53 protein-coding genes (1 of these 53 cut by a window edge) are annotated in these 56,941 nt (G+C 66.6%); 31 read left to right on the plus strand and 22 right to left on the minus strand.

Going from position 1 to position 56,941, the window contains the following annotated elements; translation table 11 throughout:
- The first annotated feature begins 100 nt into the window (after nt 1-100).
- Nucleotides 101-1,309 (plus strand): DDE-type integrase/transposase/recombinase, encoded by a 1,209-nt coding sequence (locus tag BLS42_RS18735; RefSeq protein WP_090581216.1) that lies wholly within the window; start codon nt 101-103, stop codon nt 1,307-1,309.
- 139 nt (nt 1,310-1,448) lie between these two features.
- On the opposite strand, the gene BLS42_RS18740 is transcribed toward BLS42_RS18735, so the two are convergent.
- From BLS42_RS18740 to BLS42_RS18755, 5 genes are all read right to left on the minus strand, one after another.
- Nucleotides 1,449-3,176, minus strand: coding sequence for a thiamine pyrophosphate-dependent enzyme (locus tag BLS42_RS18740; RefSeq protein ID WP_090583856.1), 1,728 nt, complete (start codon nt 3,174-3,176; stop codon nt 1,449-1,451).
- A 299-nt stretch (nt 3,177-3,475) separates the two neighbouring features.
- Nucleotides 3,476-4,990, minus strand: a complete 1,515-nt coding sequence (locus BLS42_RS18745) for an amino acid permease (RefSeq protein ID WP_090583858.1) — start codon at nt 4,988-4,990, stop codon at nt 3,476-3,478.
- A gap of 74 nt (nt 4,991-5,064) precedes the next feature.
- Nucleotides 5,065-5,997: a glutaminase gene (locus BLS42_RS18750; RefSeq protein WP_090583859.1), complete on the minus strand. Its 933-nt coding sequence runs from the start codon at nt 5,995-5,997 to the stop codon at nt 5,065-5,067.
- Nucleotides 5,994-6,317, minus strand: coding sequence for a helix-turn-helix domain-containing protein (locus tag BLS42_RS20680; protein ID WP_256336575.1), 324 nt, complete (start codon nt 6,315-6,317; stop codon nt 5,994-5,996). Before BLS42_RS20680 ends, BLS42_RS18750 begins: the two co-directional genes overlap by 4 nt.
- Nucleotides 6,217-7,593: a hypothetical protein gene (locus tag BLS42_RS18755; RefSeq protein WP_256336577.1), complete on the minus strand. Its 1,377-nt coding sequence runs from the start codon at nt 7,591-7,593 to the stop codon at nt 6,217-6,219. Before BLS42_RS18755 ends, BLS42_RS20680 begins: the two co-directional genes overlap by 101 nt.
- A gap of 469 nt (nt 7,594-8,062) precedes the next feature.
- Between BLS42_RS18755 and BLS42_RS18760 the strand changes: the two genes are divergently transcribed.
- From BLS42_RS18760 to BLS42_RS18795, 8 genes are all read left to right on the plus strand, one after another.
- Entirely contained in the window at nt 8,063-9,343 is a 1,281-nt protein-coding gene (locus tag BLS42_RS18760; protein ID WP_090583861.1) for an extracellular solute-binding protein, read from the plus strand.
- A 79-nt stretch (nt 9,344-9,422) separates the two neighbouring features.
- Nucleotides 9,423-10,310 (plus strand): carbohydrate ABC transporter permease, encoded by an 888-nt coding sequence (locus BLS42_RS18765; protein ID WP_090583862.1) that lies wholly within the window; start codon nt 9,423-9,425, stop codon nt 10,308-10,310.
- Complete coding sequence (locus BLS42_RS18770; RefSeq protein ID WP_256336578.1) at nt 10,310-11,299, plus strand: carbohydrate ABC transporter permease; 990 nt, start codon at nt 10,310-10,312, stop codon at nt 11,297-11,299. The genes BLS42_RS18765 and BLS42_RS18770 overlap by 1 nt, the downstream gene beginning before the upstream one ends.
- Nucleotides 11,300-11,326: 27 nt before the next feature.
- On the plus strand, nt 11,327-12,760 hold the full coding sequence (locus BLS42_RS18775; protein WP_256336579.1) for a right-handed parallel beta-helix repeat-containing protein: 1,434 nt from the start codon (nt 11,327-11,329) through the stop codon (nt 12,758-12,760).
- 15 nt (nt 12,761-12,775) lie between these two features.
- Nucleotides 12,776-13,870, plus strand: coding sequence for a LacI family DNA-binding transcriptional regulator (locus BLS42_RS18780; RefSeq protein WP_090583864.1), 1,095 nt, complete (start codon nt 12,776-12,778; stop codon nt 13,868-13,870).
- 50 nt (nt 13,871-13,920) lie between these two features.
- A complete protein-coding gene (locus BLS42_RS18785; protein ID WP_090583866.1) occupies nt 13,921-14,856 on the plus strand; it encodes a carbohydrate kinase family protein in 936 nt (311 codons plus the stop codon).
- Nucleotides 14,857-14,866: 10 nt separating this feature from the next.
- Nucleotides 14,867-16,423 (plus strand): glycoside hydrolase family 32 protein, encoded by a 1,557-nt coding sequence (locus tag BLS42_RS18790; RefSeq protein WP_090583868.1) that lies wholly within the window; start codon nt 14,867-14,869, stop codon nt 16,421-16,423.
- A gap of 132 nt (nt 16,424-16,555) precedes the next feature.
- A complete protein-coding gene (locus tag BLS42_RS18795) occupies nt 16,556-17,503 on the plus strand; it encodes an MBL fold metallo-hydrolase (protein ID WP_090583869.1) in 948 nt (315 codons plus the stop codon).
- A gap of 49 nt (nt 17,504-17,552) precedes the next feature.
- Here the strand turns inward: BLS42_RS18795 and BLS42_RS18800 are convergent, their stop codons facing one another.
- Nucleotides 17,553-17,786, minus strand: a complete 234-nt coding sequence (locus BLS42_RS18800) for a hypothetical protein (RefSeq protein ID WP_090583871.1) — start codon at nt 17,784-17,786, stop codon at nt 17,553-17,555.
- A gap of 242 nt (nt 17,787-18,028) precedes the next feature.
- Here BLS42_RS18800 and BLS42_RS18805 point away from each other — a divergent pair, with 242 nt between their 5' ends.
- Both BLS42_RS18805 and BLS42_RS18810 read left to right on the plus strand, forming a co-directional pair.
- A complete protein-coding gene (locus tag BLS42_RS18805) occupies nt 18,029-18,634 on the plus strand; it encodes a DnaJ family domain-containing protein (protein ID WP_090583872.1) in 606 nt (201 codons plus the stop codon).
- A 25-nt stretch (nt 18,635-18,659) separates the two neighbouring features.
- Nucleotides 18,660-19,556, plus strand: a complete 897-nt coding sequence (locus BLS42_RS18810; RefSeq protein ID WP_090583874.1) for an SDR family oxidoreductase — start codon at nt 18,660-18,662, stop codon at nt 19,554-19,556.
- A gap of 32 nt (nt 19,557-19,588) precedes the next feature.
- On the opposite strand, the gene BLS42_RS18815 is transcribed toward BLS42_RS18810, so the two are convergent.
- Nucleotides 19,589-20,947 (minus strand): permease prefix domain 1-containing protein, encoded by a 1,359-nt coding sequence (locus BLS42_RS18815; RefSeq protein WP_090583875.1) that lies wholly within the window; start codon nt 20,945-20,947, stop codon nt 19,589-19,591.
- Nucleotides 20,938-21,300 carry a PadR family transcriptional regulator gene (locus BLS42_RS18820; protein WP_090583876.1) on the minus strand — a complete coding sequence of 121 codons (363 nt, stop codon included), beginning with the start codon at nt 21,298-21,300 and terminating at the stop codon, nt 20,938-20,940. Before BLS42_RS18820 ends, BLS42_RS18815 begins: the two co-directional genes overlap by 10 nt.
- Nucleotides 21,301-21,678: 378 nt before the next feature.
- Here BLS42_RS18820 and BLS42_RS18825 point away from each other — a divergent pair, with 378 nt between their 5' ends.
- On the plus strand, nt 21,679-23,160 hold the full coding sequence (locus tag BLS42_RS18825) for a purine-cytosine permease family protein (RefSeq protein WP_090583877.1): 1,482 nt from the start codon (nt 21,679-21,681) through the stop codon (nt 23,158-23,160).
- Between the two features lie 141 nt (nt 23,161-23,301).
- Here BLS42_RS18825 and BLS42_RS20340 read toward each other — a convergent pair whose 3' ends face one another.
- Nucleotides 23,302-23,451 carry a hypothetical protein gene (locus tag BLS42_RS20340; RefSeq protein ID WP_176803547.1) on the minus strand — a complete coding sequence of 50 codons (150 nt, stop codon included), beginning with the start codon at nt 23,449-23,451 and terminating at the stop codon, nt 23,302-23,304.
- A gap of 99 nt (nt 23,452-23,550) precedes the next feature.
- Complete coding sequence (locus BLS42_RS18830; protein WP_090583878.1) at nt 23,551-24,921, minus strand: LssY C-terminal domain-containing protein; 1,371 nt, start codon at nt 24,919-24,921, stop codon at nt 23,551-23,553.
- Nucleotides 24,922-25,030: 109 nt separating this feature from the next.
- On the opposite strand from BLS42_RS18830, the gene BLS42_RS18835 reads away from it, so the two are divergent.
- Nucleotides 25,031-26,407, plus strand: a complete 1,377-nt coding sequence (locus tag BLS42_RS18835) for a sensor histidine kinase (protein ID WP_256336580.1) — start codon at nt 25,031-25,033, stop codon at nt 26,405-26,407.
- Nucleotides 26,400-27,080 carry a response regulator gene (locus tag BLS42_RS18840; RefSeq protein WP_090583880.1) on the plus strand — a complete coding sequence of 227 codons (681 nt, stop codon included), beginning with the start codon at nt 26,400-26,402 and terminating at the stop codon, nt 27,078-27,080. Before BLS42_RS18835 ends, BLS42_RS18840 begins: the two co-directional genes overlap by 8 nt.
- Nucleotides 27,081-27,158: 78 nt before the next feature.
- Here BLS42_RS18840 and BLS42_RS18845 read toward each other — a convergent pair whose 3' ends face one another.
- The 5 genes from BLS42_RS18845 to BLS42_RS18865 form a co-directional block, all read right to left on the minus strand.
- Nucleotides 27,159-28,604, minus strand: a complete 1,446-nt coding sequence (locus tag BLS42_RS18845; protein ID WP_090583881.1) for a S8 family peptidase — start codon at nt 28,602-28,604, stop codon at nt 27,159-27,161.
- 120 nt (nt 28,605-28,724) lie between these two features.
- Nucleotides 28,725-30,083 carry an ammonium transporter gene (locus BLS42_RS18850; protein ID WP_090583882.1) on the minus strand — a complete coding sequence of 453 codons (1,359 nt, stop codon included), beginning with the start codon at nt 30,081-30,083 and terminating at the stop codon, nt 28,725-28,727.
- Nucleotides 30,084-30,265: 182 nt separating this feature from the next.
- Complete coding sequence (locus BLS42_RS18855; protein ID WP_090583883.1) at nt 30,266-31,282, minus strand: CapA family protein; 1,017 nt, start codon at nt 31,280-31,282, stop codon at nt 30,266-30,268.
- 32 nt (nt 31,283-31,314) lie between these two features.
- The gene (locus BLS42_RS18860; RefSeq protein ID WP_090583884.1) at nt 31,315-31,569 is read right to left on the minus strand and encodes a DUF2630 family protein; all 255 of its coding nucleotides are present in this window, start codon (nt 31,567-31,569) and stop codon (nt 31,315-31,317) included.
- A gap of 156 nt (nt 31,570-31,725) precedes the next feature.
- The gene (locus BLS42_RS18865; RefSeq protein ID WP_090583885.1) at nt 31,726-33,600 is read right to left on the minus strand and encodes a Na+/H+ antiporter; all 1,875 of its coding nucleotides are present in this window, start codon (nt 33,598-33,600) and stop codon (nt 31,726-31,728) included.
- A 174-nt stretch (nt 33,601-33,774) separates the two neighbouring features.
- On the opposite strand from BLS42_RS18865, the gene BLS42_RS18870 reads away from it, so the two are divergent.
- The 4 genes from BLS42_RS18870 to BLS42_RS18885 all read left to right on the plus strand — a co-directional run bounded on the left by BLS42_RS18870 (nt 33,775) and on the right by BLS42_RS18885 (nt 36,297).
- Nucleotides 33,775-34,341, plus strand: coding sequence for a type 1 glutamine amidotransferase domain-containing protein (locus BLS42_RS18870; protein ID WP_090583886.1), 567 nt, complete (start codon nt 33,775-33,777; stop codon nt 34,339-34,341).
- A 249-nt stretch (nt 34,342-34,590) separates the two neighbouring features.
- The gene (locus BLS42_RS18875; RefSeq protein WP_090583887.1) at nt 34,591-35,004 is read left to right on the plus strand and encodes a VOC family protein; all 414 of its coding nucleotides are present in this window, start codon (nt 34,591-34,593) and stop codon (nt 35,002-35,004) included.
- Nucleotides 35,005-35,109: 105 nt separating this feature from the next.
- Entirely contained in the window at nt 35,110-35,319 is a 210-nt protein-coding gene (locus BLS42_RS18880) for a hypothetical protein (protein WP_090583888.1), read from the plus strand.
- Nucleotides 35,320-35,520: 201 nt separating this feature from the next.
- Entirely contained in the window at nt 35,521-36,297 is a 777-nt protein-coding gene (locus BLS42_RS18885; protein WP_256336581.1) for an alpha/beta fold hydrolase, read from the plus strand.
- A gap of 25 nt (nt 36,298-36,322) precedes the next feature.
- Here BLS42_RS18885 and BLS42_RS18890 read toward each other — a convergent pair whose 3' ends face one another.
- A complete protein-coding gene (locus BLS42_RS18890) occupies nt 36,323-37,057 on the minus strand; it encodes a GAF and ANTAR domain-containing protein (RefSeq protein ID WP_090583889.1) in 735 nt (244 codons plus the stop codon).
- Nucleotides 37,058-37,408: 351 nt separating this feature from the next.
- Between BLS42_RS18890 and BLS42_RS18895 the strand changes: the two genes are divergently transcribed.
- Nucleotides 37,409-38,773: a phosphoribosyltransferase gene (locus BLS42_RS18895; RefSeq protein ID WP_090583890.1), complete on the plus strand. Its 1,365-nt coding sequence runs from the start codon at nt 37,409-37,411 to the stop codon at nt 38,771-38,773.
- 22 nt (nt 38,774-38,795) lie between these two features.
- Here the strand turns inward: BLS42_RS18895 and BLS42_RS18900 are convergent, their stop codons facing one another.
- Complete coding sequence (locus BLS42_RS18900; protein WP_218122138.1) at nt 38,796-39,476, minus strand: SRPBCC family protein; 681 nt, start codon at nt 39,474-39,476, stop codon at nt 38,796-38,798.
- A 273-nt stretch (nt 39,477-39,749) separates the two neighbouring features.
- On the opposite strand from BLS42_RS18900, the gene BLS42_RS18905 reads away from it, so the two are divergent.
- Together BLS42_RS18905 and BLS42_RS18910 are read left to right on the plus strand one after the other, a co-directional pair.
- Nucleotides 39,750-40,622 carry an NAD-dependent epimerase/dehydratase family protein gene (locus tag BLS42_RS18905; RefSeq protein WP_090583914.1) on the plus strand — a complete coding sequence of 291 codons (873 nt, stop codon included), beginning with the start codon at nt 39,750-39,752 and terminating at the stop codon, nt 40,620-40,622.
- A gap of 19 nt (nt 40,623-40,641) precedes the next feature.
- The gene (locus tag BLS42_RS18910) at nt 40,642-41,673 is read left to right on the plus strand and encodes an aldo/keto reductase (protein ID WP_090583891.1); all 1,032 of its coding nucleotides are present in this window, start codon (nt 40,642-40,644) and stop codon (nt 41,671-41,673) included.
- A 7-nt stretch (nt 41,674-41,680) separates the two neighbouring features.
- Here BLS42_RS18910 and BLS42_RS18915 read toward each other — a convergent pair whose 3' ends face one another.
- Nucleotides 41,681-42,430, minus strand: a complete 750-nt coding sequence (locus tag BLS42_RS18915) for a FadR/GntR family transcriptional regulator (RefSeq protein ID WP_090583892.1) — start codon at nt 42,428-42,430, stop codon at nt 41,681-41,683.
- Nucleotides 42,431-42,570: 140 nt separating this feature from the next.
- On the opposite strand from BLS42_RS18915, the gene BLS42_RS18920 reads away from it, so the two are divergent.
- The 7 genes from BLS42_RS18920 to manD all read left to right on the plus strand — a co-directional run bounded on the left by BLS42_RS18920 (nt 42,571) and on the right by manD (nt 50,094).
- On the plus strand, nt 42,571-43,866 hold the full coding sequence (locus BLS42_RS18920; protein ID WP_090583893.1) for an ABC transporter substrate-binding protein: 1,296 nt from the start codon (nt 42,571-42,573) through the stop codon (nt 43,864-43,866).
- A 127-nt stretch (nt 43,867-43,993) separates the two neighbouring features.
- Nucleotides 43,994-44,947, plus strand: coding sequence for a carbohydrate ABC transporter permease (locus BLS42_RS18925; RefSeq protein ID WP_090583894.1), 954 nt, complete (start codon nt 43,994-43,996; stop codon nt 44,945-44,947).
- On the plus strand, nt 44,944-45,837 hold the full coding sequence (locus BLS42_RS18930) for a carbohydrate ABC transporter permease (protein WP_090583895.1): 894 nt from the start codon (nt 44,944-44,946) through the stop codon (nt 45,835-45,837). Before BLS42_RS18925 ends, BLS42_RS18930 begins: the two co-directional genes overlap by 4 nt.
- A gap of 7 nt (nt 45,838-45,844) precedes the next feature.
- A complete protein-coding gene (gene dgoD / locus BLS42_RS18935; RefSeq protein WP_090583896.1) occupies nt 45,845-46,993 on the plus strand; it encodes a galactonate dehydratase in 1,149 nt (382 codons plus the stop codon).
- 83 nt (nt 46,994-47,076) lie between these two features.
- Nucleotides 47,077-47,748, plus strand: coding sequence for a bifunctional 4-hydroxy-2-oxoglutarate aldolase/2-dehydro-3-deoxy-phosphogluconate aldolase (locus BLS42_RS18940; protein ID WP_090583915.1), 672 nt, complete (start codon nt 47,077-47,079; stop codon nt 47,746-47,748).
- Nucleotides 47,748-48,767, plus strand: coding sequence for a sugar kinase (locus tag BLS42_RS18945; RefSeq protein ID WP_176803549.1), 1,020 nt, complete (start codon nt 47,748-47,750; stop codon nt 48,765-48,767). The genes BLS42_RS18940 and BLS42_RS18945 overlap by 1 nt, the downstream gene beginning before the upstream one ends.
- Before the next feature lie 97 nt (nt 48,768-48,864).
- Complete coding sequence (gene manD, locus BLS42_RS18950; protein WP_090583898.1) at nt 48,865-50,094, plus strand: D-mannonate dehydratase ManD; 1,230 nt, start codon at nt 48,865-48,867, stop codon at nt 50,092-50,094.
- Between the two features lie 141 nt (nt 50,095-50,235).
- On the opposite strand, the gene BLS42_RS18955 is transcribed toward manD, so the two are convergent.
- The gene (locus BLS42_RS18955; protein WP_090583899.1) at nt 50,236-50,445 is read right to left on the minus strand and encodes a hypothetical protein; all 210 of its coding nucleotides are present in this window, start codon (nt 50,443-50,445) and stop codon (nt 50,236-50,238) included.
- A 374-nt stretch (nt 50,446-50,819) separates the two neighbouring features.
- Here BLS42_RS18955 and BLS42_RS18960 point away from each other — a divergent pair, with 374 nt between their 5' ends.
- Nucleotides 50,820-51,602, plus strand: a complete 783-nt coding sequence (locus tag BLS42_RS18960; RefSeq protein ID WP_090583900.1) for a phosphatase PAP2 family protein — start codon at nt 50,820-50,822, stop codon at nt 51,600-51,602.
- 90 nt (nt 51,603-51,692) lie between these two features.
- On the opposite strand, the gene BLS42_RS18965 is transcribed toward BLS42_RS18960, so the two are convergent.
- On the minus strand, nt 51,693-52,247 hold the full coding sequence (locus BLS42_RS18965; RefSeq protein ID WP_371129619.1) for a TspO/MBR family protein: 555 nt from the start codon (nt 52,245-52,247) through the stop codon (nt 51,693-51,695).
- Between the two features lie 117 nt (nt 52,248-52,364).
- Between BLS42_RS18965 and BLS42_RS18970 the strand changes: the two genes are divergently transcribed.
- Nucleotides 52,365-53,897 carry a GH1 family beta-glucosidase gene (locus tag BLS42_RS18970; protein WP_090583901.1) on the plus strand — a complete coding sequence of 511 codons (1,533 nt, stop codon included), beginning with the start codon at nt 52,365-52,367 and terminating at the stop codon, nt 53,895-53,897.
- Nucleotides 53,898-53,933: 36 nt separating this feature from the next.
- Here the strand turns inward: BLS42_RS18970 and BLS42_RS18975 are convergent, their stop codons facing one another.
- Together BLS42_RS18975 and BLS42_RS18980 are read right to left on the minus strand one after the other, a co-directional pair.
- The gene (locus BLS42_RS18975; RefSeq protein WP_176803551.1) at nt 53,934-55,001 is read right to left on the minus strand and encodes an App1 family protein; all 1,068 of its coding nucleotides are present in this window, start codon (nt 54,999-55,001) and stop codon (nt 53,934-53,936) included.
- A gap of 74 nt (nt 55,002-55,075) precedes the next feature.
- Nucleotides 55,076-55,873, minus strand: a complete 798-nt coding sequence (locus BLS42_RS18980) for a DUF72 domain-containing protein (protein WP_090583903.1) — start codon at nt 55,871-55,873, stop codon at nt 55,076-55,078.
- Between the two features lie 114 nt (nt 55,874-55,987).
- Here BLS42_RS18980 and BLS42_RS18985 point away from each other — a divergent pair, with 114 nt between their 5' ends.
- Nucleotides 55,988-56,941, plus strand: the 5' portion of a protein-coding gene (locus BLS42_RS18985; RefSeq protein WP_256336582.1) for a glycoside hydrolase family 15 protein. 900 nt of this gene lie beyond the right edge of the window; the window shows 954 of its 1,854 coding nt (coding positions 1-954); its start codon is at nt 55,988-55,990; its stop codon lies beyond the right edge, outside the window.

Below are 56,941 nucleotides of genomic sequence, written 5' to 3' on the forward strand. Positions count from 1 at the left end.
ACTATTGAGTCTCATGACTTAATGGACATTTCTGTCTCAAGACATCGTGGACAGTGTGTCTCAGGACATCGTGGACACTCGGACCGGTTTTGCTCGGGTCATGAGCAAAATGCACCCCGATATCAAGATCCGGCATTTGGTGGCGACATGGCCTGACGACGCCGAGAGGGGTGCGGTTTCACGGTTCTGCCGGCGTCATAAGGTGTCCCGGGCCTGGTTTTACAAGGTCCGGGCCGCGGCTGCCGCCGTGGGGCCGATCAGAGCCATGGGAACGGCCTCGACCAGGCCGGCGGCCAGCCCGGCTAAGGTCGATGCCTCGATGGCGGAACTGGCTCTCGCGACCCGGGAGTCCCTGAAGAGCCTCGGCTATGACCACGGACCGCTGAGCGTCGCCGCAAAACTGCGACGCCAGGGGGTCCGTCCGCCATCACGTGCCACCTTGGCCCGGATCTTTACCCGGGCGGGAGTCGTGGTCCCGGAACCGGGGAAGAAACCCCGCAGCGCCTACCAAAGATTCGTCTATCCGGAACCCAACGGGTGCTGGCAGATCGACTCCACGCAGTGGCTGCTGGCCGGCGGAGCCACGGTGGCCATTTTCCAGCTCATCGATGATCATTCCCGCCTGGCACTGGCATCTCTGGTCGCAGACGCAGAGACATCCGAGGCGGCCCTCCGGGTGGTGCGAATAGCTATCGATCGCCACGGAGTGCCCCAAAAGTTCCTGTCGGACAACGGGGCAGCGTTCAATCCCACGCGGAGGGGCCGCACCGGGGCCCTGGTGGAATACCTCAAAACCCTCGGCGTCGTGCCGATCACCGGCAAACCCTACAAACCCACCACCCAGGGCAAGAACGAACGCTTCCACCGGACCCTGCACACCTACCTGAACCGCCATCCCCGGGCCGGGACCATCGCCGAGCTACAGGCCCGTGTCGATGTCTTCGACACGTACTACAACACCGAGCGTGAACACCAGGCGCTGCCGCCCGGCACGACCCCGGCCGAGGCCTGGAACGCCACCGCGACAGCCCTGCCGCCAGAGCCCCCGACCCCCGAAACCCGCAAACCCGCACCCCGCCAGAGCGTGCAACGGAAGGTGGGGCGTCAGGGCGAAGTCACCGTCATCGGAATGCACTTCTACATCGGAACGAACCACGCAGGAGAACAGATCCACATCCTCTACGACGACGAAACCATCATGTTCTTCGACGCCCGCGGAACGGAAATCATCCAACACCCGCGCCCGCCCAAGGGAACCGTCTACATCAGCCGCAACGGCCCCACCAAGCAGCCGTCCACGAAGTCCTGAGACATGAACTGTCCACGATCAGTTGAGACATGAAGTGTCAACGATGAGGTGAGACATCACAACGCCGAATGACGACCAGGACTGATAGCGCAACCGGGTGTTACTAGGTCTTCCGTGGGCAATCTAGTCAGGGCGGAATCTAGTAGGCCTTGACCCGTTGTTCGACGACGAGGTGGACCAGGGCGAACACGCCGTCCCGGTCGATGGCGGCCAAGGCAGCCTCCAGGGCGGCCGGCACGTCCTTGTCCTCGGTGACCGTGATGCCGAAACCGCCGAACGCCCGGGCCATCATGCCGAAATTGGGGTTCTTCAGCTGGGTCCCCGACACCCGGGACGGGTAGTGGCGTTCCTGGTGGGTGCGGATGGTGCCGTACTCCTGGTTGTCCATCACGATGATGAGCGGCGTGGCTCCGTACTGGGCGGCCGTGGCGAGCTCCTGCCCGTTCATGAGGAATTCCCCGTCGCCGGCGATGGTGACCACCCGCCGCTCCGGGCTGGCCAGCGAGGCGGCGATGGCCGAGGGCACCGAGTACCCCATGGAGCCGTTCCGGGCGCTGATCATCGAGGCGTAGCGCCGGGTGGGGAAGTACCGGTGCGCCCAGTTGGTGTGCTCGCCCGCCCCGAACGTCACCATGGCGTCCTCCGGCAGCAGCGGCACGAGGTTCGCCATCAGCGTGTCCATCTTCGCGGGCCCGTCGCCCGGGGCCGACGGCGGCAGGCTGGCGAAGGACTGCTGCTCGGCGCGCATCCGGGCCGTCCACGCCTTCCATTCCTCCTTGACGGGCAAGTCGATGTTCACCAGATCCCGGACGAAAGCCTCCGGCTTGGCCAGAATCTGGCGGGAGACCGGGCCGGAGCGGCCGCGCAGCGAGGGATCGATGCTGACCAGGAAGTTCTTCTTGTTCCAGTCCTGCCGGCAGACAAAGCCGTCCGTGATCACGTCCCCCGGGACCGTCCCGACGAAAACGAGCAGATCGGTTTCCTCCAGGAGATCGTACGTGGGCCGGGGCCGGCCGTAGCCGATCGGTCCCACATAGCTGGGGGAGTCGAAGGAGACGGTCCCCTGCGTGCGCCATTCCGCCGCGGCCGGGATATGGTGCTTCTCGAGCCACCGGGTGAGCTCCCCGGCTGCTTCCTGGGTCCAGTCGTTCCCGCCGGTGACAAAGAGCGGCTTTCTGGCCTGTGCCAGGGCTTCGGCGAGGGCGCCGGCATCCGTGCTGCTCATCCCGCCTGCAGCCACCGGGATGGGCGGGTGCAGGGCCGGATCAATCTGGACGCGGATGATGTCCTCCGGCAGGCCCACCACCACTGGCCCGGGACGGCCGCTCATGGCCGCGAACATTGCCTCCGCGACGATCTCGGAGGCCCGCTCGGGGTGGTCGAGGACCATCACGCGTTTGGCGCCCGTGTCGAACCACGCCTTGATGTCGAACTCCTGGAACGCCTCACGGTCCCGGTGCGCAAACGGAATCAGCCCGACAAAGAGCAGCATCGGCGTGGAGTCCTGCCAGGCGGTGTGCAGGCCCACGTGGGCGTTCGCAGCCCCGGGTCCCCGGGTGACCATGGCGACGCCGGGGCGCTGGTTCATCTTGCCGTCGGCCTCGGCCATGTACGCGGCGCCGCCCTCGTGTCGGCAGACTACAGTTTCGATGTCCGAGCCGTGCAGCCCGTCGAGGACGTCCAGGAAGCTTTCCCCCGGGACAACAAAGGTGCGTTCCACCCCGTGCGCCATGAGCGAATCAACAATCACGTGGCCGGCGGACCTGAGGGTGCTGGCGCCGTTGACGTTGTCCAAGATGGCCGCTGGGGCCGTCTGCAGGGGTTTGATGGTGTCGCCTTCAACTGGGTGCGTGTCGGTTGCGGTCATTGTGGATGCAGACTCCGTTTTCATCACTACTTGTCTTCTTAGGTTGGTTGGCGGGCATGGCATGTCCGCTGAAGTCAGCGGAGCGGTTGGTGGTGCCTAGTCTGTTTCCGGTCCGGTACAGAAGAAGCAGCCGTCTTCGCAACTGTCGTTCGACGCCGGCGGCTTGCCATTGTTTGCGGCTGGCGGGTCGAGTTCCTGCAGCGTGCTAGTTCGGCCGGGACTTAGCGGGTTTCGTGGCTTCATGGAGGCTTTCACGTTGTGTGTCGGGTTGTGGGACTAGTCGGCAAAGAGATGTTCGATTAGCGAATTGGAGTCCGGTTGGCCAGCACGGGCGCGGCGCCCGTGAAGCCGTCGCGGGTTTCGGCGATGTCGTGGATCTGTTTCCGGCAGGCGTACCAGCCGCCTACCATCAGCGCGCAGGCCACCAGGGTCACCAGCAGCGTGAGCGGGGAGTCGATGAAGACCATGACGAGCACGCCGAGCAGGAATACCAGGGAGAGGTACCCGGTGTAGGGGGCTCCGAACATCCGGAAAGAGGGGCGCTCAAGCCAGCCCTTGTCTGCCCACCGTTTGAGCTGGATCTGGCAGAGCACGATGGTGGCCCAGGTGACGACGATGCCTACGGCGGCGACGTTCAGGACGATCTCGAACGCCTGGCCGGGGACCAGGTAGTTCAGCGGGACCCCGAGGAGGGAGACGCCGGCGGTGATGGCGATGCCGCCGTAGGGGACGCCGGCCTTGTTCATCCGCTGGGCGAACTTCGGGGCCGATCCGGCCACTGACATGGAACGCAGGATGCGGCCGGTGGAGTATAGACCGGCGTTCAGCGAGGACAGGGCGGCCGTGAGGACCACGAGGTTCATGATGACGTCCACGCCCTGGATACCAATGGATCCGAAGAACGTCACAAACGGGCTGACGCCTTTTTCATACGAGGTGTAGGGCAGCAGCAGGGCGAGCAGAATGACCGAGCCGACGTAGAAGACGGCGATCCGGAAGACCACGGAGTTGATGGCCTTGGGCATGATCCTTTCGGGGTTTTCGGTTTCGCCGGCGGCGGTACCGATCAGTTCGATCGAGGCGTAGGCGAACAGCACGCCCTGCATGAGGATGATCATGGGCAGCAGGCCGTTGGGGAAGAGGCCGCCATTGTCGGTGATGAGACTGAATCCGACTTCCTGGCCTTCCACGGGGGTGCCGAACATGACGAAGTAGGTGCCGACCAACAGGAACGCGACGAGGGCCGCGACCTTGATCAGGGCGAACCAGAACTCGAGCTCGCCGAACACCTTGACGGAGACGAGGTTGAGGCAGAGGACCACGACGAGGGCGATCAGCGCCCACGCCCACTGCGGTACGGCCCCCATCCAGGGGATGTATTTACCGAAGAAGTTCATGTAGAGGGCCGCGGCGGTGATGTCCACGATGGTGGTGGTGGCCCAGTTGATCCAATAGAACCAGCCGGAGATGAACGCGGCTTTCTCTCCGTAGAATTCGCGGGCGTAGGACACGAACGATCCTGACGAGGGCCGGTGCAGCACCAGTTCGCCCAGGGCGCGCAGGATCAGGAACGCGAAGAAGCCGCAGACAGCGTAGGCGATGACCAGTGACGGGCCTGCCGCGTTGAGCCGGCCGCCGGCGCCCAGGAACAGGCCGGTTCCGATGGCCCCGCCGATCGCGATCATCTGGATCTGCCGGGGCTTCAGGCTCTTGTGATAGCCCGAGTCCTCCGCGTGGATCAGGGCATCCGAAGCGTGGGCGTGGCCGCCATCGGCCTGGTACAAGCCAACCTCGTCATTGGGGTTGTTGGACATGGGTGTTCCTTTCGATCTGTCAGAGATCTAAATGGGGTTCTGGAGGGAGATTGTGGGGACAGCCGGGCGTCAGATCAGAAAATCGACCACCCGGTCCGGTCGGACAGGTCAGCGAGAGCCGCCGTGCCTGCCAGGGAATTTCCTTTGGAATCCAGCCGCGGGCTCCAGACGCAGATGGCGCACTCGCCGGGGACGATCGCCAGGATGCCGCCGCCTACACCGCTTTTCCCCGGAAGTCCCACGCGGTAGGCAAACTCGCCGGCTGCGTCATACATGCCGCAGGTCAGCATGATGGAGCCGATGCGCTTGGCCTCGCTCCTGGAGATCACCGCGCCTTGTACTCCACGACCATCCTGCGCGAGGAAAAGACCCGCCTTGGCGACTTCCACGCAGGTCATCATGATTGAGCACTGCCTGACGTAGTTCTCGACCACTGCCTGTGCGGGCCGCCGCAGGTTGCCGAATTCCTTCAGGAAGTGGGCGAGGGCCAGGTTGCGGCTGCTGCTGGAGAGTTCACTCCTTGCGGCGATCTCGTCGATGAAAGGACCCGGTTGACCGACCTGGCCGGTGAGGAAACGCAGGACCTGAGCGGCGGCGTCGGGAGATCTTTCCATCAGATGGTCGGTGACCACCAGGGCGCCCGAGTTGATGAAGGGGTTCCGCGGGATCCCGTGCTCGACTTCAAGCTGGACCAGGGAGTTGAAGGAGGTCCCTGACGGCTCGCGCAGGACCCTGGACCACAACGAGCCGGAGTCATCGGCGCTGAGGGCCATCGCCAGCGTGAAGACCTTGGAGATGCTCTGGATGGAGAACGGGAGGTCGGCGTCGCCGGAACTGAATACTTCCCCGGACGTCGTGGCAACCGCTATGCCGAAACGGTCGAACGGCGGGGACTGCAGGTGGGGAATGTTTGCTGGAACTGACCCAGCTTCCGTCCGGGGCCGGTGGCTGCGGACAATGTCATCCAGTAGTAGGCCAAGCGGCGGCGAATCAAGTGTTGTCATCATTTCTGGCCCACGTGCTCCTTCTGCGTGCCGGCCCATTCCTGCACATGCAGCAGCGCGACCAGCGAATGGCGGGGATTGCCGAAGTCCAGGTCGGTGATCCGGCTGACCTTGCCGATCCGGTAGTAGACGGTGTTCTTATGCAGCTGCATCCGCTTGGCGCACTCGGCCACGTCGAGTGACGCGTCGAAGAAGGCACGCAGGGTTACGGCCAGTTCCGCGTCATCCCGGAGCAGGGCCCAGAGGCTGCGGTGCCGGAAGGCCGCCGTCGTAAAGTTCTCCACGGCGTCGTGGAAGAGGATCTCGGCTTCGAAGTCGTCCACCTCGGCCACCGGGGCTTCGCCGGACCGGCGCATGCAGGCCAGCAGCGCTTCGGATATTCCGGTCACTGAATGGATGGAGAGCAGATCGGGGACGGTGGGGCCGACGGCGGCAAAGGTGCTGATGCCGAGGTGTTTGCTGGCGTCCCTGACGATTGCCTCGGCCACGCTCCGCAGCCCGGCCCCCGGCGTTGGCGGACTGGAGCCCGGGAAGGATCACGGCGGTGTCGCCGTGAAACTGCCCCACAATGGCCGAGGGTTTGTAGGCGGCCGCATGGATGGAAGCGAGGTTGGCCAGCTCGCCGTGTTTGAGTGCGGCGTCGTCCTCCTGGGCTTCGGACGCCGACAGGCCAACCAGGATCAGGGCAGCGGGACGGTCCGCTGGGATCTTCTCGCTGTGCGCGCTCGCCGCCGCCTCCGCGGGACCCGAAAGGAGGCGCACGATCCGGTCCTCGCGCATGTGCACGGACTGCTGGTTGCGGTACCGGATCAGCTCGGCGGAGGCCCGCGCGGCCGAGCCGGTGAGCACGTAGTCGACGTCGTCGCCGAAGCCGGCACCGGTTTCCTGGAGCCAGATGTAGCCCATGATGCGGTCGCCGGCGAACAGGCTGATGGCGACGCGCTCCCGCAGGCCGTCCTGGGGCCGGGCGGGAACCCGGACCGGCAGGCGCGTCCGGTGCAGCTCGCGGTAGGCGCCGAGGTCCTTGAGCAGGAGTTCGTATTTGCGCGGCCCGCGCCGGGCCAGGATCGAGGCCTTGCGCAGTTCGTCAATGGCGTTGGTGACCGTGGAGTAGGCCAGGACCTTGTTGGCGGCGTCCTCGATCACCACGTGGCTGGAGGTCAGGCGGGCCGTGGTCTGGGCGATGGCGAAGAGGTCTTCTTCGAGCAGGGTCAGTACTTCGCTCTGGTAGCTGGGCGGCTGGATCCGGTCCTTGGCGATGGACAGTAGGCGGTCCCAGTCTGCCGCCGGGTCCACCAGCAGCAGGCCTGTTCCGGCGGCGCGCAGCAGCTCTGCCGCTTCCGCCAGTTCCTCCTGGCTGCCCTTGACGGCCAAGACCAGGGGAGGGCTTTTCAGGAGGCGCCGCACTGCCGGCAAGGCGGAGCGTCCGCGCACGCCGATCAGCAGGACAAACGCAGACCCGCCGTCGTAAGTTTCGTCGTCGGCGTCAACGATCAGAAAGCGTTCGATCGCCGCGTCCGTGCGGGACGGCCGGAGCATCAGGCTGGCGAAACCGAGGGGGAGATCCGCGAGGATGTCGTCCACTGTAGCTGCGGCCATGGGCTTCCTTCTGACATTGGCACCCGCCCGGACTGCTTTGTCCGGACACACCTCATGCTATCCAGCGGCCATCGCCGAAAGTATGGAAAAGTTCCTAGATTACGCGGCCCGTTTTAGGTCTGCGGACCAAGGCGCACGCCGCAGGAGTGCCGCGACGGCCGACGTCACCGTGTTCGCCGCGGCCTGGCGTGGACAAGGGCGGTCGTGGCCACGACGTGCCACGACGTGAAGGGTCGTTGCCAAAAACTGCCAAATCCGCCAATTGGTGCAAAAACGTTTCCTCAAGCAGCTGGGCCTCACCTTACGGCTGCTGCCAGTGGGGCTGTCAATAGCGAAGACTTGTTTGGTGTGACGCTTGACACGCCGAATCGGAATTCCTTACTCTGGGTGCCAAGTCGTTTTAGCAAAACGATTTTTCAACCCCATTCGATCTCTGAGTTTCCGTTCAAGAGAAAGGGAGCCGACAGCGATGTCCTCTCGAAAAGCGATCTCCAGGCTTGCCGGCATTGGCAGCCTTTCCACGGCTGTCCTGCTGGCCGCCACCGGCTGCGGGGCTGGGGGCCCAGCAGCCGCCCCAGGCAACGCCACCTCGGCCGTCACCGTCCTCGTCGAGGCCGGTGGCCACGCCGAACTCGCCGGAGTGGCAGAAAAGTGCAAGGCCGAAACCGGCCTTGAAACAACCTTCGTTGAACTGCCCTACGACGGGCTCTTCAATCGGCTTTCCAGCGAATTCTCCTCCGGAAGCGTCTCCTTTGACGTCGCAGCCCTGGACTCCGTCTGGCTGCCGAACTTCAAAGATGCTGTCCAGCCGATCGACGAGCTGTTCACCGCCGAGGCCAAGAAAGACATCTTTCCGGCCCTCGTGAAGGAAGCCCAGGTGGACGGGCACTTCATCGGCATGCCGGCCTGGACGAACTCCGAAATCATCCTGTACCGCAAGGACCTGTTTGAGGACGCCAAGAACAAGGCGGACTTCAAGGCCAAGTACGGGTACGACCTCGCCGCGCCCACCACGTGGAAGCAGTACAAAGAGATATCCGAATTCTTCACGAAGGACGGAATGTACGGCACCGATGTCAAGGGCGCCGTGGAGACCGAATGGATGGCGCACGTGCTCCAGGCGGGCTCGCCGATGGTTCTTGATGCCAACAACAACGTCATCATCGACAACGCCGCCCACAAGGAAGCCCTCGACTTCTACACCAGCCTGGTCAAGTCCGCCCCGACAGGCGCGGCCCAGGTGGACTGGGCAGCGGCACAGAACCTGTTCAACCAGGGCAAGACGGCGATGACCCGGTTCTGGGCCCACGCCTACCGCCAGATCCCCAAGGATGCTCCTGTATTCGGGAAGGTGGGCACCGCGGCCATGATCGGCGGATCCGCCGGGGTCGCCGGCATCCCCGGTCCTTGGTACCTCTCCGTCCCGAAGGCCACCAAGAACGCCGAGAACGCCAAGAAGTTCATCAAGTGCGCCTACGACCACAACGACCTCGGGATCGAGTCCACCCTGGGCCTCGCCGCGCGCATGTCGGCCTTCGAGAAGTACCAGGACAAGCCCGGCTACGAAAGCTTCAAGCCCCTGATCCAGACCCTGAGCGCCGACGCCACGGCCACCCGCCCCTCCACCGCGAAGTGGCAGCAGATCGTTGACACCGTACTGGTGCCGACGCTGCAGAAGGCAGTTGCCGGTGGGGACACCGCCGCGCTGCTCGCCGAGGCCAAGAAAAAGGTCCAGGACCTGATCAAGTAAGCCCTTCGTGGCCGGCGCCCGCCTGGAGCGGTGCCGGCCACGAAGATCCACCAAGTGTCACCGAACAAAAGAGACTCCCGTGCGTATCCCTGATCGCCGCTTCGCGCTTCTCCTGATGGCCCCGGCAGCCGTGTTCCTCGCCGTGTTTGTCGCCTACCCACTGGTCCGGCTCGTCACCGACAGCTTCTTCAAGATTTCCCCGATCGTGGGCGGTTCCCGGGAATTCATCGGCCTCGCGAACTATGCCGAGGCGTTCTCCTCCGAGGCATTCACGTCCGCCGGATGGCGGACCCTTGCCTACACACTGATCGTCGTCAGCCTTGAATTCGCTCTCGGCCTGGGCATGGCCCTGCTGTTCACCATGCTGGGCAAGCAGTCGCAGGTCTGGCGTACGTTCTTCCTCTACCCGCTCATGATCGCCCCGATTGTGGCCGGCCTGCTGTGGAAGTTCCTCATGATCGATAACTTCGGGCTCGTGGGAACCCTGCTGCACCAGGCAGGAATCCTGTCCGACCCGAACCAGATCGGTTGGCTGTCTGATCCCTCGATCGTCCTCTTCTCCGTCGCGATTCCGGACATCTGGCTGACGACGTCGTTCATGTGCCTGGTGCTCTTCGCCGGCCTCCAGAACATCCCCGGGGACCTGATCGAGGCGGCGCGGCTCGACGGCGCCAAGGCACCGTCGCTGCTGTTCCGGATCATCCTGCCGCTGCTGCGGCCCGTGATCGCCGTGGCGCTGGTGGTCCGCGGGATCGACGCCGCCCGGGCCTTCGATACCATCCTCATCCAAACTAACGGCGGGCCCGACTCCGCCTCCGAGACCATGAGCCTGCTGATCTACCGGACCATGATTCGCTTCGGCGATCCCGGCCTGGCTAGCGCCATGGGCACCATCTACCTGATCGCCATGCTTGCCGTCGCCTTCGTGGCCGTGACAACCATCTGGCGACCCGGAAAGGACAGCTGATGAGCGCCCAATCCACCACCAAGCCCGACGCCGGCCAGCCGGCAACGGACTACCGCCCCCGTCACTCGGGTTTCGTCTCCGCCGCGTCCCATCTTGGTACCGCCGGGCAGCCCGCGCCGGAACTCACCCGGAAACGCCGGAGCCGGAACAGGGAAGGTCTCGAAGCCGGCAGGCGCAGCACCCGGACGCTGCTGTGGATCATCCTCGCCGCAGCCCTTGTGGTCTACGGGTTCCCGTTCGTGTACCTGGTCCTGACCTCCTTCAAGACCCCGATCGACACGATCGCCGTCCCGCCCACCATCCTGCCCAGGGAGTGGACGCTGGAGAACTACACGTCGGCCCTCGGCCGCAGCGGTGTGCTTGCGTCCATGATCAACAGCGTCCAGACGGCGGTGATCAGCACCCTGCTCTCGCTGGTCCTCGCAGTCCCGGCCGCCTACGGCATCACCCGGTACAAGACTCCCAGCGGGCAGGTCTTCATCATGGCCGCCCTGGTCACCCGGATGGTCCCGCCGGTCGCCATCGGCATTCCGTTGGCGTCCATGATGGCCTCCGCGGGCCTGGCGGACACGCCGATTGCCCTGGCGATCGCGCACACCACGATTTCGCTGCCGCTCTCCATTTGGCTTATGGCCAGCTTCTTCGAGGCCGTGCCCAGGGATCTCGAGGAGGCAGCCACGGTCGACGGCTGCAGCCGGCTCGGCGCCCTCTGGCGGGTGGTGATCCCGGTGGTCTCCGGCGGCATCGCGGTCACCGCGATCTTCGCCTTCCTCGCGTCCTGGAACGAGTTCCTCTTCGCCCTCTTGATGACCGCGGTCCGCTCGCAGACCACACCGGTGGTCATCGCCAACTTCCAGACCCAGTTCGGACTGGACTGGGGATCCATGACCGCACTGGCGGCCGTGTTCTCGATCCCCGTCATCCTTCTCACTCTTCTCTTGCAGCGCAAGATCGTCGCAGGCATGACGCTCGGCGCCGTCAAGGGCTGAGAAACCACAGCACAAAGGGAAGATCCTATGTCAAGCAACAACTGCTACGACGTGACTACGTGGCCCGTCGGCAATCCGTCCGAGGACGTCGGTGAAGTAATCAACAGCATCATCGCCGACATCAAGGACCGGCAGACGGTCACCGATGCGAACAATGGAGGAAAGCCGGGCGCGGTGATCTACATTCCGCCCGGGGACTACCACCTTCGTACGCAGGTGGTGATCGACGTCAGCTTCCTCAGGATCCATGGCTCGGGACACGGCTTTACGTCATCGAGCATCCGGTTCAACGTTCCCGAAGACGAATGGCCCGACTTGCATGAGCTGTGGCCCGGAGGGAGTCGCATTCTCGTCGACATTCCCCTCGGCGGAGACGGGGAGGAATCCAAGGGAGCCGCCTTCTACGTTGAGCGAAGCGGGAGCCCGCGGATCAGCTCGGTCGAGTTCTCCAACTTCTGCATCGACGGGTTGCACTTCAACTCGGATGGCTCGGGGATGCATCCGGAGAACACCTACGTCAACGGCAAGACCGGTATCTATGTCGCGAACGCCAATGACTCATTCCGCGTAACCGGCATGGGGTTTGTCTACCTTGAGAACGCTCTCACTATCTACAACGCAGACGCGCTTTCCGTTCACGACAACTTCATCGCTGAATGCGGAAGCTGCATCGAGCTGCGCGGGTGGGGACAGGCATCAAAGATCACCGACAACTTGGTCGGAGCAGGCTTCAAGGGTCACTCGATCTACGCCGAGAACCATGGCGGGCTCCTGATAACCGCGAACAACGTCTTCCCCCGTGGTGCGAGCAGCGTCCATCTCGACGGCGTCACGCGTTCAAGCGTCACCAACAACCGTTTGCATTCGTTCTACCCTGGGATGCTGATTCTCGCAGCGAATAGTTCGGAGAACCTCGTGGCCACGAATCACTTCTTGCGTGACCATGAGCCCTGGACGCCCTTCCTGGGAGTCGACAACGGACTGAACGACCTCTACGGACTTCTCTGTGTCAGCGGCAGCAACAACTCTGTCGTCGGCAACCACTTCTCCCAGATCATCGACTCACAGAGCATCCGGCCGACAGGTGCGACGCCTGTCATCATCCGGCTGATGGCGGGGGTTGGCAACTTCGTCTCCAACAACCACGTGGTGGCGATGGACGTTCACTCCAAGTCAAGTGACTCCTGCTTCTCGGCTCAGGTGGACGCTCTGTTGACGACCGAGGCTTCGGATGGCCTTGCCGTTACGGCCGTCATGGTCGATTCCGAATCAGCTCGGAACACGATCCTTGACTCCGGAAGTGACGCCCAAGTTATCGCAGATAGGGCTGCTAACGCCTTTAGGGCCACACCCACGGTCGGTTTCCAGGCGGCACAGGCACTTGTGGCCCAGCAACCCGCTGGCCGGAGCACGGGCTCTGGGACGAAAAAGCCGCGCGTAGAATCAGCAACAAGACCATGAGGACGTGGGAGATCAATGACTAACAAAGCAATCGGCATCAAGGACGTAGCAGCCGCCGCCGGTGTTTCTGTCACCACGGTCTCCCACGTTCTCAACGACGTGGCCTACGCCCGCGTCGGCACCGAGACCAGGGAACGGGTCCAGGAGGTCGCCCGGCGGCTGGGGTACGGGCCCAACCGGCTGGCGCAGGCACTGCGGACACAGCGCTCCGGGATGATCGGGTTCATCAGCGAGGAAATCGCCACCACGCCGCATGCCGGCAGGATCATCCTGGGCGCCGAAGAGACCGCCCGGGCCCACGGGTACAACATCATGATCATCAACGCCGCAAGCACCGGCTCCGTGGACACCCGCGAACAGGATGTTGCGGCGTTGCTGGACCGCCAGGTGGACGGCGTCCTCTACGCCACGATGTACCACCGCAAACTCAGCGTCCCCAAGAACCTGACAGGCCTTCCCGCCGTGCTGGTCGACTCCGAGGACATCAGCCAGGCCGTTTGTTCGGTGATTCCGGACGAAGAAGGTGGGGCGCGGGCCGCCGTCCAGACACTGATCGACGCCGGACACACCCGGATCGGCATGATCAACAACACCGACGACGTTCCCGCCACCCACTCACGCCTGACTGCCTTCAAGAAGACCCTCGCCGACGCCGGTCTGCCGTTCCACCCGGAGCTGGTCCAGTCCGAGCACTCGGAAGTGATCGGCGGATACGAGGCAGCGGTGCGGCTCCTCAGCCCCGGGAGCCGGCCGACTGCCGTGTTCTGCTACAACGACCGGATGGCCATGGGCGCCTACCGTGCGGCCGGCGAGCTCGGACTGCACATCCCGGCGGATCTCTCGATCGTCGGGTTCGACAACCAGCAACTCATCGCAGAAAATCTCTACCCTGGGCTGACCACAGTGGCCTTGCCCCACTATGAAATGGGGGCCTGGGCCACCAGGAATCTCATCGCCGCGATCGAAGGCAAGACAGACCTGACCCTGTTCGCCGCCCACCCGACCGTTCTTCCCTGTCCCATGGTTCTTCGCGATTCCGTCGCCTCCCCAAAACCTAAGGGCGCTTCGAGTAGAGCAGCACCGGACTCAGCTACACGCGCCAACGCCTGACCTCGAGCGCGTCCAATAGAGGACGCGCCCAACCTTCCAAGGACCACAAAATGCGCAGCACCCCAGTTCCCCCCTGCCCTGAAACGGATGTCGTCGTCGTCGGGGAATCCCTCATCGACATCATCGAGACCCCTGGCGGTGCCGCCGAATTTCCCGGCGGATCCGGCATGAATGTCGCCTACGGGCTGGGCCGGCTCGGGGTCAACACCGCGTTGCTCACCGCTTTGGGGCCGGACGAGCACGGTAGGCGCATCCACGAGCACCTGGCCGCCGCCGGGGTCCGGATCATGCCTGGTGCGGAACGGCTGCCCCGCACCTCCCGGGCCACCGCCGTCCTGGACGGGGCAGGCGCCGCACGCTACGACTTCGACCTCGAATGGTCCCTTCCCCGGATCGATCCGACTTTCCTGCCGAAGGCCCTGCACACCGGCTCGCTGGCCGCGTTCCTGCAGCCGGGCGCCCAACGCGTGCTGAACTTGCTTGAGCTGTTCTACGGTCAGTGCCTTATCACCTATGACCCGAACATCCGCCCGGCGCTCCTGGGTAGCCATGGGCAGGCCCTGGCCTGGTTTGAGGAATTTGCCGCCATGTCCACTGTTGTGAAACTCAGCGACGAGGACGCCGAATGGCTCTACCCCGGGCAATCGGCCCCAGAGGTCAGCTCCAGGATCCTGGACCTCGGCGCCGCACTGGCCGTGGTCACCGTGGGAGAAGACGGATCCCACCTGCGCTCTGCAATTGCCGCGGTGGACATCCCGGCGGCCCCGGCAGCCGTGGTGGACACCGTGGGTGCCGGCGACGCCTACATGGCGTCGCTGATCGCAGGGCTCATCAGCGACGCGCCAGCGCGTTTCGACTCCGAGGACCTGGCCCGCCTGGGCGGCACGGCCGCCCGCGCGGCGGCCATCACGGTGGGACGAAGCGGTGCAAACCCGCCGTCCAGCGCCGAACTCCTGGCAGCCCTTACCCTGACCCCGACTTCGTGAAAGAACAGCGATGACCGAGACACAGACACTGAGTGGAACTGCCGTGGACGGCCAGCCCGTGCCCGGCCGACCCGTCCTGCATTACACCGCGAAGAACACCTGGCTGAACGACCCCAACGGGCTCGTCTTTTCGGAGGGGACTTACCACCTCTTCTACCAGAACAACCCGCACGGCAACGTCTGGGGCAACATGTCCTGGGGCCACGCAACCTCCCGGAACCTTGTGTCCTGGGCCGAACATCCGGTCGCCATTGCCGCCGACGCCGATGAGGACGTTTTTTCGGGCAGCATCGTGATCGACACCGCAAACACCTCCGGACTCGGCACCGCTGACGCCCCGCCGTGGGTGGCGGTCTACACAAGCGCGTACAAGGAGGGCTCACCCCGGGCCGGGACCCAGGCCCAGTCACTGGCCTACAGCGCCGACCAGGGCATGACCTGGACGAAGTTCGCGGGTAACCCGGTCCTGAGCCGGTCCACCGCCAACTTCCGCGATCCCAAGGTCTTTTGGTACGACGGCGACCGCGGAGGGTACTGGGTCATGGTCGCGGTCGAAGCCCACGACCACACCGTCCTCCTGTACCGCTCCGGCAACCTCCGGGAGTGGGAATACCTGAGCGAGTTCGGCCCGGCCCACGCCACCGGAGGGGAATGGGAATGCCCGGACCTCTTTGCCCTGCCCGTGGACGGCAACGCCGGCATGGTCAAGTGGGTCCTGACGGTCAATATCAATCCGGGCGCCGTCGCCGGCGGCTCAGGCGGCCAGTACTTCATCGGCGAGTTCGACGGCGTTCGCTTCACCGCGGATCACCTCCTGGCTGCCGCGCCAGCCCCGGGCGCTTCGGCGCCGACACTGCGCGACTACCAGTGGCTCGACTGGGGAAGGGATTACTACGCGGCAGTGTCCTTCAGCAACGCCCCGGACAACCGGCGCATCGTGATCGGTTGGATGAGCAACTGGGACTATGCAAACCAGACGCCCACCGGCCCCTGGCGGTCAGCGATGTCGCTCGCACGGGAACTGAGCCTGGCCATGGTCGGCGGCCGGCCGCAGCTCATTCAGAAGCCGGTCCTGCCGGACCTGGCGGAGTCCCAGGGCAGGGTCTTTGGACTTGCTACTGCCGTGACGGTGGAGGATTCCTCGCGCCCCGTGCACAGCTCCTCGTCCGGCGAGGCCCTGATCATCCGGGCGGAATTCCTGGCGGGTACCGCCCGCCGCTTTGGTCTGGACTTCCGCGAAACCGGGCCCGCCGGCGAGGTCACGGGCCAGACGACGCTGCGTTATGACGCGGCCGGCGGGGACCTGGCAGTGGACCGAACAGGCTCCGGCAACGCGGGCTTCCATCCGCTGTTTCCGTCCGTCGAGTCCTGCCCGGTGACCCTTCGCGACGGCGTGCTGGCCCTGGAGATCGTGCTGGATCACTGCTCCGTGGAAGTGTTTGCCCAGCACGGTGAGAGCACCATTACGGATCTGGTCTTTCCGGCCCCCGGCGGCCGAACCGTCTGCCTCGTGGCGGACGGCGGGGACGTCACCCTGAGCAAACTGTCCGTCGTCGCCATCGGTTGAGGCGCGTCCGGTACCGTCGTGTCGGCGCGGCCTGTGCCGGCGCCGCCGGAACCGGTCATCATGGAGTGGTGGTGCGGCGGACCCGACGTCCGCCGCACCCCGCCACCAGAGCTGACGCACACAGGAGAACGCATGGACACGCCCCCGGAGCTGATCGACTTCACCGCAGGCGTCTCAGAACCCAGTGGTCTTGACGTTTCCTGGATCCACGGATCAGAATCCGCGAAGCACAACACGGACCCGGACATCCAGGTCCACGCCTACGATGACCACACGTTCATCCTGCGCCAGAACATGGCGGTCAACTACGAGGCCCCGTTCATGTTCCTGCTGTTCGGCAACGCCCGGGCCGTGCTCATCGATACCGGCGCCACCGCGTCCGCGGACTTCTTCCCCCTGCGCCGCGTTGTCGACGGCCTCGTGGACACGTGGCTGGCCGCGCATCCCCGCGACGGCTACCGGCTCCTTATCCTCCACACTCATCCGCATGGCGACCATGTTGCGGGCGACGCCCAGTTCGCCGGCCGCCCCGGCACAGTTGTGGTGGACGCGGACCGGGACAGCGCGTGGGAATTCTTCGGATTCACAGGAGCTTCCGGTGCTTCCGGCGACGACGGCGGCGAGTTTGGCGACGACGGCGACGGCGGGTTTGGCGGCGGAGCCGCTCTGCCGGCACAGGTGGATTTGGGCGGACGCGTCCTGGAGTGCTGGCCCAGCCCGGGGCACCACAACGCGGCGGTCACGTTCTACGATCCCCACACCGGGTTCCTCCTCACCGGAGACACGGTCTATCCCGGCCGGCTGTACATCCAGGACTGGGCCGCGTTTGTCCGCACCATCGACCGGCTGATCGGGTTCTGCAGCACGCACCCCGTCACCCACGTCCTGGGCTGCCACATCGAAATGTCGCGGGAGCCCGGCGTCGACTATCCGATCTTCACCGCCTACCAACCCGACGAACCGCCGCTGCAGATGACCGTCGAGCAACTCCAGGAGATCCGCCGGGCCATCGACGAGGTGGGCGGAAGCCCCGGCCGGCACGTGTTCCCCGGCTTCATCCTCTGCCTCGAAGGGGCCTGAGGCGGCAGCCGACCCTTAGCCCTCGCCCTGTGGCCTAGTGCCTTGCCCTCTAGTGCATTGCGATGTTTTCCGCGTCCTCGGGCCCGACGAAGTTGCACGAGCCGGGGTGGCGCACGGGCAAGGTGCAGGTGCGCCCGGTCGGCAGGTGGACGTTGGCGCACCGTCCCGTCATGGCCACGTCTTCGCGGACATGGGTGACGTGCGTGCTGCTCTGGTCCTGTGCCGCTTGCTCGCGGCTGGTTTGTTGGGGGCTTCCGGACGCGCTGTGGTCTTGGCTGTTCACGGCTGCAACTCCTCGGGATCTGCGGTGCAGAAGGGGACGGGAAAGGTGCTTAGTTCTATCCGAAGTCCCCAGTTTCGCACAAGTGGGTTAACACTGGGTTGCGGGAGTGTAAGGATCCCGTCTCGACGCGGGCTGGCCACGCCCTGAGCGACACCGCTGCACAGGCCTTTTGCCACCGCCCGGCTGTTCCGCATACTGGAAAGCAGATCCGCGATTCTGGCAGGCGAGGACGGAGGTGGCTGATGAGCAGCGGCGTAAGTGGGTCCGGCAGCGCGTTCCGGCGCCGGGTGGAGCGTGCCGCGGAACTCCGGGCGGTGCGGACCTCGGGCAGCACCGCCCAGGAGAACGACGAGCTCAACGCCGCCGACGAAGAGCTGCGGCAAAAGCGCGCCAAAGTAGACGACGCGGCCAAGGCCGAGTACCTGATCCGGGACGCCATGGCGCAGGGCAAGTTCGACAACCTCAAGTACGCCGGCAAACCCATTCCTGGGCTGGGCGATGCGTATGACCCCGACTGGTGGGTTAAAGGCCTGATCCAGCGGGAAAACATCTCCGGCCTGGGCCCGAAGGCGATCCTGCTCCGCAGCGAGGACGCTGAGCTTGATGCCCGGCTCGATGCGCAGTTCAGCGAAAAACAGGTCCGCGAGATCGTGGAGGATTTCAACGCCCGGGTGATCGACGCCCGGCGGCAGCTTCAGGGCGGGCCGCCGGTGATCACCAAGACGCGCGACGTCGACGTCGAACTGGACCGCTGGCGGGGGCGCCGGGCCGCCGCGGCAGCCGCTGCCCCGCCGGAACCGGAACCTAGTCGGTCCTGGTGGCGGCGGCTCTGGAACGGGTCCGACTAGGCGAGAGAATTTTTAGGAGAAGACAATGTCTGAACAGGAACCTGTCCTGGTAGTGGGCGCCACGGGATGGCTCGGCGGCCAGGTCGTCGACCGGCTTCTTGCCCGGGGTAAGAAGGTGCGCGCGCTTGTACGCCCGGCCTCGAATGCGGCCAAACTCGAGGCCAAGGGCGTCGAGATAGCCCGCGGCGATATGCTCGACCTCGATTCGCTCGTCGTCGCGATGACCGGCACCGCGGCGGTGATCACGACGGCGGCCGGTTACACCGGGAAGAACAAGAACGCCTACGAGATCGACACGCGCGGCAACGCCAATCTCGCCATTGCCGCCGGCAAAGCCGGGGTGTCGCGCTTCGTGCTGACTAGCATCCTCACGAGTGACCAGACACCCAACGTGCCGCATTTCTGGCACAAGAAGCTCGCCGAGGACAAGCTGGAAGAACTCGGCGTCCCCTTCGTCGCGCTCCGTCCTGGGGCATTTTTCGACCAGATCGCCAAGATAGGCGGTGACCCGTTCGAGAAGGGTCGCATCATCTGGCTCGGCTCCGGGAGCGTCCCGCTGACGTTCGTCTTGACCAGCGACCTCGCGACCTATCTCGCGGAAGCAGTCGACGCGGACATCGCCGACGGGGAACGCATCGATCTGGGCTGGACGCGCCCGATCAGCATGCGCGAAGCCGCCGCTCTGGCGTCACGGTTGACGGGCAAGAAAATCAGGGTCCTGTCCATGCCCACCGGACTTCTCCGCGCCGCAGGCAAGATTGGCGGAAAATCTGCCCCGCGCATGAGCGACATGGGAGCCATGGCGGCCTGGTTCGACAGCGGCCGATACGTGGCCAACACGAGCCGCCAGGGAGAGCTTTTCGGTCCCGTGCCCACGCCGGAAGACGCCATCGCCCGCTTCGCCGGCGGGCTAGGCCACTGAGGGGCGCCGCTGGCTCTTGAGAGGCGGGCTGATCAGACGAAGCCGAAGATGGGCGGGAAGATCACGACGACGACCGCTGCCCAGGCGCCGTAGGCCGGCAGGTAGCGCGTTTGCCAGCGCTCGACCGCAGCAAACGGAAGCCGGCCGCGCAGGAATTCGACGGCGAGCCAGGCCGCGCGCAACAGGTGCACCAGCAGCAGCAGGTTCAGGCCGAGCGCGGCGATCTTGTTGGGGCTGGAGCCGAATTCGGCGATACGGGTCAGCATCGCGGCCAGCATCACGGCATCGACCGCAAGGGCCGCGATGACGAGGACCAACTGCAGAGCATCGAACAGCCCGGGAGGGGCGAGTGGGTCGCGGGCGGAAATCGAATAGAGCAGCAGGCAGAGGACGAGCACGAGGATCGCGTCCATGAGGATGAGCAGGTTGCGGTCGATGCCGGCGACGCCGCCCGCGGCGGCAAGCACGGCCAGGAGGACCAGCAGCATGGCAATGGTCAGGGGCGTGAATACGCGGGTGAGGACGGGGGCGATATTTTCCACGACCTGCTGCTTGGCTTCGACGAGCCAGGCGGCGACCACGAGAGCCCCTGGCACCGCGAACGGCAGGATCCATTCCTCCAGGACCGGTTGGAAGTCGGCGCCAATGCCCCGGAGGGTCGCGAGTGTGAGGGCGATCAGGACTGCGCCGCCCAACGCCAGCAGCGTGTAGTAGATCGCGAGCTCGCCGGTAAATCGGACAAAGTCCATGCGTCGCTTGTCGGACCGCCACCTGCCGCCGACGTAGGCCACCCCGGTCAGCAGCCACAGGATGACAGGGGCGTGCAGGGCCGCGAGCATCCCGGTGGCGCCGCCGGGGGCGAACGGGTAAAGGTTGAGCGCGACCGCCAGTGCGGCAAACGGGACGGTCAGTGTCGCCGCCACCGCCGCGGTGAAGCGCCGCTTCCACGCGAAGTACGCGGCCAGGAAGGGGAAGACGAGCAGGCCCAGGTTGCGCATCAGGGCCGCGCCGTCGTCGATCCAGGCAGAGCCGGCCTTGACCGCCACACCGGCGCCGACCGCGAGTGTGAGAACGACGGCCAGCTCGCGCCATCGGGACGCGTCGGTGTTGTCGGAGCCCTCCGGCACCAGGACGAGCTGCTTCCACAGCCGCTCGGAGTGCTCGCGGGCAAATTCGCGTGAGACGGCGTCGAGGTTGCCCAGGCGCTTGATGGCGACGAGGAAGGCCTCCTCGTCATCGAGCCCGGTCGCCTGCCGGTCGGCTATTTGCTCGCGCAGGTGGTCCTCCAGCTCGTCGACGTCGGCGGGGGAGATCGCCCGGTTCCGCTGAACGTATCCGCGCCACCGGTCGATCTGGGCCTCCAGCTCAGCGTGGGGCGCCGTCACGCCCATCCCTCCCGCGCGGCTGAGGGCCCTTGAGCGGTGTGCCACACCTGCCGCAGAGCGTCTGCGACGACGGTCCACTGCTCCTGGCGGTCGGCGAGGGCGTCCAGGCCCGCCGGCGTGATTGTGTAGTGCTTGCGCCGGCGCCCGGCGTCGGACGTACCCCACAGCGAGGATACGTAACCGAGCCGCTCGAGCCGGTGCAGCAGCGGGTAGAGCATTCCGTCGGTCCACTGCATGCCGCCGCCCGAGAGTTCACTGACCCGCTTGAGGATTGCGTAGCCGTACAGGTCGCCGTCCGCAAGGATACCCAGCACAAGTGGCGTGGCTGAAGCGGCGACCAAGTCCTTATCAATGCGCACTGCGCCTCCTATACCTAGAACTGAAAGGTATCAAACGTAGTAGCTCTAGGTATATAGGTCCTGGACGTCGAAACGTCCGCCTCCCTGTCTAGCGAGGGGGGCTGCTGGTCAGCGCCTGGTTCGGGAAGGACGCGCCGGCCCGCGATAGGAGACGCGAGTAGCAGGGCTGGCCGGCGCCGAAGCCGCCGGAAACCTCCCCAGTCGCCGGAAAGTTCCGGCGAGCTCGCAGGCTTCCGGCGATTTCGCGGACCGGGGAGGGCCGGCTAGTTGTCTGAAATTCCGGACGGGGATTGGAACTTCGCCGTGATGCAGCTCACGCGCCGTGCTCAGATGTACTCACGACTTCGTCAGGATCCATTCTCAATGTGAGGAATAGTCATGCAGGCCACTACAAAAACCGGAACAGGAGAGCCGCGCGTCGAGCGCCGCTCCATTGACTTCGTCCCGGAACACGAACGTCACGGGTCACCGGCGCAGCAATTCACCCTATGGTTCGGCGCGAACATGCAGATCACGGCAATTGTGGACGGAGCGCTGGCGGTGCTTTTCGGCGCCGATGCCCTGTGGGCGATCCTCGGACTGCTCGTCGGCAACCTCCTCGGCGGGGCCGTCATGGCACTGCACGCGGCGCAGGGACCCAAGCTTGGCCTCCCGCAGATGATCTCCAGCCGTGCGCAGTTCGGCGTCCTGGGAGCAGTGATCCCCTTGGTGCTGGTCATCATCATGTATCTCGGCTTCGCGGCCACCGGAACTGTTCTGGCGGGGCAGGCCGTAGAGCAGATCACGCACACCGGAACTCCGGCCGTGGGCATGGTCATCTTCGGGGCCTTGACCGTGCTGGTGGCGACCCTGGGCTACAAATACATCCACCTGATGGGCCGGATTTCGACCGTGGTCGGCGTCCTTGGCTTCACCTACCTGGGCATCAGGCTTCTCGCCAGCCACGACGTCGGCGCGCTGCTCAGCTCCGGTGGCTTCGAATTTCCCACGTTCCTCCTTGCCGTCTCCCTCGGGGCCGGGTGGCAGCTGACGTACGGCCCATACGTCGCCGACTATTCCCGATACCTGCCGTCTGGCACTCCGCCCCGCCGAACTTTCCTCGCCGCGTTCTTCGGTACGGTGCTTGGATCGCAGTGGTCCATGACGCTCGGCGCCCTGTTCGCTGCCCTGGCGCTACCCAAGGGCCAGCGGTTTCTCGACGGTCAGGTGGCCTTCCTTGGCAACCTCAGCGGCGGCGGGCTGATCGCCGTCGTCATTTACTTGGTGATCGTGACTGGCAAACTGACCGTCAACACCCTCAACGCCTACGGCGGATACATGACGATGCTGACCTCCGTAACAGCGTTCACGCGCAAATCGACGGCGCCATCCCGGACCCGGTTGGTCTACGTGATCGCCTTCATCGGGCTCTCCGTCCTCATCGCGGTACTGGCTTCGCCGGACTTCATCGCCAACTTCAAGAACTTCGTCCTGCTCCTGCTCATGGTTTTCATTCCTTGGAGCTCGATCAACCTCGTGGACTACTACCTCGTCTCCAAGGAAAAGGTGGACATCCCTGCGCTGTACGATCCTGACGGCCGGTACGGGCGATGGAACAAGACCGCGCTACTCTCCTACGCCGTCGGCATTCTTGTCCAGATTCCGTTCCTCGCCCAGACGCTCTACACGGGACCGATGACCAAGATGCTCGGTGGCGCCGACATCTCCTGGCTGGTGGGCCTGGTGGTCACCGCTCTCGTGTTTTATCCGCTCGCCAAGCGAAGCTCGAAGGCACCGGCGCACATGATCTACCCGTCCGACGCCGGTCCGCTTGCCACTGCCCCGGCCCGCGAACCGTTTGAGGACGCCCCCGTGTCCTGAACGGGGACGCACTGAATGGCCAAGCTCCCCTGGTGGCACCGTGTTCGCCGGAAACCTGCCCGTTCGCCGGAAAGTTCCGGCGAGCTCGCAGGTTTCCGGCGAATTCGCGGGCAGGGGAAGGGGCCGGGGCACGGGGGACCGTCAAGGCACCGCGTCCGGCTCGTCGTCGATGTCCGGGCCTTCTGCCGGATCCTGGGAGTGGGCCCGGTCGTCAAAGGGTTCAGCCGTTGCATCACCCTCGGCGGGAGTCTCGCTGTGGGCGCGCTCCGGCGCTTGTGAGTCTTCGCTCATGTCCGCTCCTCTGCTGCGAATCCTGCGGTGGTTGTCGGCTCTTGAACATCTAGCTCCCGCAGCAAGAGGGCTGTCAAGGCCTCCCGGATCCTTGGAGTGTTAGAACGGTGCCCGGCCCCCGGGCCGGCTGGAATCCCGCTTGGGTTCCTTGCGGGGGCGCAGGGCATAGTCGCGGGACCGTTTACTCGAGAGCGCCAGAAGCAGCAGGATGTCCAGGGCCAGGCCGGGGAGATTTGACTGCAGCGTGATGTCGGGACCGCCGAGGAAGACATCGAACGCCTGAAGGCCGATGGCCACGGTGCTGAGGGCCATGGCCACCGTCCGGGCCCAGTGTCGGCCGAGGAACACAAACCAGGCCAGCAGGATCTCGGCCAGGGCAAAGAGCAGGACAACCACCGTGGCGGCGGTGACGGCCAATTCCGCCTGCGCCTCCGTGACGGCCGGGCCGGCCACAGGCTGCATCAGCGAGCCTACGTGCGCGTCCTTGAAGAGCACCATGGACATGGCCAGCAGGGCAGCCGCCGCAGCGCGTGCACCGACGAAGACCGCCCCGACAATCGTGGCCGCCGGACGCCTGTTGCGGCTGTCGCTCGGGGGCCCGTCGCTCGGAGGCCAGACCTTCACGTCCGGCGCCGCGGCGATGTTGCGGAGATCGACGATCGGGAGATCACCGTCGGTAATGATGGTGTCGCCGCCGCCGTTGCGCGCGTGATAGCCGGTTGAAAAGTCGCGAATCACCCGGAGCCCGGCCGCGGGGTCGGCTTCGGTGATGGCTCCGACCACATGGTCGCGTTCGGCGTCGGTATTCTCATCGATCTTGTGGGTGATCTGCAGGGTAAACAGGGACAGCCCGACGCTGTGGTCATACGTGCCGGCGGCCAGCCAGTCGACGGCCAGCCCGCCAGGCAGCAGCCAGCCGGGCGGGCAGCGCCAGAAACGGACGTGGTGCCGCTTGCCTGGGGTGCCGTCGACTTCCAGCTGATAGGCAAAATCCTGCTGGCGGCCGAACAGGAACAGGGGACTGACCGGGGCCTGAAGATAGCTGCGGCGCCGGAGGGTGGAGGAAACGATTCGCCTGCTGCTTGCCAGCGTCACGTCGTCGGCCAGAGTCCAGCCCGCGGACTGCATCACGCCGTGAATCTGCGGTTCTGTTCCCAGCAGGGCCACGTTCACGGGATCTCCCAGCAGCCCGTCGCTGGTGCGCGCCCGGCCGATGAAGTAGTCGGGAACATAGAGCCGGGTCAGGATCCGGTGCAGCCGGGGGAGGACCAGATAGGCGAGCAAGCCCCAGAAGATGAAGAGGAACCAGACCTGAGCCCAGCCCCATTGGAAGCTCAGCTGCACCAGCAGGGAGGTCAGCCACACGGCCGAGATGCCGCCCACCACGAAGAAGACGGTGTCCAGTGCTGAATACGGCACCGCCTCGGCGGGGGCCGTGACCTCAACCGCTGCCTTGGCCATGGCCGTCATACTACGCTCACCAGCGGCGGCTGGCTCGAAAGATGAATCTTCTAGCCCCAAGGTGGAGCGCGGCCGGATTTGACCGGCCGGTGACCGCCGCCGTGGATAGGGTGACAGCATGGAACCACTACTGAAAGTTTTGCGGCATTGGGGCGCCCCCGCGGCGGCCGTTCTCTTCTTCTTCCTATGGTGGGCGGCCGAGGCCGGCAGGATGGGGCCCGGCCCCGGCCCTGGTCTAGATAATTGGTCAGGGAGCTGGCCGCTGGCCCTGATGACACTGGCGATTGCCACGGCCGCCTGGAAGCCCTATGTGTCGCTCGGATTCACGGCAGGGCTGCTCGCGGGCCAGCTCGGGCACGCCATTCCCGCGATGTATGACAACGACTGGGCCATCTACCTCGGGGCGTTTGTGGCACTGGCCTTCATCCAGTGGACTGCCGGGCGAAGGACACGCTTCATCGCGGCCGGCGCCAATATGGTGTTCGCCGGCGCCATGACATTCCTGATGCTGTCTTGGCGCTACAGCGACGGCGTGGGTTGGTTTCCGCCGACGTATATGGGCGACCGGTGGAAGCTCCAGGATTATGGCTGGCAACTGTTTGCCCTTCTCCTGCTGATCGCGGCAGCCTGTGCCGCAGTCGGGCTGGCACTGGCCCTCTACCAGGAGCGCGGCAGCCTCTTCCGGGCCCGGACCCTGGCCCAGACCAGCCTCCGGCAAGCCGAGGTGGACCTGATCGTGGAGCAGGAGCGGACGCGGATCGGCCGGGACCTGCACGATGTCCTGGCCCATTCCCTCGCAGTGATCGCGGCGCAGGCGGACGGCACCCGCTACCTGAGCAAGGACCAGCCGAGGGCCGTGTTGAACGCCCTGGAAAACATCGCGACGTCGGCCCGGAGCGCCCTGGTGGACGCGCAGCGCGTCATCGAGGGAGTGCACGACGACGGCATGGTTGCGCCCCAGCCCCGGCTCAGCGACGTCGGGCCGCTGGTCGCGCGCATGCAGGACAGTCTCGCCATCGAACAGAGCGAGTCCGGTGCGGCCGCCGGGCTCTCCGCCGGTCAGCAGCTCGCGGTCTTCCGGATCATCCAGGAATGCCTCACCAACGCCCTGAAACACGGTGGCCGGGGCACCGCAGTGCGGTTGCACCTGGACTGGAGCGGCCCCGGGCTGACCCTGCATGTGGCGTCCGGGATTCCGACCGCGGCGGACAGTCCGGACTCCGCCGCTGAAACGCGGGTGGGCCGCGGCCTCGCTGGGATGCGGGAACGCGCCCATCTCGCAGGGGGCTGGATGACAGCCGGTCCCGACGGCGAACAGTACCGGGTGACCGTCTTTATCCCCTACGGCACCATGATTGACGGCAGGATGATTGGCGATGCCGCCGCCGATGCCGCTTCCGGCGCCGTCACTGGCGCGAAGCCAGATCTGGTTCCCGCGGGACATCCTGCAGCACGCCCGGACGTGTCGCTGGAGGAAGCCGGCCACCGTGGCTGATGCCGGGGCGGCCATCACGGTGGCGATCGTCGACGACCAGGGGCTGTTTCGTGCTGGAATCCGGATGCTGGTGGAAAGCCAGCCGGACATGGCGATGTCCTGGGAAGCCGGCGACGGCGCGCAGGCGGCGGCATTCGCCGTCGAACGGTGCCCCGACGTGATGCTCATGGACCTGCGCATGCCGGTCCTGGACGGCATCGGCGCCACACGGCGGATCGTGCAGCAGGCGGAGGCCGCGGGCACCGGGGCGCCGAAGATCATCGCCCTGACCACCTTCAACCGGGACCAGGCTGTGGTCGACGCCGTGCACGCCGGGGCCAGCGGCTACCTGCTCAAGAGCGCCGAACCGGAGTTCCTGCTCGCCGCGATCCGGACCGTGTACTCGGGGTACTCCGTGATCGCGCCGGGATCAGTCCAGGACCTGTTCCAGCATGCCGCCCGGACCGTGCCGGCCGGGGGACCGGACCTGTCCGTGCTGGAAGTGCTCTCGGCCCGGGAACGGGACGTCTTCCTGCTCGCGGCCAAGGGGCTGGCCAACGGTGAGATAGCCGGAAGCCTCTTCGTTTCCGAGGCGACCGTCAAGACACACCTCAGGAGTGTGCTGGGCAAGCTGGGGCTCGGGACCCGGCTTCAGCTGGTGGCCTTCGCCTATGAGCGCCGGCTCCTAGGCTGAGACCGCCGGCTGAGACCCGCCAGCTGAGACCCAGCTGAAACCCTCCGCTCCGCGGCCAGCGGCCTCATGCCCGATCCGTCAGAAGCTCGTCGTCTGCGTCAGGTAGCCGTAGAAGTGCGACGCGATCGGGTGGACAGGATCGCCGACGAAGCCGTAGTCGTGGTGCCGCTTCGTGTACGACTTCGTCAGGTGCAGGTACTGCTCCATGACGTCCTCGGCTGAACCCGTGCAGGCGTTCTGGCTGATGCACAGGGCCACGGACCCTGCCACGGCCGGGCTGGCGAAGCTGGTGCCGTTGTTTACGTTGTAGCCGCCGGGCCAGGTGGAGAGCATGCACATTCCGGGCCCGGAGACCGTGTGGGCCTCGTCCGCGCTTGTGGTGGCGAAGTTGGAGAAGAATGCCGGCTGGTCATCCTTTTGCCCGTACTTCGAAAAGTCGTCGGGGCCGCAGGTCGCGGCTGCTTCGCCGCCGGCCTTTCCATCGAAGTCGCCCATGGCGGTGGCGGTCAGCACCTGGTCGTAGGTGGCCGGCACTGTGTTGGCGAAGTCCTGACCCTCGTTGCCGGCCGCGACGGCGTACGTGACGCCGGCCTTGACAGAACGGCAGATGGCGTAGTGCATCGGGTCCGTGCCCTTGCCGCAGTTGGGCGTGTCCGCGGCGCCGCCGGCGATGCTGATGTTGGCGACGGCGATGTCGTTGTCCTCGTTGTCGTCGTTCCGCGTCGAGGTCACCCAGTCAATGGCGCAGATCAGGCTCTGTTCGGAGATCAGGCCGTTGTCGTCAACCACCCGGACGGACCACAGCGGGGTACCCGGGGCGGTCCCGATGACGCCTAGGCGGTTGTTCCGGGCGCCGATCACTCCAGCGACAAATGTCCCGTGCCCCAAAACGTCAACGGGAGTGACGTCAACGGGCGAGCCGGACTGGCAGTCAACCCCGCCCTTGACGTTCAGGTCCGGGTGGGTCGCATCGATGCCGCTGTCGATCACGGCGACGTTGACATTGATCCGGTCCGGCCCCCTGTCGAGGGCCTTTCGGACGTCTGAGTCGGTTCCAGCGATCCGCTTGCGCCAAAACGGTGTTTCCTGGGTGGCCGCGGTCCCAAGGTCCCGCGGTTGCTGGAATGTTCGGCTCGGAGTGACGAAGTCGACTTTAGGGTCGGCCTGGAGGCGTTGCACCTGGGAAGCGGTCAGGGAGGCTGAGTAGCCGTTCACGGCGTTGCGGTAGACCTTCGCAGCCGTGAATCCGTAGGCGCTTTGCTGGGCAGCTGCCGCGGCGCCGGCGTCCACGACACCGTCCTTGAGCACCACAATGTAGCTTTGCGCCGACGCGGCTGCTGACGAGGGGGCAGCCGCCACCAGACCGAAGCCGGCGACCAGCGCAACGACCGTGAGCGAGGCCAGTGCGCGCCGGAACCGAAGTCGGTCCGGTCTGGGAAGGGCGCTGCGCCGGTGTCTGCGCGGGACCCGCGCCACCGATGTTAGCTGCGGGTCTGATGCCTTGCGGCTGGCTTGGCTGAACATCGTGGCCTCCCATTAAGCGAGTTCGCTAATTCGAGTGCCCCCCGCCCATATCTTAAGCCTCCGGCCGCGTCTTACACCCGGGTCCTTTGGAAAAACTTGTGCAGCCGCTCGACCGCTGCCTCAGACCAGACTGTCCACCTTTGCGGCTGCGGGTACGTTCTCCGGCGCCCGGGCGGCCGCGTGGGCTGCCGTCGCGGCGTGCACCGCGTGCGCCCCGCGGACGTGGTGACCGAACGGGCTGAACCGGCTGAACCCGAGTTCGGCAAAGGCATAGGCGGTCTCGGCGTGCTCGGACCGGTCCACTCCGGCGAGCTCGTCCTCGCGGCTGACCCGGAACCCGATCGTCTTGTGGATTGCGAGTCCGATCACCGTCGTTCCGAGGCCGGACACCGCCACCGTGATGAGGACGGCCACGGTCTGCGCGATGAGCTGGTGGAGCCCGCCGCCGTAGAACAGCCCGCCGCCTGCACCTTCCACCGGGAGGGCAATGAAACCCAAGGCGAGCGTGCCGATGAGGCCACCGCCCAGGTGGACGCCGACGACGTCGAGCGAGTCATCGAAGCCAAACTTGAACTTCAGGTCCACGAACACCACACAGGCCGCACCGGCCACGAAGCCCAGGCACAGCGCGGCCAGGGGGCTGATGTTGGCGCATGACGGAGTGATCGCCACCAGGCCGGCAACGGCGCCGGACGCGGCGCCCAGGGAGGTGGGATGGCCGTGGCGGACCTTCTCCGCGACCAGCCAGCTGATCATGGCAGCGGCGGGGGCTGCCAGGGTGTTCACCCAGATCAGGCCGGCCTGCTCCACGGTGGTGGCCGCGCCGGCGTTGAAACCGAACCAGCCGAACCACAGGATGCCCGCGCCGAGCATGATGAAGGGAATGTTGTGGGGGCGGTGGCCGGGGTCCTTGCCGAAGCCATGCCGGTTGCCCAGGATCAGGACCAAAACCAGGGCCGCGGTTCCGGACGCGATTTCCACCACGGTGCCGCCGGCGAAGTCGATGACCTGGCCGAAGACGGCACTCACGGCACCGCCGGCACTCATGAGGCCACCGCCCCAGACCATGAAGGCCAAGGGGCAGTACACGAGGGTGATCCAGATGGGAACGAACAGGGCCCACGAGGTGAATTTCGCGCGGTCCGCGATGGCGCCGCTGATAAGGGCCACGGTGAGGATGGCAAAAGTGGCGCTGTACCCGGCCTTGATCAAGTCGGGCGAACCGATGAGGCCGCTCAGGCCGAAGCTGGCGAACGGGTTGCCGAACACGCCGAGGACGCCCTGCCCGGTGCTCATCGAGTAGCCCCATAGGACCCACACCACGCCGACAATCCCGACGGAGACGAAACTCATCATCATCATGTTGAGCGAGGCCTTGGCCCGGGTCATGCCGCCGTAAAAGAGGCCCAGTGCAGGGGTCATCAGCAGAACGAGCGCCGCCGAAACAATCATCCAGACGCTTCCAGCAGTGAGTTCCACCGGCGGGTCCCTTCTCGTCAGTCTTCCGTACCGGGACGCGTCGCCGCCGGCCCCCCGATCCGGATTCAATCGTCGCGGAGCCATGTTTCCGGCAGTGGGGCGAAAAGTTGCGGGCACGTTACGGGAATCGCGGCGGCGTGAAGTTCGCGTGACCGGCATGTTTCAGGAATGTAAACGGGGCCTCATGCATCCGCCGGTTTGTCGAGCGGAATCTCGAGGCAGCGGCCGGGCGCGTTCCAGCTGCTCAGCGTGCCCAGATGGCCGCTCAGCCGCTGCATCCGGGCGGCAATATCGGGCGCCGACCCCCGGGCCAGCCGGGCCTGAAATCCGGCGATGATTGTGGGATACAGCCGAAGCGTGCGCGGTGCGCTGCCGGCAGTGTCGAGCATGAACACGAAGGACTGGTCATTGCGCTCGACGGGGTCCACGGCATAGTCGTCAACGAAGTCCCCGGCGCTGTAGATGATGGGACGGTTCCGGTGGATCCCGACGCCGCGGAAAATGTGCGGCGAGTGGCCGAACACGAGGTCGGCTCCGGCATCGATCAGGTCCCGGGCGAGGTCCTGATGCCGGGCCGGGACGTCGTAGCCCCAGTTGCCGCCCCAATGGGCTGACACGATGAGGAACTGGACGCGGGCCTTGGTCCTCCAGACCAGGTCCAGTAGTCCGTCCAATCGTGCCCCGCCCCGCCGGCCGCCGCCGTCATCGAGGGTGCCGTCCTCCACCGGAACGTAGTAGACCCCGGGAGCCGCGGCGCTGGCCTCCCAGTCGGGCTGGTTGTCCGTGAAGGCAATGAATCCGACGGCGACGGCGCCCACCCGCCGCACGGCCGGCCGGCGGGCGGCGTCCAGGTCCGGGCCGGCCCCGGCATGCAGGATGCCGCGGCTGTCGAGGGCCGGCAGCATTTCCCGGAACGCATCCTGGCCGAAATCCAGGACGTGGTTGTTGGCGAGCGAGACGACGTCGATCCCGGCGGCGAGGAGGCTGGCCACGTTCTTCGGGTCCGAGCGGAAATGGAAGACCTTGCCGGGCTCGGGCTCGCCGCCGGACGCCAGGACGCACTCGAGGTTGGCGATGCGAACGTCCGCCTGCCGCAGGAGCTCCAGCGTGTCGCCCCACGGATAGGCAGGCCTGGCCGTTGCCAGGTGCCGGTTCACCAGGCGGCCCAGCATGACGTCTCCCAGCAGCGCAATCTGCATGGCCAACCAGTCAGGTCAGGTCATGGCCGGGGCTAGCTTTGGTAGCCCTCGACCTCGCTGACCGGCCGCACCTCCGCCTCGTCGGGGTTCTCGCCGTAGTCCTTTTTGGCGCGCCGCTGGCGGAGCAGGTCCCAGCACTGATCCAGCTGTTCCTCCACCTGCTGCAGCCTGAGGATGTCCGGGGCTCCGGCCCCGGCCCCGGCCCCGGCTGCCTGCGAGCCTTCGCGGAGGCCGTGTTCTTCCTCCACGAGGGCCTTGATGCGCTCCAGGATGTCTTGGTTGTCCACGGTGTCCTCATTTCGTCCGACGGCGGCGGGTCCCCTTCTGTTCGCGGGTCCCATTCCAGCGTGTCCCTCTCCAGCCTACGGAGGGGACGGGGACGTGAACAGGGCTCTGTACTCAGTTACGGCACGCGGCACGGCGCCGGGTCCGGAGCCTATGTCCTAGCCAAGGAGCTCGTCCGGGTAGCACCAGCGCCAGTCCTCGCCCGGCTCGACGCTGCGCATGACGGGGTGGCCGCTGAGCTGGAAGTGTTTGTAGGCATGGGTTCCCGGGGAGGAATCGCAACAGGCCACGTTCCCGCACTGCAGGCACATCCGCAGGTGAACCGTCGTCGTCCCTTCCCGTACGCACGCGGCACAGAAGGGGCCCGGCGGGACGGCCGGATCCGCGGCGGACTCCAAGTGCGGGCACACGCCGCGGGGCCGGGCAATTCCCTCGCCTCCGGTGCCGCCGTCCGCGTCTGGTTCTTCCAATGCGGCGTCCAGCATGGACTCTTCGACGTCGAGGCGGTCAAGGACGTTAAGCAGGACCTCGTGCGCGTACCCGCCGCCGCGCCGCAGCTCGAGGACCTTTGCACGCTCGGCGTCCAGCATCGCCAGCCGGAGTTGGGCGTAGCGCTGGCTGGGGGTGACATTTTCCGCGGACGGCCGTCCCAGCCGCTCCCATGCGGCCAGCCCGCGCTCCTGGGTTCGCCTCTTCAGCATCGCCACGACTTCCGGCGGGTCGGCGTCCGAGCGCAGTTCCTGGAGCCGCTGCACGCCCGCCGCCGTCGCCATCTGCATCAGCGACGCCTCGTTGAGCGCGTCCTCGCGCGCGTCCGGTCCCCTAAGATGCAGCCGCCGGACCAGGGCCGGGAGGGTCAGGCCCTGCAGGGTCAGCGTGCCGGCCACCACCACGAGGGCCATCAGGATCAGGACGGACCGGTGCTCCAGCCCTGCCGGCAGGACCAGGACGGCGGCAAGAGACACCACTCCGCGCATGCCGGCCCAGGAGACGATCACCGGAACTTTCCAGGACGGCGCGGGATCCTTGCGGCCGACCGCGGGAATGAGCCGCGGCAGGTACGTTGCGGGGAAGACCCAGACCGGGCGCAGGACCAGCACGGCCAGCAGGACCGCGGCGCAGCCGAGCCAGATCCGTTCTGGCCCCAGCGAGTCATCCCGGACGCCCTCGATGATGGTCCGGACCTGCAGCCCAATGAGGAGGAACACAGAGTTCTCCAGCAGGAACTGGACCGTGTGCCAATTGCTGCGCTGGCTCAGCCGTGCGGCCCCGTTCGGCATGGACGGCGCCTTGGTTCCCATGATCAGCCCGGTGACGACGACGGCCAGGACGCCCGAAGCGTGGATCGCTTCCGCCGGGAGATAGGCCACGAGCGGAGCGATCAGGGAAATGGAGGTGTTGATGGACACATTGCGGATCCGTTTGCGGAGCGCGGTGAGCACGAAGGCCGCGGCAATGCCCACCACCAGGCCCCCGCCGGCCGCGAGGAGGAAGCCGCCGGCGATCTCCGCGGCGGAAACGGTGCCGGCGATGGCGGCGATGGCGGCGCGCAGGCAGACCAGCGCGGTGGCGTCGTTGACCAGCGATTCGCCCTCCAGGATGGTGACAATCCGGCGGGGCATGCCCACTTTTCGGGCAATGGCGGTCGCGGCGACGGCGTCCGGCGGCGCGACGACGGCGCCCAGGGCCATTGCAGCTGCCAGCGGGATCTCGGGGAACAGCCAGGCGACCACCAGCCCGACGGCGACGGTGCCGAAGATGACGTAGCCCACCGACAGCAGGCCGATGGAGCGGCGGTTGGAACTGAAATCGAACAGCGAGGTCTGCAGCGCCGCCGCGTAGAGCAGCGGCGGCAACAGCCCGACCAGCACGAGTTCGGGGTTCAGCTCGATGGGCGGGACAAACGGGAGGAACGAACACGCCACCCCGGCCAGCACTAGCAGGAAGGGGACGGAGACGTTGATCTTGTGCCCCAGCGCGCTGCAGGCGCAGACAACGGCGACGAGGGCCAGCAGCCCGAGAGCGACTTCCATTGGCCCATTCTCTCAGCTTCACGCCCGGTTCCGGCGGGGTTTCTGGAGCGCATCATCAGCTTGCTTATGACTTGGCGGGTTCCTAGAGTTGAGACTGCAAGCCAGTGAGATTCCGCGCTGGAGCCGGGCACGGACGGATGCTGCCCGGCCCGCGCCCGGGTACGAGGAGGACACATGTCAGAGCACAATATTTCGGGCAAGAAAGTCGCGTTCCTGCTCACAGATGGTGTGGAGCAGGTGGAACTGACCAGCCCGTGGAATGCCGTGAAGGAAGCCGGCGGCGTGCCAACCCTGGTCTCGCCCAAGAGCGGCAAGCTGCAGGGCTTCAACGGCACGGAAAAGGGCGAGACGTTCGCCGTCGACCTCGCCGTCGCGCGGTCCGACGCCGCCGATTTCCACGCCCTGGTCATTCCCGGCGGCGTTGTCAACGCCGATCACCTCCGCGTCGACAAGGACGCCCAGGCGTTCACCCGGGCCTTCTTCGAGCAGCACAAGCCCGTCGCCTCCATCTGCCATGGCCCGTGGATGCTGATCGATGCCGGCGTGGTTAGCGGCAGGAACGTGACCTCGTATCACACGCTCCAGACGGACCTCAAGAACGCCGGCGCGAACTGGACGGACGAGCAAGTGGTGGTGGACCAAGGCCTGGTGACCAGCCGCAGCCCGCGTGACCTCCCGGCCTTCAACGCCAAACTTCTTGAGGAAATCGCCGAGGGGGAACACGCCGGCCAGACGCCGTGACCTTGTGAGCGCGCTCCTTCCCGGTTGCTTCGCCACCCGGGCATGGCGACGCCCGGATTTCCGGCCTTTCCAGCGGCCGACGCCGGTCCCGGCCCCGAGTAACCGGGCAGGAGCCGGGCCCTCGTTAACGAAACGGTCACGTGAAGACACCTACCCATGGCAGTGTCTTTGCGGCAGGATATGCCCTGTAACGTGCACCGTCGTCGTTGCCGTCCCGGCCGGCGCCCCAAGCAGCAAGGAGTTTCGGACATGACTACGCTCAATCCTTACCTCGGCTTCCGCGACAACGCGAAAGACGCGATGACCTTCTACCAGTCGGTGTTCGGCGGGGAACTGACCATGAGTACCTTCGCCGAGTACCATGCCAGCGAAGACCCGGCGGAGCAGGAAAAGATCATGCATGCCCAGCTCAGGACGGACGGCGGCATGGTGCTCATGGGGGCAGACACGCCCAACAGCATGGACTACACCCCCGGCAGCAACTTTTCCGTGTCCCTTAGCGGGTCCAACGAGGCCGAGCTTCGCGGCTACTTCGACAAGCTGGCCGACGGCGGCACCATCGCCATGCCGCTCGAAAAGGCACCCTGGGGCGACATCTTCGGCATGTGCAAGGACAGGTTCGGCGTGGACTGGCTGGTGAACGTCGGCTCCGAGCCCGCCTAGAAAGGGCTGGCGCCGGCGTCCCGACCCACGCCCCTTGGCGCTATCCTGAATGCAGCCAGGACAGCGCCGGCTCGAGTCCATCCTCCTGGCCCAGAGAGGCATGAAATGACCGACAAGCTGCACCTCAGTCCGGACGATGAATTCCCCGAGGACCTCAGCAAGGTCGCGGACAAGGATCTTCAGGTCCTCGACAGCCAAGTCGAGCGCCAACTGGACTATGAGTACGTGGTCGAGGGGGAGCCGAACCCGGAGACGGAATTCCGGCACTATGACCTCGATGCGGAATTCGAAGAGCGGGACAAGCGGGACACCTGATCCGCCGGGACCATCCCGGGCGGGTCGGATGTCGCGCATGGCGTCCGGGATTTAGTCAGCAGGCTTACTAGACTGGGCTGACCACTTCGCTAGAAACGAGCCCTCCATGATCCCGGCTGCTGCCACGCGGTCCCTGCCGTCCCCATGCTCCGTGCCGCGGTCACGCAGGGCATGAGAGAACCGGTCCGCTTGGAGATTTCGGTGGCTGGCCACACCGGCCACGTCTTCGCCTCGCGGGAAATGGCCGGCGGGGCCTTGCCCGCGTCTCGGCCCGCCGTCGTGCTCATCCATGGAATCGGCGCGTCCCACCGCTATCTGCGCCGGCTGCACCGGCTCCTGGCCGGTTCGATGGAGACCTACTCCATTGACCTGCCGGGTTTCGGCGGTACGCCCAGACCCGGGAGCACGCTTTCCATTGCCGCCCACGCCCGCTACATCCTCGGCGCCATGGAACAGCTTGGTGTTCCGGAATTCGTGCTCGTGGGGCACTCGATGGGAACACAGTTCGCCACTGAGGCGGCCCTCCAAGAGCCCGGCCGGATCTCGAATTTAGTTCTCATGGGGCCCGTGGTGGACCCCAGACGCGGCACCGTGGCGCAGCAGGCCCTGGCGCTGGGCCGTGACTGCCTGTTCTACGAGAGCCCCTCCTCGAACGCCCTAGTTTTCACCGACTACCTGCGCTGTGGCCCCGCCTGGTACGTCAAGACACTGCAGCTCATGATGGCGTACCCCATGGAGCAGAAGATCACCGGCGTCAGCGCGCCGGTCCTCGTGGTGCGCGGTGCCAACGACCCCGTCGCGGATGCGGACTGGAGCCGCCGGCTGGCCGGGCTCGCCCGTCGGGGGCAGCTGCTTGAGGTGCAGGGAACCGGGCACGTCGTCCAGCACAACCGGGCCCTCGAAGTGCGGGACGCGATTCTGGCGTTCACCGGCCTTGGTGCGGCAGCGGGCGAGCCGCTGTCGGGGAGCCCGGCGTGACCGCACGGGTTGCTCCAGGACCGGGTTAGACCTCGAAGTGAGTCCGGGTAGGGCCTTGACCGAGTGACTCGACCACACCGGACGCGACGACGTGCAGCTTGATATTCCGGGCGCTTGATGCCGACTTCAGGAGCTCGAACGCCTCGTCCTGGCTGCAGCGGTTCTGCGCCATGATGATGCCGACGGCAACGTCGATCACGGTCCGCGTTTCCAGGCTGGCCTTGAGGTTGGCGGCCGTCTCGCTGCTGTGCGCGAACCGGACCGCGAGCCGCAGGGCCATGGATGTCTGGTGGACGAAATCACGGGCCAGAGCCGTGGCGCGGTCATCGAACCGGCCCGGCCGGTGCGAATACAGGTTCAGGGCGGCGCGGGTTTCGCCTTCCAGCAGGAACGGCAGCGCCAGTATGGACCGGAAGCCGTGTCCGCGCACCGTAGCGGCGTACTGCGGCCAGCGACCATCAAGTTCAAGGTCCTCAACGTGGACGGTTTCCTGTTCCCGGGAAGCTGTCATGCATGGGCCGTCGCCGAAGGTGTACTGGATTTCGTCCATGGCCTGCGCGGCGGGGCTGCTGCTGGCGACGGTGGCCGCCTTCCGTTCCCGCAGGAGCGTGATGCCGCACAGGATCTCGTCGCCGGGCTCGGACAAGCTGCGCGCGGACACCCGAGCGAGCCCGCCGAGGAAGTCCTCGACATCGGAGCTGCTGAGCACCAGTTCATGCAGCTGCTGGTTTATTGAATTTGCTGTTGACTCGCTGACCACTTGTCTGTTGTGCCGTTTCACTCAGGTCAAGACGACCCGGCGGTGCTTCCCACCGCGGCAAGTGGCGGATACGGCAGCGGCCGGATCGAAGAACAATCCAACGGCTCGCTGCAAAACCGTACCGAGAGATTATATACATCCGAACCGCTGCTCTTCAGCCGTGGACCGGGTCGACACGCAGGCGCAAAATCGGGCACAAAGGCCCTCACAGGGCTTCGGCCGCGGGCGGATAGTTGGAGGCAGCGGCCACCTGGTTCATTTCGGGTTTGGGGAACCCGCAGGAGCGCACCAGTTTCAGCAGCACACGACTGATGGCCGATGGCCCACGTTTCGACTTGAAAGCCATATCCCATGAGCATTTTTGAAGACAGGGTCGACGCCGGCAGGCAGCTCGGCCGGCGTCTGGCGGAATTGCGTGGCCAAGACATTGTGGTCCTGGGCCTGCCGCGCGGCGGCGTGCCCGTAGCCTTCGAAGTCGCCGCCGCCCTGGACGCTCCCCTGGACGTAATCGTGGTGCGAAAACTCGGACTTCCCTACCAGCCGGAGCTCGCCATGGGGGCGATCGGTGAAGGCGGTGCCAGGGTCCTGGACGAGCAGGTCCTGGCCCATTCACGGGTCGGCGGTGAGGAACTGCAGGCCGTTGAAGAGCACGAACGCGCCGCCTTGGAAAACCGGCTTATCCTGTTCCGGAAGGGCCGGGTCCGGCAAGACCTGACCGGACGCATCGCGGTGATCGTCGACGACGGGATTGCCACCGGCTCCACCGCCCGGGTGGCCTGCCGGGTCGCCCGCAAACAGGGCGCGGCACGCGTGATTCTGGCCGTTCCCGTTGCCCCCGCGGAGACCCTCGCCGACCTGACAGAACCGGACGAAGTGGTCTGCCTGGCGACGCCGCGCCAGTTCACCGCCGTCGGTTATCACTACCGGGACTTCTCCCCGACTGACGACGACGAAGTGCTGCGCCTGCTCGATCTTGCGGCCAAACGCGTCGGTACCGCTCCGCCGCCCTTCTGGGCCTCGGCGGCGGCCCGCGCCGACGGCGCCGCCGATGTCGACGAGGAAGTAGAAATCCCGTCCCGCGGGGTGCGGATCCAGGCGCAGCTCCATCTTCCGGTGCCGGCCCGGGCCGTGGTGCTGTTCGCCCATGGCAGCGGCAGCAGCCGCCACAGCCCCCGGAACCGCTATGTGGCCGGCCTCCTGCAGCAGGCCGGTCTCGGTACGCTGCTGCTGGACCTGCTGACCACCGCGGAGGAGCGCAGCCGCGCCAACGTCTTTGACATCGAACTCCTGGCCCGCAGGCTGTCCGCAGCAACGGACTGGCTTTCCACCCGGGCCGACACGGCCTCCTGCACTGTGGGTTACTTCGGTGCGAGCACGGGCGCCGGGGCTGCTCTGTGGGCGGCGTCGGAGCCGTCGGCGCGGATCGCGGCTGTCGTGTCCCGCGGTGGCCGACCCGACCTCGCCGGCCCGCGGCTGTCCGCCGTAACAGCGCCTACGCTCCTGATTGTGGGGAGCCTGGACCAGGAGGTCCTCGAGCTCAACCGCCGGGCGAAGGCGGTGATGCGCAGCCCCAGCCAGCTCGCTGTTGTGCAGGGGGCGACGCACTTGTTTGAAGAACCCGGCACGCTCGCGGCGGCGGCCATCCTGGCTCGGGACTGGTTTGTCGACTACATGCTGGCCCCGAACGGCGCCAGTCCGCGGGCCGCGGGGGTGTGAGGGTGGCCGCGGGCGTCGGACGCTAGCTCCGGTGGCCCTCTGCCCTGGACTGGATCCCCAGGAGCATCCGCCGCTCCATCAGGAACTGCATAGGTTCCAGCAACGTGCGCAGGGCCAGTCCCTCGGCCAGGGGCGAGTAGTCGTACCGGGTGCGGGACAGGAGCCTGGTGGCCTGGGGACCGGCAGGCCGCAACACGAACGTCCAGCCGATGTCGAGCCGGCGCCCGGTAGGACGTACGCCGGGCGGCGACATCTTCCCCGTGCGCAAGTTTATGGATCCGCCCAGCCCCAGTACAGCCCCGGACTCGAGAAGCCTGACCGGCAGGCCGCCGTCGGGGGACAGCGGCACGATGTCGCCCACGTTCAAATGCTGCAGTTCCGGGAGAACCCTGTCCGCACTCCGGATGCCCAGACCCGTCGATTTCTCGAGCCCATCGTAGGAGTAAAAGCCGCCGCGCCCGGCGCCCAGCTGAACAAGCCACGGCCAGACGTCCGAGACCGGGGCCGCAATAGTAACCGCACGGGTGCTTTGCATGCGCGGGACGGGCACGATCTCGTCGCCGGCGAGCGGCCCGGCAGCCTCCTGGGTGGTGGCCCCCCAGCGAAGCAGCCGTGGACGGACAGCCAGGACGTATGCGGCGCCGGCCGATGCCGCGGCCATTGCCGCGAGCGGTCCGCGCAACCGGCCGGGAGCACGCGCCACCGGCCGCCTTGCCGGCGGGTTTCCTGGGTGGTTCATTCCCTGGTCCGGTGGACTCGACGGGCGTCCGCGCCCACGACAATGCGCTGGTCACGGTTCATGGCCCCCAGCCTGCCCCCTGGTCCGGGGACTGCCTAGGGTCGAAAGTCATGCGGGGCTGGGCACCGTGGCCCCCTCCCTTTAGGGTGGAACGGTGACTGCCGGCACCGGACCAGGTGCCGGACTATGTGCCGGACCATGACGGTCAGCAAAAGCCTGCCACCCGAGGAGTTCCTGATGAGAGTTGCTGTTACCGGAGGAAGCGGAAAGCTGGGCCGAAGCGTCGTGCGCCGGCTGAGCGATGACGGGCACCAGGTGACCAACCTGGACCGGACGGGCGCGCGCGGCCGCGGGTTCACGGAGGTGGACCTGCGCAACTACGGCCAGGTGGTGGATGTGTTCCTTGGCCTGGAGGACCGCCACGCCGGCTTTGACGCGGTGGTGCACCTGGCCGCGATTCCTGCACCGGGCCATGCCCCTGATGCCGCCACATTCGAGAACAACATGCAGTGCACCTACAACGTGTTCCAGGCCGCCCGCCGGGCAGGGATCAAGAAAATCGTCTACGCGTCCAGTGAGACCGTGCTGGGGCTGCCGTTCGACGTCGATCCTCCCTACATCCCGGTGGACGAGGACTACGCGGCCCGGCCGGAAAGCACGTATTCGCTGGTCAAGCACCTTGAGGAGCAGATGGCCATCCAGCTGACCCGCTGGGACCCCGTGTTGAGCATCACCGGCCTGCGGTTCTCCAATGTGATGGACCCGGAGGACTACGAGGAGTTCCCCTCCTTCGACCACGACGCGAGGCTGCGCAAGTGGAATCTCTGGGGCTACATTGACGGCAGGGACGGCGCGCAGGCCGTGGCCCGCGCCCTGGCGCACGGCAAACCCGGCTTCGAGGCGTTCATCATTGCCAACCAGGACACCGTGATGAGCCGCTCCAGCGCCAGCCTCGCCGCCGAGGTGTTCCCCAACGTCAAGGTGGTCAAGGAGCTGGGCGAGCACGAGACCCTGCTTTCGATCGACAAGGCGAAGCGGCTGCTGGGCTACGAGCCCGAGCACAGCTGGCGGACCTACCACTCGCTGCGCACCACCCCCACGGAAGACTGACCCCAACTCGAGGAGTTCCATGCAATACCGCACCCTGGGCAACAGCGGCGCCGTCGTCTCCAACTACGCGCTGGGCACCATGACTTTTGGCGCCGAGGCCACCGAGGAGCAGTCCCGCGTCATCCTGGATGACTACTTCGCGGCGGGCGGCAACTTCATCGACACCGCCGACGTCTACAGCTCGGGGGTGTCGGAGGAAATCATCGGCCGGTGGCTGGCGGACCGGCCCGACGTCCGGGACCGGGCGGTCGTGGCCACGAAGGGCCGCTTCCCGATGGGCCAGGCCCCCAACGACGTCGGAACCTCCCGCCGGCACCTGGTCCGGGCGCTGGATGACTCGCTGCGCCGGCTGGGCGTAGAGCAGATCGATCTCTATCAACTGCACGCGTGGGATCCGGTCACGCCCCTCGAGGAGACCCTCCGGTTCCTGCACGACGCCGTCACCAGCGGCAAGATCGCCTACTACGGCTTCTCCAACTTCCTGGGCTGGCAGCTGACCAAGGCAGTCCATGTGGCGAAGGCCCATGGCTGGAGTGCCCCGGTGACGCTGCAGCCGCAGTACAGCCTGCTGGTCCGCGAGATCGAGTCGGAAGTTGTGCCAGCCTCGCTCGACGCCGGGATTGGGCTGCTGCCGTGGTCGCCGCTGGGCGGCGGGTGGCTTTCAGGCAAGTACAAGCGCGACCAGGCGCCCGCCGGGGCCACCCGTCTCGGCGAAAATCCGAAGCGGGGGATGGAGGCCTGGGAGGCCCGCAACGCCGATCAGCGCACCTGGGACGTGATTGCCGAGGTGGAGGAAACCGCCGGGCGCCATGGCGTGAGCGCATCCCAGGTGGCGCTGGCCTGGCTGGCGGACCGGCCGGCGGTCACCTCGGTGATCCTGGGCGCCCGCACCGCCGCGCAGTTGGCGGACAATCTCGCGGCAGCGGATCTCCGGCTCACCCCGGGCGAGACGGAGCGGCTGACCGAGGTCAGCCGGCCGCGCGTCGGCGTCTATCCGTACGGGCCCATGGCCCAAGAGCAGCGCAGCCGGAAGCTCGAGGGCGGCCGCTAACCCAGCGTTAGATCCCGGGGGAGGCGGGGCCGCCGGCGTGATAGCTGGACCAGATGTCGCCCATTTCCTCGGTGGACTGCTCCACGATCCTGCTCATGGCCGCGTGCGCCGCGTCCGCCTCGCCGCGCTGGATGGCGCTGGCCACATCCACATGCAGCTGCAGGGCTTCGTGGTGTGGCAAGTGCGGCATGAGGCCGTGCTCGGTGCGCCCAGTCAGCACCTCCGTGACCAGGTTGTGCAGCTGGGAAAACATGGCGTTGCCGGACGCCCGGAGCACCGCCGCGTGGAAGTCGATGTCGAGCCGGAGGAACTCGTCCCGGTCCCCGCGCTGGCCGGACGCCCACAGCCTTGCGGCCAGGGAGACGAGGTCGCTGCCGGCATCCCAGGATGCCCTCTCGGCGGCGAGGCGGGCAGCCTGTGGTTCGATTGCCCCGCGGAGCTCGTTCAGGGCCTGCAATTGCTGCAGCCGCTTTGAGGATGCGAGCCGCCACCGGATCACTTGGGGGTCGTACGCGTTCCACGATTCCTCCGGCTGCACCACCGTCCCCAGCCGCCGCCGCGACTCCAGCATTCCCTTGGAGGACAGCACGCGGGTGGCCTCCCGCACCACGGACCGGGAGACGCTGTGCTGGGCCTCAATCTCGTCCAGGCGCAGGATCGAGTGTGGCGCCAGCGTCCCTTCGGCGATGGCCAGCCCCAGATTCTGGACCAGCACGGCATGCAGGTCTGCTGTTGGCTCCGCCTTTGGAGTTTTCATAAATAAATCATACTGGGGGGCCACAAGGGCTTGTATAAATCTGCTTTATTTACCTAAGATCGCTTCCAGAGCAGATGTAAAGATGCATTTGCGGCCGGCTGGACCGAGACGCCCAGCCCTGAAAACCAAAGGAAGTCGTAATGAAGCGACGTTCAATTGCGAAGTACGCGGCTGTCGCCGCGGTCGTGTCCCTGGGGCTGACTGCCTGCGGCGGCGCCAGCGGCAGCAGCGATGCCAAGACGTCCGGCACCGTCCGGGTCACCCTCGCGAACCACGTCTGGACCGAGGGCATCAAGGCGGCCATTCCGGAATTCGAGAAGTCCAGCGGACTCAAAGTCGAACTGACCCAACTGGGCGAAGACCAGCTCTCTGACCAGTACAACGTCAAGCTCAACGCCGGCAGCGACGAGATCGACGTGATGATGTACCGCCCGCTCCAGGAAGGCAAGGCGTTCGCGAAGAACGGCTACCTCGCGGACCTGACGTCCAAGGTCTCCTCGGACGCCACGTGGGACTGGAAGGACTACCAGGAGGGCCCGGTCAAGGCCACCACCGTTGACGGCAAGGTGGTCGGCGTCCCGATCATCACCGAGCGCGAAGTCCTCTACTACCGCAAGGACCTGCTCAAGGCCGCCGGCCTGGAGGTTCCCAAGACCATGGACGAGCTCGAAGCCGCAGCCAAGGCCATCAAGGCTTCCTCCCCGGGCACGGCCGGCTTCGTGGCCCGCACCGGCAAGTCCGCCGCCGTCACCCAGTTCTCCAGCTTCCTGTACAGCTTCGGCGGCGACTTCACCGACGCCAGCGGCAAGTCCGCCGTCAACTCCGACGCGGCGAAGAAGGCCTACGCGTTCTATGGCGGTCTGATCAAGAACTACGGCCCCGCCAACGTCAGCACCGACATGAGCTGGCCCGAGGCGATGGCGATCTTCACCCAGGGCAAGGCTGCCTTCTACACGGAGGCCGACTCGCTCTACAAGAACGCCACCGACCCGGCCAAGTCCAAGGTCGCCGACACCGTCGGCTTCGCCGCACTGCCCGCCGGCCCCGCCGGTTCCAAGCCGTACAACATCCCGTCCTGGGGCCTCGCCGTCAATGAGGCTTCAAGCAACCAGGACAACGCCTGGAAGTTCATCCAGTGGGCCACCAGCAAGGAACGCACCCTCGAAGCACAGAAGGCCGGCGTCCCCGGACCGCGCGCCTCAGTCTGGGCCGACCAGGCCGGAACCTCCACCTACCCGAAGGACCTCGCCGAGGCCATCTCCGCGAGCGCCAAGAAAGGCGTCGGCCATGACCGTCCCCAGGTTGTCACCGTAGGCAAGGCCCGCGAAATCGTGGGCGGCCCGATCGTCGCCACCATCACCGGTTCTGACGGTTCCGCCGCGGCCGACACCGCGAACGACGCCTTCCAGAAGTTCCTGGACGGCGAAAAGAAGTAGCGCGGCCGGCGCGCTACGCGCCTGCTGACCTACGCGCCTGACGCACAATCCGCCTGGCGGGACGGCAGTCCGCTGCCGTCCTGCCACGGCCAGCTCTTCACTTCACCCCCAACTCCTTAGGTGAACCATGTCTGTATTGACCCCTCCACGCAGCGCGCCAACCCGGCAGGCCGCCCGCACACCCAGTGCGGGCGAGAACTTCTCGGGCTGGGCCAACCGGCACCGCAAGTGGCTCTTCGCCGCCCCCGCCATGATCTTCGTCGGCGTCCTGATCGTCTTCCCCCTGGCCTGGACCCTGTACCTGAGCCTGACCGATTCGCAGGGCTCTGTCCGGGCTGCCTCCGAGTTTGTCGGCCTCCAGAACTACCTCACTGTCCTGTCCGACGTCGAACGCTTCTGGCCCGCCGTCGGCCGCACGCTCAGCTTCACCGGCGTTGCCCTCATCTGCGAGGTGGTGCTCGGCATGTGCATCGCGCTGCTGCTGTGGCGCCCGTTCCGCGGCGAAAAGTGGGTCCGCGTGGCCATCCTGCTTCCGCTCGTCGCCACCCCCGTGGCGGTCGGCATGATGTGGCGGCTGATCTTCGACCCCAACATCGGCTTCGTCAACCAGCTGCTCGGCATGGTCGGCATTCCCGCCCAGCCCTGGCTCTCCGGCCAGGACACGGCGCTGGGCACCACCATCTTCATGGACGTGTGGCAGTGGACCCCCATGGTGGTCCTGATCCTGCTGGCCGGGCTGACCTCCCTCTCCGAGGAGCCCGACGAGGCGGCCCGGATGGACGGCGCCAACGCCTTCCAGCGCTTCTTCTTCATCACGCTGCCCCTCATGATGCCGACCGTGATCGTCGCCATCCTGCTCCGGGGCATCGACGCCCTGAAGACCTTCGACATCCTCTACGCCACCAAGGGCAAAGGCGGCGGATCCTTCCACGAAGTGGAGACGCTCAACGTCTACGCCTACGGGCTGAGCTTCGACTACAACCAGTACGGGCTCTCCTCCGCGGTGCTGATCCTGTTCTTCATGATCATCATCGGCTCGATGTGGCTGCTGACCATGCGCAAGAAAGCGGTAAGCAAATGACCGTCCTGACCGAAGACACTGAACCCCAAACCGCCCCCGCCGAGGCGGCCAAGACGGCGCCGCGCCCCCGGAAGCGGCTGGGCACCCGCGCGTACAAGGTGTTCCGCGTCGCCGCACTGGTGGCCGTGGTGCTGTTCCTGATCGCCCCGCTGTTCTGGATGCTGCTGGCCTCCCTCAAGACCAACGTGGACATCTACGACACCGGCAAGTCGTTCTTCTTCACCCCCACGTTCGAGAACTACGCCAATGTGCTGCAGCGGAACAACTACTTGGTCTTCATCTTCAACAGCTTCTGGGTGGCCTTTGTCTCCACGGCCCTGTCGCTGGTCCTGGGCGTGCCGGCTGCCTACGCCATGAGCCGGTTCACGATGCACCGCTCGGCGCTTGTGGTCCTGATGGCCCGCGTCATCCCCGGTGTCTCCCTGCTGGTGCCCTGGTACTACGTTTTCTCCAACCTGAAGATGGTGGGCGGCTTCGAGGTCCTGATCCTCAGCCACATGTTCGTCGCGCTGCCGCTGATCGTGTACATCATGATGAGCTACTTCGATTCCCTGCCGCTGGAGCTGGAGGAATCGGCCCAGGTGGACGGCCTCACCCCGATCGGCGCCTTCCGCCGCATCACCCTGCCGCTCTCCGTAGCCGGCATGGCCACCGCCGGCATCCTGTCCTTCATCTTCTCGTGGAACAACTTCATGTTCGCCTTGGTGCTCTCCGGCTCCAAGACCAAGACCCTGCCGGTCGCGATCTTCGACTTCGTCTCCTACGCCAGCATCGACTGGGGCGGACTCATGGCGGCCGCCACCGTGGTCACCATCCCGATCATGATCATTGCGCTCTTCACGCAGAAGTACATCGTCTCCGGCATGACCGCCGGCGCGACCAAGGGCTAGGCAACAGATGACACTCATCAGCAGGATTGAAACGTTCCTCGTCGCGCCGCGCTGGCTCTTCGTCCGGATTGAGACGGACAGCGGGATCGTCGGCTGGGGCGAGGCGAGCTGCGAAGGCCGCAGCGAAACCGTGCGAACCGCCGTCGACCAGCTCTCCGAGCTGCTCATCGGCAACGATGCGCTCCGGATCGAGGACCACTGGCAGGTCATGACCAAGGGGTCCTTCTACCGCGGCGGGCCCATCCTGGCCAGCGCCGTGTCCGGCCTGGACCAGGCCCTTTGGGACATTGCGGGCAAGCACTTCAACACCCCCGTTCACCAGCTTCTGGGCGGCCACGTCCGGGACCGGATCCGGATGTACGGCTGGGTGGGCGGGGATGAGCCCAACGAGGTGGCCGACCAGATCAGCGCGCAGCTGGCGGTCGGGCTGACCGCCGTCAAGATGAACGCCAGCGGCCGGATGAGCCCCATCGCCTCGGTTGCCGAGCTCGACGGCGTCGTCCGCCGGGTGGCCGCGGCCCGTGAGGTCCTCGGCGACCACCGCGACGTGGCCGTGGACTTCCACGGCCGCTTCAGCCTCGCCAACGCCCGCCGGGTGGCGCCGCTGCTGGAGCCGTACCGGCCCTTTTTCCTCGAAGAACCGGTGGTCCCGGAAAACACGCACCTGCTGCGCGAGTTCACCTCCTCCACGACGACGCCGGTCTCCACCGGCGAGCGGCTCTACAGCCGGCAGGAATTCCTGCCCGCGCTGCAGGCCGGCATCGCCGTGGCCCAGCCGGACCTCTCCCATGCCGGCGGCATCACCGAGGTCCGCAAGATCGCCTCGCTCGCCGAAATCTACGAGGTCCAGCTCGCCCCGCACTGCCCGCTGGGCCCGCTGGCCCTGGCCGCCTGTCTGCAGGTCGGCTTCGCGACGCCCAACTTCCTGATCCAGGAACAAAGCATCGGCATCCACTACAACCAGGGCGCCGAAGTCCTGGACTACGTGGTGGACAAGTCCCCGCTGAAGTTCGTGGACGGACACATCGAACGGCTCACCGGCCCGGGCCTGGGCATCGAGATCGATGAGGCCGTGGTCCGTGCCGCGGACAAGCGCGGCCATGCCTGGCGCGGTCCCGTCTGGCGGCACCCCGACGGCGCCTTCGCCGAATGGTGAACGCCGGAACGGTAAACGCCGGAACGGTGCACGCCGGAACGGCAAACACTGTCCTGTTCGCCTCGACGAAGGAGAAGCCTGACATGGAGAACAACCTGACGCCCGAACTGCTGCTGGCCGGCATCCGGGAGACCCGGCTGGTGGCAATTGTGCGCGGCACGGATGGGGCCGCCGCCGCGAAAGCAGCCCTCGCTGCGATGGAGGAAGGCTTCCGGTACGTCGAAATTGCGCTCACCACACCGGGGGCCCTCGAGGCGATCCGCGAGGTCCGCGCGGCCGCCCCCGCGGACTGCTTCGTCGGCGCCGGAACGGTGCTGACGGCCCAGGACGTGGACCGGGTCGCCGAGGCGGGCGGCCAGTTCATGGTGACCCCGTCGCTGGCCGAGTCGATCGCCGAATCGGCCCGGCTGGGACTGCCTGTGCTGGCCGGTGCGCTGACTCCCAGTGAGGCCTACGAGGCCATGAACCGGGGAGCCACCGCCGTCAAGCTGTTCCCCGCCTCGATCGGCGGACCGGGCTACCTCAAGGCGCTCCGCGATCCCTTCCCCGGGATCCCGTTCATCGCCGTCGGTGGCGTCGGGCTCGGCGAGGCCGCGGGCTACTGGGACGCCGGCGCCATCGCCGTGGGGCTCGGCGGACCGCTGTTCGGCGACGCCGGCTCCGGCGGCGACCTCGCCCCGATGCGGGAACGGGCCCGCGGGTTCGTGGCCCTGGCCGCGGAGTTCGGCCGCCAGCGCGCGGAGAGCCTGCGGTGATGGCCGCCGTCGACCGCGCTTCCGTCCCGCAGGCCGTTGATCTTCTGACCTTTGGCGAGTCCATGGTCTCGCTGCGGTCCACCGGTCCGCTGTCCGCCGGCGGCAGCCTGGGCATGCACGTAGCCGGCGCGGAATCGAACGTGGCCGTCGGCGTCGCCCGGCTCGGGCACAGCGTCACCTGGGTCGGGGTGGTCGGCGCCGACCCGCATGGCGAGTACATCCTGCGGCAGCTGCGCGCCGAGGGGATCGGGCTGCGGCACCGGACTGACGCCGCGCGCAACACCGGGGTGATGTTCCTCGAACAACGCACGGCGGATGTCACCCGGGCCTTCTACTACCGCGCCGGTTCCGCCGGGTCCACCCTCGGCCGGGAGGACCTGGACCGTGCCTTGACGGCCGGTGCCCGGATCCTGCATCTGACCGGCATCACTGCCGCCCTCAGCCCCGACGCCCGGAAGGCCGTGGAGTACGCGGCCGAGCGCGCCGCCGCCGACGGCATGGAGGTCTCCCTCGACGTCAATTACCGCAGCAAGCTCTGGTCCCGGGAGGAGGCCCGCGCTGTGCTCGCGCCGCTCGCCCGGCACGCCAGCATCGTGATCGCCTCCGACGACGAACTCGGGCTGGTCGCGGCTGAGGTCGGGGCAGGCCCGGCCAGAACATGGGACGCCGACGCCGGTGCGGACGCCGAAACGGCGATGGCAGCCGAACTGCTGGGCCGCGGGGTCCGGGAAGTCGTGGTCAAGCGCGGTGCTGCCGGCGCCGGCGTGCACACCGCCGACGGGCGCTGGGAGGCACCCGCCGTGCCCGTGACCAGCATCGATACCGTGGGGGCCGGGGACGCCTTCACCGCCGGCTACCTTTCGGCCCTGCTCGACGGCGCCGACGTTGCCGGCCGCCTGCAGCGCGGCGTCCTGGCGGGAGCGTTTGCCGTCAGCACCGCCGGTGACTGGGAAGGCCTGCCCGGCCGCGCGGAACTGGCACTGCTCGGGAGCACACCGGGCGGAACCACGCAGCGCTGATCCCCTCGCCGGGCGGCTGACCCCATCCCGGGCGGCTGCCCGGGCCGCCGGCCCTTCACCGGCCAAGACACCCCGAAAGACCAGAAAAGGACCTGTTGTGAAAATCATTGCCGCTGAAGTCTTCGTGACCAGCCCCTCCCGGAACTTCGTGACCCTGCGGATCACCACCGAGGACGGCGTGACCGGGATCGGCGACGCGACCCTGAACGGGCGCGAGCTCGCGGTGGCCGCGTATTTGAAGGAGCACGTCGCGCAGCTGCTGATCGGGAAGGACCCGCACCGGATCGAGGACACCTGGCAGTTCCTGTACCGGTCCTCGTACTGGCGCCGCGGCCCGGTCACGATGGCCGCGATCGCCGCGGTGGACATGGCGCTGTGGGACATCAAGGGCAAGCTGGCCGGGATGCCGGTCTACCAGCTCCTCGGCGGGGCGTCCCGGAACGGGCTGCGCGCCTACGGGCACGCCTCCGGCGCGGACCTTCCCTCCCTCTTCGACTCGGTCCGCGAGCACTTGGAGCTGGGGTACAAGTCGATCCGGATCCAGACCGCGGTCCCCGGGATCAAGGCCGTCTACGGGGTCGCGGCGCAGGCGCAGGCCTCGGGGGAGCGGTACGACTACGAACCGGCCGGGCGGGGCGCGTTCCCGCAGGAGGAGGACTGGGACACCCGCGCCTACCTCCGGCACCTGCCGTCGGTGTTCGAGGCGGTGCGGAACGAGTTTGGCCCGGAACTGCCTTTGCTGCACGACGGGCACCACCGGATGACCCCGATCCAGGCCGCGAAGCTGGGCAAGGCGCTGGAGCCCTACGACCTGTTCTGGCTCGAGGACTGCACCCCGGCCGAGAACCAGGAGGCGCTGCGCCTGGTCCGGGCGCACACCACCACCCCGCTGGCCATCGGGGAGATCTTCAACACCGTCTACGACTACCAGAGCCTGATCAAGGAACAGCTGATCGACTACGTGAGGGCCGCGTCCACCCACTTCGGCGGGATCAGCCCGCTGAAGAAGGTGATGGACTTCGCCGCGCAGTACCAGATCAAGTCCGGCTTCCACGGCCCCACCGACATCTCCCCGGTCGGCTTCGCCGCGCAGCTGCACGTGGGCCTGGCGATCCACAACTACGGGATCCAGGAATACATGCAGCACTCGGATGCGACCAACGAGGTCTTCGAGCAGTCCATGACGTTTGTGGACGGCTACCTGCACCCGGGCGAGGCGCCCGGCATCGGCGTCGAATTCAACGAAGAAGCCGCCGCCGCGTTCCCCTACCAGCAGGCCTACCTGCCCTACAACCGCCTCGTCGACGGGACCGTGCATGACTGGTAATCGGCCCCGAGTGGTGATCCGGCCATGATTGGGGGCAGTTCCTGAAACACCAAAAAAAGGTCCCGGGCGGCGAGTCGATGCTCTGCCACCCGGGACCTGGCTCTTTTAAGTCCGGCTCTCAGCGTCCGGTTTTCCGATGTCTCAGTGAATGAGCTCGCGGGTCATGCCGAAGGGGACCTGGTCGGAGAGCGCCGCGGAGTAGTGGCCCGGCTTGTGGCGCGTGAGCAGAATGCCGTGGGTGCCCTTGGTCATGGCGAGCTGCTGCAGCCCGCGGACGGCGTCGTTGAGTCGTTCGTCGAGGACGTGCCGGTTGTCGACTTGGATCTCAATGGACTCGGTAATCGTGGTCATCGCTCTGTCTTTCTTGGAGTACTTCTAGTCGGCCCCAATGGATTCAGGAACACTAACGTCATACTTATTGGGCCGTCAAATCGCCACGCCGTGTCGGCGCGGAGGCTGTCCGGGGCCAAATGCCCGCACGTCGCGGCCCCCGCGGTTGACCTGCAGATCCGTCCCGGCTCGGTTGTCCCCGTGAGTCTGGTCACCCGGCAGCACTGCGGGCAGCCCGGGAGAAGCTCCTGGACGCAAACGACGCGCATGCCGGCGGCTCGCTCACACCCCTGCGCCGGAGGTCCCGGCTGGCCATTTGCCCACCACCGCGCACATAAGGGGGATAATCTTCAGCGGGGACCATCCACAACACGGCACAAAGGCGGCACGGCGACATGGCAGAGGCTCAAACAGGCAAACCGCAGGGTCGGTGGCGGACCTTCCACGACAAGTTCGTCGTGGAGGAGCGGTATATGAGTGCGACGGCGCGCCGGAATCTCTACCGCACTGCCGTCGCCCTGATGATCACGGGCGCCGTGCTGTTCGCGGTAATCCTGACCGGCGTCCTGCAGCACGGTGGCCTGTCGGCGGCGGACGAGCCGACGCGGTCCTGGCTCCTGACCCTGCGCGGGGAACCCACCACCATTATCATGATCATTCTGGCGATTATCTTCGGCCCCATCGGCCTGCCAATCATTGTCCTCATCGTGACAGTGGCCTGGGGCCTGCTCGCCAAGCACGCCTGGCGGCCGATGCTCCTGGCCGGCGCCATGCTGACCGGTGTGATCCTGGCGCAGGTCATTGGCCACATCGTGGAACGCCATCGTCCTCCGTTGGAGTTGATGCTCTTCGGCGCCGACACTACATTCTCCTTTCCGTCCGGTCACGTCCTGGGCGCATGCGACTTCCTGCTGGTCACCACGTTCCTGGTCTTTTCGCGCCGGAAGAACCCCAAGGCCGCCGTCGTGGCCTTCATCGTGGCGGGGATCGGCATGTTCTTCGCAGCCATCAGCCGCCTCTACCTCGGCTACCACTGGCTGACCGATGCCCTGGGCGCCTTCTCCATCTCCCTCGTGATCCTGGGCGGGGTCATTGCGTTGGACACCTGGCGGACGGCCCGGATCCGGGGCGAGCAGATCACCGGCACGCTGTCCACCGCCGACGCCGGCCAGGACTGAGCGACGTCAGCGGCTGCGCGCCCGCTTGAGCTCGGCCCGCAGCCGGGCGTTGGCTGCCTCAAGTTCCATCACCTTGGCCACGCCGGGGGATCAGTTGCTGGCGGCGGCGTAGGCGTTCAGGGTTAGCGAGAACACAATCCAGGAGACGTACGGCAGCATGAGCAGGCCCGCTGCCCGGCTGATGAGGCCGAACCGGACCACGGTGGCGGCAGCGGCCACGGCATGGGCGGCGATGATCAGGAGGGCCAGCCAGAGGGCGGCCGAGCCGAACATGGGGTACATGCCGAAGAACAGGGGCGCCCAGGCGAGGTTCACGAGCAGCAGGACGCCGTAGACGGTCATGGCGCCTCGGCTGCTCCCCGAGGGAAGCCCTGCTCCCCGGCGCCAGACCAGCCACGCCGCCACTGCCATGGTTGTATACAGCACCGTCCAGACCGCTCCGAAGGCCCAGCCCGGCGGAGTCCACGGAGCCTTGTCCGCCGCGGCGTACCAACCGCCGGCGTTCTCGATGATGACCAGCGACGCCACAAAGGACACCCCATGGGAGACCGCGAGGAAGCAGAGAAGAGCCGCTGCCTGCCGGCCGGGGCCGGGCGGCGCCGAGGCCGGCCGGCGGTTGACGCCTTGTTCAGTTTTCAGGTGCACCGATCAACAGTGACCAATGGCGCCGCGCCCGTCAAACTGCGCAGGTCGTGGCGCGTTCCCCGGGGGAAGCCTAAGATCAGTCAACCAACTCCTGAAACTACATAGAGGTCCCCGTCGATGAACACTTCAGCCAAGGATCTGGCTTCCCTTCTTCCTCCCGGCTTCACCCTGGGCGTGGCTACGGCAGCCTTCCAGATCGAGGGTGCACTAGATGAAGACGGCCGCGGCCCGTCCGGATGGGACGTCTTCGCCGCGAAACCCGGTTCGATCGTGGAGGACCACAGCCCGGCCGTCGCCTGCGACCACTACCACCGGATGCCAGAGGACGTGGCACTGATGAAGGACCTGGGGATCGATTCGTACCGGTTTTCGTTGTCCTGGTCCAGGATCCAGCCCGGCGGCAGCGGGCCTTTGAACCACGCCGGACTGGACTTCTATGACCGGCTGATCGACCTGTTGCTCGCCAACGGTATTTCCCCCATGGCCACGCTCTACCACTGGGACACCCCGTTGCCCCTGGAGGAGGCCGGCGGATGGATGAACCGGGATACGGCCTACCGGCTGGGGGACTTCGCCGCCATCGCCGCGGCTGCCTTCGGGGACCGCGTTTCCCGCTGGGTGACTGTCAACGAGCCCGCCACTGTCACCACCAACGGCTACGCCCTGGGCACGCACGCGCCCGGCGAGGCACTCATGCTCAAGGCGCTGCCCAGCGTGCACCACCAGCTGCTGGGCCACGGCCTGGCGCTCCAGGCGCTGCGTGCCGCCAAGGTACAGGGCGAAATCGGCATCACCAACGTGTATTCGCCGATGGTCCCGGCCACCGCCAACCCCCTGGACGCGGTCAGCGCCGGACTCATGGATATGGCGCAGAACCGGCTCTATGCCGATCCCGTGCTGCTCGGCAAGTACCCGGACATCATTCGGGCCGCCACATTCTTTTCATCGTCTTTCAGCCCCTCCAGCGAAGACATGGAGCTGATCTCCCAGCCCCTCGATTTCTATGGCCTGAACTATTACATGCCCACCCGCGTCGGGGCGGGTCCGGGCGAGGGGGCCGTGCCGCCGGGCATGGCCGAGGCCATGGGGGATGACCTCAGCGGGACACCCGGTGCGCCCTTCCACATCGCGCCGTTCCCGGACACCGAGATCACGGCCTACGGCTGGCCGGTCAAGCCCGAATACATGTCCGTCGCCCTGGCCGAGATGGCCGAGCGCTACCCGGATCTGCCCCCGGTCTACATCACCGAGGGCGGGGCCAGTTTCGATGACGTGGTGGTCCAGCGTGTCGGGACGGACCGCCGGATGGTTCCGGACGAACGGCGCCTGCGTTACCTCGCGGACCACATCGGCACGGCCCTGGAAGCGACCCGTCCCGGCGGTGCCGCCGAGGCCGTCGACCTTCGCGGCTACTACGTGTGGTCCTTCATGGATAACTTCGAGTGGTCCGCCGGCTACAAGCAGCCGTTCGGTCTGGTGCACGTCGATTTCGATACCCAGGTCCGCACGCCGAAGGCCTCCTACTACTGGCTCCAGGAGGTACTTGCAGCCCGGAACGCGGCACCCGCGCCGCCCGCCGCCGGACAGCAGGACGGGGCCGGACAGCCCGACGGCGCGGCCGACGTCGGAGAACCCCGTCAGGCGGGCTGACGCCCTAAAGCGGGTTCACCCTAAACCAGGTTCAACCTAGAGCAGATCCAGGTCCTGCAGGCCCTTGGCGAGTCCGGCGCCGTCGGGCGAATAGATCCACGGGACGGATGATTCCGAGTGGTCTCCGGTGTCGGAGTGGCCGCCGGCGAAGACGGCCTCGCTGGCCGAGAGCTGCCGGATGCCGATCGCGGCGACCTGGTCCGCGTGCTCCCGTGCGAAGCCGGAGTAAATCTCCTCATCGTGCTGGCCGTTGTCGCCGAACAGCAGCCAACGCATGTTCGGGAACTCCTGGGCCAGCAGCTCAAGGTTGCGCCGTTTGTGTTCCTGGCCGCTGCGGAACCAGCGGTCGTGGGTCAGTCCCCAGTCCGTGAGCAGCAGGGCGCCCGAGGGATAGAGGTTCCGGGCGATGAAGCGGCCCAGCGTGGGCGCTGCGTTCCACGGCCCGGTGGACAGGTAGATGACCGGCGCCTCCGGGTGCTCCACCTTCAGCCGATCCATCAGGACGGCCATGCCAGGCGTCGCCATCCGGGCCCGTTCATTCAGGACGAAAGTGTTCCACAGCGCCAGGAACGGCCGGGGGAGGGCCGTGACCATGATGGTGTCGTCAATGTCCGAGACAATACCCAGCTTGGTGTCCGGGGAGATCACAAAAATCCTGGCCTCGACAGGTTCCGTTCCCTCGGCCCGCAGCACGGCCGTATGCCAGCCCGGGGTCAACGCCACGTGAACCAGGGTGTCCACCAGGCCGCCGCGGTCCGTATGCACGCGCGTGGTGATGCCGCCGATCTGGATCTCCACCTCGGTGAACTGGACCGGGACACTCGTGAAGGCGCGCCAGCCGCGGATGTTCTGGTTCCCGTTCAGGGCCAGCCGCTCCGCCTTGCTGCCGGGCACGGGCCTGCTGGTGAGGACCACGCGGCCCAGTAGCCTGACCCACTCTGTCGAGCCGTAGCCCTGATAGGCGACGGTCTGCGGGATGAACTTCCAGCGCCGGGCCGTCCTGAGGCGGACCCCATTAACGGTGTCCGACACCCAGTGGGCGAGCCGGAAGGCCCTGTTGCCGGACACGGGCAGCTGCTGCGCTGGTTGCGACGCCAATTCCATGCCTCCACTCTCCCACAGTGCCGGGCCCCGGCAGCGCCGGCGGGGTCCCGGGACGGGGCGCCCGTGACCTCGGATTACCCGGGTGGCGGCCCCTCCAGCATCCGGCGCAGTGCGGTGGCGTTGCGGACGGCGTTGCCGCCGCCGTCGTTGTTGAAATAGGCGAAGACGTCCTTGCCGGCCGCCCGCCATTCACGGATCCGCGCGGCCCACCAGTGCAAATCTTCGTCCGGATACGATCCGCCGTAGAGGACGTCGCGGTCCGGGCCGTGCAGCCGGACGTAGACGAAGGGTGCGGTCGCGCGCAGGACGCATGGGAGCCCGGCGCCGCTCATGATGCAGTAGGCCGCGCCGTGACGTTCCAGCAGGGCGTATACACCGGCGTCGTCCCAGCTCGGATGGCGGAACTCCACGCTGACACGGATCCACCCGGGCAGTGCCGCCAGGAAGTAGTCCAGCCGGGCGTCGTCCCGCGCGAAGTCCGGGGGCAGCTGGACGAGCAGCACGGCCCGCTTGTCGCCGAGTTCGTGCCAGCACCGGGTGATCCGGTCCACCCAGACCTCGGGGGCGTAGAGCTTCTTGGCGTGCGTCAGGCCCCGGGGCGCCTTGACGGACAGGGCGAAACCTTCGGGCAGGCGGCGGCGCCACCCTGCAAAGGAGTCCTCCTTGGGCCAGCGGTAGAAGCTGGCGTTCAATTCCACGGTGTCGAAGCGGGCCGCGTAGTGTGCCAGCCTGTCCCGGGCCGGCAGGCCTGGCGGATACAGGACCCCTTCCCAGTGGTCATAGCTCCAGCCTGACGTGCCGATCCGCACAGTACTTTCGTGGCCAGCACCTTCGTGCCAAGTGCCGTGCCAAGTGCCTGCGTGCTCCGCCATGCCCGGCCCCTTTCTCCCAATGATGGATCCTAGTCCTGCGGGCAGTCCCGTGCGCGTGCCTTCGCGCCGCCTTCCCCGTACCGGGCGGGACGGTGGTGTGGCACTGTAAGTGTCATGGCACGCATCGAGGATTACGCAATGGTCGGGGACCTGCACACCGCGGCCCTGATCAGCACCGAAGGTTCCATCGACTGGCTCTGCCTGCCACGCTTCGACTCACCAGCCTGTTTCAGCGCGCTCCTCGATACGCCCGCGGCCGGCCGGTGGCTGCTGGCGCCGGAAGGCGGCGGCGAATGCACCCGGCGCAGCTACCGCACGGGCACGCTGATCCTGGAAACCGAGTGGGACCTGCCCGAGGGCAAGGTCAGGATCATTGACTTCATGCCACCCCGCGACGAAGTGGCCGATATCGTGCGGATCGTGGTCGGTGTCAGCGGCACGGTGCGGATGCGCGGCGAGCTGGCGCTCCGGTTCGACTACGGCCATATTGTGCCGTGGGTCCGCCACGACGAGCGCGGGATCCACGCCGTCGCCGGGCCCGACGCCGCCTATCTGGTGACCGAGGCGCCCCTGCGCGGCGAGCGGATGCACACCATCAGCGACTTCACGGTCACGGCCGGGGACCGTGTGCCCTTCGTGCTGACGTGGAGCCCCAGCCACCTCCGCCGGCCGCGCGCCGTGAACCCGGAAGCGGTCCTGGCGTCCACCGAGGAGTTCTGGCTTGGCTGGTCGGCGAAGTGCAAGGTCACCGGGCCGCACCGTGACGCGGTCCAGCGCTCGCTGATCACGCTCAAGGCCTTGACCTTCGCCCCCACCGGCGGCATCGTGGCCGCGGTCACGACGTCCCTGCCGGAGGAGATCGGCGGCACCCGGAACTGGGACTATCGCTTCTGCTGGCTGCGCGACGCCACCCTCACCCTGCAGGCGCTGCTGGCCGCGGGCTACACGGAGGAAGCCGGCGCGTGGCGCGATTGGCTGCTCCGCGCCGTCGCCGGGGACCCGGCAGATCTGCAGATCATGTACGGCCTCCACGGCGAACGCCGGCTGCCGGAGCTTGAACTGCCGTGG

The sequence above is a fragment of the Arthrobacter sp. ov407 genome (assembly GCF_900102895.1).
GTDB lineage: Bacteria > Actinomycetota > Actinomycetes > Actinomycetales > Micrococcaceae > Arthrobacter.

Coding starts and splice junctions, on each gene's coding strand:
- BLS42_RS18735 (WP_090581216.1), top strand. CDS start 101: ATGAGCAAAATGCACCCCGATATCAAGATCCGGCATTTGGTGGCGACA.
- BLS42_RS18740 (WP_090583856.1), bottom strand. CDS start 3,176: ATGACCGCAACCGACACGCACCCAGTTGAAGGCGACACCATCAAACCC.
- BLS42_RS18745 (WP_090583858.1), bottom strand. CDS start 4,990: ATGTCCAACAACCCCAATGACGAGGTTGGCTTGTACCAGGCCGATGGC.
- BLS42_RS18750 (WP_090583859.1), bottom strand. CDS start 5,997: ATGATGACAACACTTGATTCGCCGCCGCTTGGCCTACTACTGGATGAC.
- BLS42_RS18755 (WP_256336577.1), bottom strand. CDS start 7,593: ATGGCCGCAGCTACAGTGGACGACATCCTCGCGGATCTCCCCCTCGGT.
- BLS42_RS18760 (WP_090583861.1), top strand. CDS start 8,063: ATGTCCTCTCGAAAAGCGATCTCCAGGCTTGCCGGCATTGGCAGCCTT.
- BLS42_RS18770 (WP_256336578.1), top strand. CDS start 10,310: ATGAGCGCCCAATCCACCACCAAGCCCGACGCCGGCCAGCCGGCAACG.
- BLS42_RS18775 (WP_256336579.1), top strand. CDS start 11,327: ATGTCAAGCAACAACTGCTACGACGTGACTACGTGGCCCGTCGGCAAT.
- BLS42_RS18780 (WP_090583864.1), top strand. CDS start 12,776: ATGACTAACAAAGCAATCGGCATCAAGGACGTAGCAGCCGCCGCCGGT.
- BLS42_RS18785 (WP_090583866.1), top strand. CDS start 13,921: ATGCGCAGCACCCCAGTTCCCCCCTGCCCTGAAACGGATGTCGTCGTC.
- BLS42_RS18790 (WP_090583868.1), top strand. CDS start 14,867: ATGACCGAGACACAGACACTGAGTGGAACTGCCGTGGACGGCCAGCCC.
- BLS42_RS18795 (WP_090583869.1), top strand. CDS start 16,556: ATGGACACGCCCCCGGAGCTGATCGACTTCACCGCAGGCGTCTCAGAA.
- BLS42_RS18805 (WP_090583872.1), top strand. CDS start 18,029: ATGAGCAGCGGCGTAAGTGGGTCCGGCAGCGCGTTCCGGCGCCGGGTG.
- BLS42_RS18810 (WP_090583874.1), top strand. CDS start 18,660: ATGTCTGAACAGGAACCTGTCCTGGTAGTGGGCGCCACGGGATGGCTC.
- BLS42_RS18815 (WP_090583875.1), bottom strand. CDS start 20,947: ATGGGCGTGACGGCGCCCCACGCTGAGCTGGAGGCCCAGATCGACCGG.
- BLS42_RS18825 (WP_090583877.1), top strand. CDS start 21,679: ATGCAGGCCACTACAAAAACCGGAACAGGAGAGCCGCGCGTCGAGCGC.
- BLS42_RS20340 (WP_176803547.1), bottom strand. CDS start 23,451: ATGAGCGAAGACTCACAAGCGCCGGAGCGCGCCCACAGCGAGACTCCC.
- BLS42_RS18830 (WP_090583878.1), bottom strand. CDS start 24,921: ATGACGGCCATGGCCAAGGCAGCGGTTGAGGTCACGGCCCCCGCCGAG.
- BLS42_RS18835 (WP_256336580.1), top strand. CDS start 25,031: ATGGAACCACTACTGAAAGTTTTGCGGCATTGGGGCGCCCCCGCGGCG.
- BLS42_RS18845 (WP_090583881.1), bottom strand. CDS start 28,604: ATGTTCAGCCAAGCCAGCCGCAAGGCATCAGACCCGCAGCTAACATCG.
- BLS42_RS18855 (WP_090583883.1), bottom strand. CDS start 31,282: ATGCAGATTGCGCTGCTGGGAGACGTCATGCTGGGCCGCCTGGTGAAC.
- BLS42_RS18865 (WP_090583885.1), bottom strand. CDS start 33,600: ATGGAAGTCGCTCTCGGGCTGCTGGCCCTCGTCGCCGTTGTCTGCGCC.
- BLS42_RS18870 (WP_090583886.1), top strand. CDS start 33,775: ATGTCAGAGCACAATATTTCGGGCAAGAAAGTCGCGTTCCTGCTCACA.
- BLS42_RS18875 (WP_090583887.1), top strand. CDS start 34,591: ATGACTACGCTCAATCCTTACCTCGGCTTCCGCGACAACGCGAAAGAC.
- BLS42_RS18880 (WP_090583888.1), top strand. CDS start 35,110: ATGACCGACAAGCTGCACCTCAGTCCGGACGATGAATTCCCCGAGGAC.
- BLS42_RS18895 (WP_090583890.1), top strand. CDS start 37,409: ATGAGCATTTTTGAAGACAGGGTCGACGCCGGCAGGCAGCTCGGCCGG.
- BLS42_RS18905 (WP_090583914.1), top strand. CDS start 39,750: ATGAGAGTTGCTGTTACCGGAGGAAGCGGAAAGCTGGGCCGAAGCGTC.
- BLS42_RS18910 (WP_090583891.1), top strand. CDS start 40,642: ATGCAATACCGCACCCTGGGCAACAGCGGCGCCGTCGTCTCCAACTAC.
- BLS42_RS18915 (WP_090583892.1), bottom strand. CDS start 42,430: ATGAAAACTCCAAAGGCGGAGCCAACAGCAGACCTGCATGCCGTGCTG.
- BLS42_RS18920 (WP_090583893.1), top strand. CDS start 42,571: ATGAAGCGACGTTCAATTGCGAAGTACGCGGCTGTCGCCGCGGTCGTG.
- BLS42_RS18925 (WP_090583894.1), top strand. CDS start 43,994: ATGTCTGTATTGACCCCTCCACGCAGCGCGCCAACCCGGCAGGCCGCC.
- BLS42_RS18930 (WP_090583895.1), top strand. CDS start 44,944: ATGACCGTCCTGACCGAAGACACTGAACCCCAAACCGCCCCCGCCGAG.
- dgoD (WP_090583896.1), top strand. CDS start 45,845: ATGACACTCATCAGCAGGATTGAAACGTTCCTCGTCGCGCCGCGCTGG.
- BLS42_RS18940 (WP_090583915.1), top strand. CDS start 47,077: ATGGAGAACAACCTGACGCCCGAACTGCTGCTGGCCGGCATCCGGGAG.
- BLS42_RS18945 (WP_176803549.1), top strand. CDS start 47,748: ATGGCCGCCGTCGACCGCGCTTCCGTCCCGCAGGCCGTTGATCTTCTG.
- BLS42_RS18955 (WP_090583899.1), bottom strand. CDS start 50,445: ATGACCACGATTACCGAGTCCATTGAGATCCAAGTCGACAACCGGCAC.
- BLS42_RS18960 (WP_090583900.1), top strand. CDS start 50,820: ATGGCAGAGGCTCAAACAGGCAAACCGCAGGGTCGGTGGCGGACCTTC.
- BLS42_RS18970 (WP_090583901.1), top strand. CDS start 52,365: ATGAACACTTCAGCCAAGGATCTGGCTTCCCTTCTTCCTCCCGGCTTC.
- BLS42_RS18975 (WP_176803551.1), bottom strand. CDS start 55,001: ATGGAATTGGCGTCGCAACCAGCGCAGCAGCTGCCCGTGTCCGGCAAC.
- BLS42_RS18980 (WP_090583903.1), bottom strand. CDS start 55,873: ATGGCGGAGCACGCAGGCACTTGGCACGGCACTTGGCACGAAGGTGCT.